44 protein-coding genes and 2 pseudogenes are annotated in these 45,027 nt (G+C 58.6%); 26 read left to right on the forward strand and 20 right to left on the reverse strand.

The window, feature by feature from the left end; genetic code table 11:
- Positions 1-85 precede the first annotated feature (85 nt).
- From HNH97_RS14335 to HNH97_RS14360, 6 genes are read right to left on the reverse strand one after another with little or no spacing between them, the layout of a single operon-like run.
- The gene (locus tag HNH97_RS14335; RefSeq protein WP_112209948.1) at positions 86-583 is read right to left on the reverse strand and encodes a hypothetical protein; all 498 of its coding nucleotides are present in this window, start codon (positions 581-583) and stop codon (positions 86-88) included.
- Between the two features lie 23 nt (positions 584-606).
- Positions 607-2,967: a DotA/TraY family protein gene (locus HNH97_RS14340; protein WP_171791338.1), complete on the reverse strand. Its 2,361-nt coding sequence runs from the start codon at positions 2,965-2,967 to the stop codon at positions 607-609.
- A gap of 22 nt (positions 2,968-2,989) precedes the next feature.
- Entirely contained in the window at positions 2,990-4,402 is a 1,413-nt protein-coding gene (locus HNH97_RS14345) for a hypothetical protein (protein ID WP_171791339.1), read from the reverse strand.
- 9 nt (positions 4,403-4,411) lie between these two features.
- Entirely contained in the window at positions 4,412-5,596 is a 1,185-nt protein-coding gene (locus HNH97_RS14350; RefSeq protein WP_171791340.1) for a hypothetical protein, read from the reverse strand.
- Positions 5,596-6,183: a hypothetical protein gene (locus HNH97_RS14355; RefSeq protein ID WP_171791341.1), complete on the reverse strand. Its 588-nt coding sequence runs from the start codon at positions 6,181-6,183 to the stop codon at positions 5,596-5,598. The genes HNH97_RS14350 and HNH97_RS14355 overlap by 1 nt, the downstream gene beginning before the upstream one ends.
- A complete protein-coding gene (locus HNH97_RS14360; protein WP_171791342.1) occupies positions 6,180-6,524 on the reverse strand; it encodes a hypothetical protein in 345 nt (114 codons plus the stop codon). Before HNH97_RS14360 ends, HNH97_RS14355 begins: the two co-directional genes overlap by 4 nt.
- Positions 6,525-6,567: 43 nt before the next feature.
- Here HNH97_RS14360 and HNH97_RS14365 point away from each other — a divergent pair, with 43 nt between their 5' ends.
- The 11 genes from HNH97_RS14365 (at position 6,568) to HNH97_RS14415 (ending at position 18,353) form a co-directional block, all read left to right on the forward strand.
- Positions 6,568-6,945 carry a hypothetical protein gene (locus HNH97_RS14365; protein ID WP_171791343.1) on the forward strand — a complete coding sequence of 126 codons (378 nt, stop codon included), beginning with the start codon at positions 6,568-6,570 and terminating at the stop codon, positions 6,943-6,945.
- 355 nt (positions 6,946-7,300) lie between these two features.
- Positions 7,301-8,104, forward strand: coding sequence for a helix-turn-helix domain-containing protein (locus HNH97_RS14370; RefSeq protein ID WP_171791344.1), 804 nt, complete (start codon positions 7,301-7,303; stop codon positions 8,102-8,104).
- Between the two features lie 248 nt (positions 8,105-8,352).
- On the forward strand, positions 8,353-9,231 hold the full coding sequence (locus HNH97_RS14375) for a hypothetical protein (RefSeq protein ID WP_171791345.1): 879 nt from the start codon (positions 8,353-8,355) through the stop codon (positions 9,229-9,231).
- A gap of 132 nt (positions 9,232-9,363) precedes the next feature.
- Entirely contained in the window at positions 9,364-9,999 is a 636-nt protein-coding gene (locus tag HNH97_RS14380; protein WP_014106834.1) for a DotI/IcmL/TraM family protein, read from the forward strand.
- Positions 9,996-10,976, forward strand: a complete 981-nt coding sequence (locus HNH97_RS14385; RefSeq protein ID WP_171791346.1) for a DotH/IcmK family type IV secretion protein — start codon at positions 9,996-9,998, stop codon at positions 10,974-10,976. Before HNH97_RS14380 ends, HNH97_RS14385 begins: the two co-directional genes overlap by 4 nt.
- On the forward strand, positions 10,976-12,214 hold the full coding sequence (locus tag HNH97_RS14390) for a DotG/IcmE/VirB10 family protein (protein ID WP_171791347.1): 1,239 nt from the start codon (positions 10,976-10,978) through the stop codon (positions 12,212-12,214). Before HNH97_RS14385 ends, HNH97_RS14390 begins: the two co-directional genes overlap by 1 nt.
- A 537-nt stretch (positions 12,215-12,751) precedes the next feature.
- Entirely contained in the window at positions 12,752-13,453 is a 702-nt protein-coding gene (locus HNH97_RS14395) for a hypothetical protein (RefSeq protein ID WP_216657677.1), read from the forward strand.
- A gap of 17 nt (positions 13,454-13,470) precedes the next feature.
- On the forward strand, positions 13,471-14,016 hold the full coding sequence (locus HNH97_RS14400; RefSeq protein WP_010515535.1) for a hypothetical protein: 546 nt from the start codon (positions 13,471-13,473) through the stop codon (positions 14,014-14,016).
- Positions 14,017-14,109: 93 nt separating this feature from the next.
- A complete protein-coding gene (locus HNH97_RS14405) occupies positions 14,110-14,580 on the forward strand; it encodes a hypothetical protein (RefSeq protein WP_048855555.1) in 471 nt (156 codons plus the stop codon).
- A 274-nt stretch (positions 14,581-14,854) separates the two neighbouring features.
- On the forward strand, positions 14,855-15,256 hold the full coding sequence (locus HNH97_RS18010; RefSeq protein WP_244949479.1) for a hypothetical protein: 402 nt from the start codon (positions 14,855-14,857) through the stop codon (positions 15,254-15,256).
- Between the two features lie 13 nt (positions 15,257-15,269).
- Positions 15,270-18,353, forward strand: a complete 3,084-nt coding sequence (locus HNH97_RS14415; protein ID WP_171791349.1) for an ATP-binding protein — start codon at positions 15,270-15,272, stop codon at positions 18,351-18,353.
- A gap of 95 nt (positions 18,354-18,448) precedes the next feature.
- Here HNH97_RS14415 and HNH97_RS14420 read toward each other — a convergent pair whose 3' ends face one another.
- Positions 18,449-18,619, reverse strand: coding sequence for a DNA-binding protein (locus tag HNH97_RS14420; protein ID WP_087609063.1), 171 nt, complete (start codon positions 18,617-18,619; stop codon positions 18,449-18,451).
- Between the two features lie 17 nt (positions 18,620-18,636).
- Complete coding sequence (locus HNH97_RS14425; RefSeq protein ID WP_171791350.1) at positions 18,637-19,008, reverse strand: hemagglutinin repeat-containing protein; 372 nt, start codon at positions 19,006-19,008, stop codon at positions 18,637-18,639.
- 167 nt (positions 19,009-19,175) lie between these two features.
- Between HNH97_RS14425 and HNH97_RS14430 the strand changes: the two genes are divergently transcribed.
- Complete coding sequence (locus HNH97_RS14430) at positions 19,176-19,526, forward strand: hypothetical protein (protein ID WP_171791351.1); 351 nt, start codon at positions 19,176-19,178, stop codon at positions 19,524-19,526.
- 91 nt (positions 19,527-19,617) lie between these two features.
- On the opposite strand, the gene HNH97_RS18015 is transcribed toward HNH97_RS14430, so the two are convergent.
- The 4 genes from HNH97_RS18015 to imm45 all read right to left on the reverse strand — a co-directional run bounded on the left by HNH97_RS18015 (position 19,618) and on the right by imm45 (position 21,064).
- Entirely contained in the window at positions 19,618-19,890 is a 273-nt protein-coding gene (locus HNH97_RS18015) for a hemagglutinin repeat-containing protein (RefSeq protein WP_087608984.1), read from the reverse strand.
- Between the two features lie 58 nt (positions 19,891-19,948).
- Positions 19,949-20,095, reverse strand: a complete 147-nt coding sequence (locus HNH97_RS14440; RefSeq protein ID WP_157684880.1) for a hypothetical protein — start codon at positions 20,093-20,095, stop codon at positions 19,949-19,951.
- A 186-nt stretch (positions 20,096-20,281) separates the two neighbouring features.
- Positions 20,282-20,695 carry a hypothetical protein gene (locus tag HNH97_RS14445; RefSeq protein ID WP_087608983.1) on the reverse strand — a complete coding sequence of 138 codons (414 nt, stop codon included), beginning with the start codon at positions 20,693-20,695 and terminating at the stop codon, positions 20,282-20,284.
- Between the two features lie 39 nt (positions 20,696-20,734).
- Positions 20,735-21,064: an Imm45 family immunity protein gene (imm45, locus tag HNH97_RS14450; protein ID WP_171791352.1), complete on the reverse strand. Its 330-nt coding sequence runs from the start codon at positions 21,062-21,064 to the stop codon at positions 20,735-20,737.
- Positions 21,065-21,201: 137 nt separating this feature from the next.
- Between imm45 and HNH97_RS14455 the strand changes: the two are divergent.
- A pseudogene (locus HNH97_RS14455) lies at positions 21,202-21,714 on the forward strand (transposase); the annotation flags it as partial.
- Positions 21,715-21,819: 105 nt separating this feature from the next.
- On the opposite strand, the gene HNH97_RS14460 reads toward HNH97_RS14455, so the two are convergent.
- On the reverse strand, positions 21,820-22,191 hold the full coding sequence (locus tag HNH97_RS14460) for a helix-turn-helix domain-containing protein (protein WP_171791353.1): 372 nt from the start codon (positions 22,189-22,191) through the stop codon (positions 21,820-21,822).
- A 211-nt stretch (positions 22,192-22,402) separates the two neighbouring features.
- Between HNH97_RS14460 and HNH97_RS14465 the strand changes: the two genes are divergently transcribed.
- Complete coding sequence (locus HNH97_RS14465; RefSeq protein ID WP_171791360.1) at positions 22,403-23,563, forward strand: pyridoxal phosphate-dependent aminotransferase; 1,161 nt, start codon at positions 22,403-22,405, stop codon at positions 23,561-23,563.
- 210 nt (positions 23,564-23,773) lie between these two features.
- Here HNH97_RS14465 and HNH97_RS14470 read toward each other — a convergent pair whose 3' ends face one another.
- A complete protein-coding gene (locus HNH97_RS14470; protein WP_007396668.1) occupies positions 23,774-24,163 on the reverse strand; it encodes a hypothetical protein in 390 nt (129 codons plus the stop codon).
- Positions 24,164-24,489: 326 nt separating this feature from the next.
- On the opposite strand from HNH97_RS14470, the gene HNH97_RS14475 reads away from it, so the two are divergent.
- The 11 genes from HNH97_RS14475 (at position 24,490) to HNH97_RS14525 (ending at position 34,552) form a co-directional block, all read left to right on the forward strand.
- Positions 24,490-24,948, forward strand: a complete 459-nt coding sequence (locus tag HNH97_RS14475; RefSeq protein ID WP_025811685.1) for a DotD/TraH family lipoprotein — start codon at positions 24,490-24,492, stop codon at positions 24,946-24,948.
- The gene (locus HNH97_RS14480; protein WP_039998254.1) at positions 24,941-25,981 is read left to right on the forward strand and encodes a type IV secretory system conjugative DNA transfer family protein; all 1,041 of its coding nucleotides are present in this window, start codon (positions 24,941-24,943) and stop codon (positions 25,979-25,981) included. The genes HNH97_RS14475 and HNH97_RS14480 overlap by 8 nt, the downstream gene beginning before the upstream one ends.
- Positions 25,978-27,141 carry a type IV pilus twitching motility protein PilT gene (locus tag HNH97_RS14485; RefSeq protein ID WP_007396180.1) on the forward strand — a complete coding sequence of 388 codons (1,164 nt, stop codon included), beginning with the start codon at positions 25,978-25,980 and terminating at the stop codon, positions 27,139-27,141. Before HNH97_RS14480 ends, HNH97_RS14485 begins: the two co-directional genes overlap by 4 nt.
- Positions 27,141-27,389: an IcmT/TraK family protein gene (icmT, locus tag HNH97_RS14490; RefSeq protein WP_010511855.1), complete on the forward strand. Its 249-nt coding sequence runs from the start codon at positions 27,141-27,143 to the stop codon at positions 27,387-27,389. The genes HNH97_RS14485 and icmT overlap by 1 nt, the downstream gene beginning before the upstream one ends.
- Positions 27,386-27,808, forward strand: coding sequence for a hypothetical protein (locus HNH97_RS14495; RefSeq protein WP_039998253.1), 423 nt, complete (start codon positions 27,386-27,388; stop codon positions 27,806-27,808). The genes icmT and HNH97_RS14495 overlap by 4 nt, the downstream gene beginning before the upstream one ends.
- Entirely contained in the window at positions 27,805-28,314 is a 510-nt protein-coding gene (locus HNH97_RS14500; protein ID WP_007396178.1) for a lytic transglycosylase domain-containing protein, read from the forward strand. The genes HNH97_RS14495 and HNH97_RS14500 overlap by 4 nt, the downstream gene beginning before the upstream one ends.
- The gene (locus tag HNH97_RS14505) at positions 28,311-29,456 is read left to right on the forward strand and encodes a secretion/conjugation apparatus DotM-related subunit (protein WP_112210244.1); all 1,146 of its coding nucleotides are present in this window, start codon (positions 28,311-28,313) and stop codon (positions 29,454-29,456) included. Before HNH97_RS14500 ends, HNH97_RS14505 begins: the two co-directional genes overlap by 4 nt.
- Before the next feature lie 10 nt (positions 29,457-29,466).
- On the forward strand, positions 29,467-30,072 hold the full coding sequence (locus tag HNH97_RS14510) for a hypothetical protein (protein ID WP_112210243.1): 606 nt from the start codon (positions 29,467-29,469) through the stop codon (positions 30,070-30,072).
- Positions 30,073-30,075: 3 nt separating this feature from the next.
- Entirely contained in the window at positions 30,076-32,418 is a 2,343-nt protein-coding gene (locus tag HNH97_RS14515; RefSeq protein ID WP_171791354.1) for a type IV secretory system conjugative DNA transfer family protein, read from the forward strand.
- Positions 32,415-33,719, forward strand: a complete 1,305-nt coding sequence (locus HNH97_RS14520) for a DUF1173 family protein (protein WP_112210239.1) — start codon at positions 32,415-32,417, stop codon at positions 33,717-33,719. The genes HNH97_RS14515 and HNH97_RS14520 overlap by 4 nt, the downstream gene beginning before the upstream one ends.
- Before the next feature lie 227 nt (positions 33,720-33,946).
- On the forward strand, positions 33,947-34,552 hold the full coding sequence (locus HNH97_RS14525) for a hypothetical protein (protein ID WP_081749555.1): 606 nt from the start codon (positions 33,947-33,949) through the stop codon (positions 34,550-34,552).
- 34 nt (positions 34,553-34,586) lie between these two features.
- Here the strand turns inward: HNH97_RS14525 and HNH97_RS18305 are convergent.
- A pseudogene (locus HNH97_RS18305) lies at positions 34,587-34,860 on the reverse strand (MucR family transcriptional regulator); the annotation flags it as partial.
- Positions 34,861-35,166: 306 nt separating this feature from the next.
- Between HNH97_RS18305 and HNH97_RS14535 the strand changes: the two are divergent.
- Complete coding sequence (locus tag HNH97_RS14535) at positions 35,167-36,711, forward strand: Fic family protein (protein ID WP_171791355.1); 1,545 nt, start codon at positions 35,167-35,169, stop codon at positions 36,709-36,711.
- Between the two features lie 387 nt (positions 36,712-37,098).
- On the opposite strand, the gene HNH97_RS14540 is transcribed toward HNH97_RS14535, so the two are convergent.
- The 5 genes from HNH97_RS14540 to HNH97_RS14565 all read right to left on the reverse strand — a co-directional run bounded on the left by HNH97_RS14540 (position 37,099) and on the right by HNH97_RS14565 (position 44,911).
- Positions 37,099-37,584 carry a MucR family transcriptional regulator gene (locus tag HNH97_RS14540; RefSeq protein ID WP_171791356.1) on the reverse strand — a complete coding sequence of 162 codons (486 nt, stop codon included), beginning with the start codon at positions 37,582-37,584 and terminating at the stop codon, positions 37,099-37,101.
- Between the two features lie 626 nt (positions 37,585-38,210).
- The gene (gene mobF / locus HNH97_RS14545) at positions 38,211-41,429 is read right to left on the reverse strand and encodes a MobF family relaxase (RefSeq protein WP_171791357.1); all 3,219 of its coding nucleotides are present in this window, start codon (positions 41,427-41,429) and stop codon (positions 38,211-38,213) included.
- Entirely contained in the window at positions 41,429-41,725 is a 297-nt protein-coding gene (locus HNH97_RS14550; protein ID WP_010511920.1) for a hypothetical protein, read from the reverse strand. The genes mobF and HNH97_RS14550 overlap by 1 nt, the downstream gene beginning before the upstream one ends.
- A gap of 39 nt (positions 41,726-41,764) precedes the next feature.
- Positions 41,765-42,139 (reverse strand): hypothetical protein, encoded by a 375-nt coding sequence (locus HNH97_RS14555; protein ID WP_171791358.1) that lies wholly within the window; start codon positions 42,137-42,139, stop codon positions 41,765-41,767.
- A gap of 198 nt (positions 42,140-42,337) precedes the next feature.
- Complete coding sequence (locus tag HNH97_RS14565; protein ID WP_265176036.1) at positions 42,338-44,911, reverse strand: hemagglutinin repeat-containing protein; 2,574 nt, start codon at positions 44,909-44,911, stop codon at positions 42,338-42,340.
- Positions 44,912-45,027 lie beyond the last annotated feature (116 nt).

Genomic DNA, 45,027 nt, shown 5'->3' on the forward strand with positions numbered 1-45,027 from the left:
AACCAGATATGAAAAAACAGCAACGTCGTTCCTCGCGGTCATCCACATCGCTGCCGCAGCAGACTGGATCAAGCCCTAACAGGCCCTAGGACTGCCGCTTTCTCCATTCATTTTCCATGGAAAGATAGCCCCAAATCCGTCGTTCCATGTTCTCGGCTTTAGTCTTCAGCATTGTATGGTCGTCGCTAAGTCGATGGTATTTATCGTGGGCTGCCGCAAGATCGCACGCCAGGCGTTTCTCTCGGTCCCCAGCAGCCTTAAGTTGAACTGCCTGCCGCGCAGTTGCTGCATCTGCGAGAGCGAGAGTGTCTTTCAGGTCTTTGATCTGAGCCTCCAGACCAGAAGCATATTCCCTGGATCTGAGCAGATGCTCCTCAAGTCTGTCAGATTCCGCGTTCTTCTGTCGCAGTAGACTTGTCATCTGCGAAAGCAGGTGAGCAAGTTCATCGGCTTCTGTCGGTCGCGCAGGCCGTCGGCCGTAAAGCGCACGTTGTATGGAGTTCCCCAGCGTCTGTTCGTACTGGTGCGATGCACGTCCCAACATGAACGCTGCAGCCCCGCTCAGGCCACCACAGTTCGACATCTCAGTTCCTCCTGACCCTAAAGTCAGACGCTCTTTTTCATTGTTGTATCACTTATCAGGGCTCGAGCACCAGAAGATATGCCACCGTTGCCTTGTCCCGGCCCATTCTGATTATCTGCTTTATTTCCTGCCAGAGACTGCTGAATCGAGAGCAACGTGCCCGCCATACCGACAACGGCGGCGTCCCTGCTGAACTGGTCGATATCAACGCGATCCACGTCACCAAATCCGATCATCGCGGGAACCCGCTGGGGCAGGATCGAGATCATCCTGAATGAAATGAACGCCAGGGTGACGTGAATCATGACAAAGAGGCTAACCAGAACAATCATGCCGAGGAAGTTGCTGACAATCCAACCGTTTGACAGCACCAGTCCGGCCGCAATGCCGAAACACATGTGGATCAGCCACGACACTGAATCAAATATAAAATATCCGAGGAAAAGCCCGAATAGCATCAGTACCGGCCGGAAGATGACATTGAACAGAAGGGCATAACCCTGTTTTGCATGACCGTGCAGCCCTTCCCCGTTCATGGTCATATGCGCGAGCATCCACAGAGGTGCTGCAATCACGGACTCACAAACCATGATGAACCACCCGGCTACGGCAAACATCCACATGACAAACGGGATCATCGGGATGACATAGGCGATGGTGAGGCCTGGCATAAGCATGGCGAAACAGCCGCCGATAATCGGCGCGCCAAAAAAGTGCATCAGCGCGTGCCCGGCCCCGGCCGCAACGGCGCCTTCTGGATTCCCGCTCAGAAGCGACAGCACGCCGATACCAACGGTCCCGGCCGTAGAAGAAAGAACCGACGCAGTGCCCATGGTGAGAAGGGCAGTCGTGATCATCCAGTTTCCAAGTGACATGAGATTGCCAAACGGATCCGTCCAGTAGCCGTTCGTCCCGGACGGCTCGATAAATCCGGTCACGATCTGCAGGGCGTAATCGTTCAGGTGCAGGGCGCGGAACAGCTGGTCGAGCACTCCCGCACCGTCTCCACCCGGTATTGCGCCCGTGTACAGGTCAGCATTCCCGCCTGGCGCGGTCACGCCGTCCTGCGTCGCAACCATGCTGTCGATGTTCTCCATAAAGGTGTCCGCAGACTGCACCAGGGGCGCAATGTCCGAGGCAAGATAGTTTCCGAGACCGGAATAGGATGGCGTAGTGATGGTTGGCGTTGCGGTCATGAGAGACAGGGTCTGGCCATTGAGGCGCGCGAATTCGAGATAGTAGGCTCCTGCGCCAGTCCACCCGAGATTATCCATCTGGTTGCTGGTGTTGACCGCATCTCCGTTCGTCGAAATCCCCCATTGGTGGAGCGCTAGCGTCTGATTGTTGACCGTGTCCTGAAGCTTCGAGCGCAGTTGTGCCGCCTGCGTCGTGAGACGCGACGCATAATCGTTGGTGGCATTGACGATGATGGTCATGAGTGGGGCCAGGGACGCTGTCGTTTTCGTCTGCCAGTAATTCTGCGCGACCTGCGCAACCTGGCTGCGAATGTCGCCAAGGATCACGGAATCAAGAACCTGTTTTTGCATACCCGCCTGGTCGACCTGGAAACCAGCCAGATTCACTGCGTCAGTATTGGGCGCCTGCAGACTTACGGCCCCGCAAACTGGTGTCCCGTCTCCTGCGCCGGCTGCCATATTGTAAGAATAGTTGATGATTCCCATCTTCCCGCCGGTCACGGACAGGACGGTCTGCCCGGTCGGGGCCGCAATCAGGTTCGTGTTATTCGCAGCAATGTTAATAATGGCCCGGCAGAACTCATTTTTCACAAGACCGGTCACAATCCCTTTTGTGCCGGGGATAAGGGGCTGTGCGATGACCTTGCCGTCTGGTCCGATTGCTTGCTTCGCCTTGTCATAGACGACCTTCGCCATACCGATGCCCCAAAGCGAGCCCTGCACGACAACGGCCTGCGCCGCATTGAAGCCGGTTGTCGGAAGCGGCCACATCAGGATGGCCGCAATCCCGATCCGCACGATCGACATGCTGGTCTGGTTGTTACCAAGGAGTTGTGCTGTTTCTGCACCCCGGTGGATGTTCATGAAGTAGATATAGCTTACGACCGCCATCGCAAATGCCATGACGAACCCGGAGAACCACCCGATCATGGTTCCTATGACGGTCGCCTCGTTGCCGATGCTGGGCGCGCCCGTATCCTGCCCGAAAACCGGGAATACAGACCGGATGACCTGCGCCGCCCAGTCACTGCCCGGATCAAGCAGGTCCCATGTCACGTTATAGCCCGTGCTGCTGGCTGCATCTCCCGAACCGGTCGCAACAACCGTCTGCGCTGCAGCGGACACGGTAAGAGCCGACAGTAACAGGAGTGGCAGGATGGCGAATACAGGGCGACGAAAGGGCGTCATGGTTTGTCCTCCAGCAGCACAGTCACGGCGCAGGACTGGCGGTGGGACCGGGATTCATCCGCGTCATGAAGTCCGTGACCGCAGTCACAGCCTTGTGCATCATCTCGCGGACTTTCTCGCTCATGTCTTCCAGCGCACTGGCCCCCTCTTTTTTTCCGGGCACTTCGGCAGCAGTCCTGCCAATCTCAGCATCGATCTGGGTGAAGCGCTGCGTCACACTGCCGGACATTCCCATGCGCTGGCCTGTTGCCTCGGCGGCTTCCCTTCCCTTTCCGTAGGCTTCGAGCCTGCTGGTGACATTCTCCAGTTGCGCCGCGAACGCCTGGTTATTCTGTTTCTCCGTCACAAACTGGCTATGCAGATCGGCATACCGGCCACCGGCCTTCATCTCCGACAACACACCGGCAACACCGTCAGGGTCGCCCTTTCCTGCATCTGAGATCGCCGCCATTATCGAGGAAGCTGGCCGCTCCCTGAGGTCACGCAGGGCCTCCACCGCCTGCTTTCCCAGACGTTCGGTCGCCTCCAGGCTCTTTTCGTCACGCGCGTTGTGCAGCCGGGTGCTGAAATCGGCGGCCTTTTCCATCCATGATGATGCCGGGTTCGCAGGCTGGCTATCAATGCGCGAGGCAATCGCTTCCGCGAGGCGGGCAAAGCCGCCACCGCGAATAACCTTGACGTCCTCCTGATCCCTGGCCGCCGCGTTCATTTCCCGGGTGTTCGCTGCCGCATTTTCCTTTGTGCCGTTGCCATCCATCGTCGATCGGCTTTCCGGCGCATCTTTTGCGGGACCTGTCTGTTTCTCTCGAAAGTCCTTCTGAGGATCCGTCGTATGGGTCTGTCCGGGTTGACTGCTGGCCGACTGCTCCGGTCCAGGCGGAGCGCCCTCCCCCGGCGACGCCATTCCACGGGTTTTGTCCGGCTGACCTTTCTCATCGTGCGCAGACCCGGCAGCATGGTCATGCCCTGGCGCTGGCTGATGCCCTGGTTCGGGAAAGACGGTCGCCCTCAGGTTCTCGATGGTGTGCGCGATGTCCGGGTGGTCCGGATCCTGACGTCCTTCAACCAGTTCGCTGGCAAGTGTCCGGATCGCGTTTACCTCTGGCTGCTGAAGGCGATGCGTTTCACGCATCATCGCAGCGACCACAGGTTCGTTCAGACCTGGGTAATGCGCCGCGCGCTCTGTCATCTCGGTGCGGAGAGGATGCTCCTTTTCAAGCGTCGGTCCCAAAAGGCGCTCTACATCCTGCACGGCGTATGCGACGCGCGTACGGAAGCCGGGATCATTATGAACGTCAGGCTCACGGGATTCCTGCCGTAGCCGATCATATGCGGCGGCCTGCCCGGGTGCCTGCTTCCTGTATTCGGACTGCACGCGATCAAGGGTTTTCAGCACATCCTCGATATCGCCTGTTTTCTGCTGGGCCTCAGACATGGCAAACCTCTAGGGATTGATCGTGGGGGAAGGCATCGGTGTCAGGCCGTCCTTGAAGGCGACCTCTTCTTCCTGCGCGACCCGGGCAGCTCCCATGGTCGCGAGGTAGAGCCCGAGACGGTAGTTCTGCAGCGCAAGGTAATTGGCCTGCGCCATCTCGGTGGCAACTTCGCGCATGACCGATGCGGGAGGCATTGCCTGGAGCGAGGCGTTCCAGCTTACGCTGGAGACCCTGCGATTGACTTCCAGCGCCATGGCCTGCAGCCACGACGCCTTGTCGAGCGGCGTAAGCCCCTCGGCCGTCATTTCAGCCTTCTGGTCCCGCGTGAGCGTGACAGACGGAACACCAAGAGATGTGACGTAGCCCGTGACCCAGCGAGCAAGAGACATACGACTGTTGTACGACCGGCGCCGGGTTGCGGCTTCACGTCCCCGAAGGCTGGACAGCTGCTCGCCACGCAGGGCCGCCGGTGCTACCGGCTGGATGAGCGTGGTCGCATAATCATTGGCTGCATCCACTGCGCCATCCGCGGACAGGGTATCAGCGCCGAACAGGCTGGCGGCACGCTGGTCGGCGTTCGGCAGCCGGGACACGGAAGAGCAGAGCCCCTGCGCCACGTCGTCGGATGAACAGTAGCGCTTGAGGTGCAGGGACATGTTCGCATCCGTGCCCTGTGACTTGCCGTAATAGGAGGGCGTCCCCTGACCTGCCTCACCGCGGGGATCACTCACGGTCGCAATGGCGTACACTGCAGAGCGCGCCGCTTTGGACGCGGCCACGGTGGACTGCTGGGCATCAAGGCCCGCGCAGAATTCCGGGTTCATCATATGCTCATCCCGGATTCCGGTTTCCTGCTGACGCCGTAGAAATCCGGCTATCGCCGCGTCCTGGGCATCCATGAGTTGCGACTGGGCACCGACCTGGGCTTTCGCGTAATTGGCAACCTGCGTGAAACCCTTCGTCAGGAGAGACGCAACGGAATTCGGGTTTGTAAGGCTACTGAGATTTGAATCGATGCTGTCCGTCAGGTTTTTCGTCATCGTATTGAGGGCATTGCCCGTGAACGCCTGAAGAAGCTTGATCGCTGCAACGACCGCGGCATCACTGAAAAGCGCGTATGCCGGACGCGGCGTGACTGCCAGCACGCAGACGCACGCAGCGGCACCAATGGCAACCATCTGCAGCCTGCGCATCAGAACACTCCGTCCACGAGATTGCTCGGGCTGTATCCGGTCGGAAGCTGGGGAGAGCCGTTGATATACAGGTCAGTCGTACCGCTCGACGTCCCCGCAATGGCAGTCGCAATTGGCGGACCACCACCACCGAAACTCAGGCTCGGACACATGAGTCCGCTACTCGAGCCAAAACCGAGCCCCAGATTAACGCCCGACAGACTGAGTCCACATTGGGTCGCCCCCATGGCGTTCCCCCATGCCGCCTGTGCGGCCTGACAGACCTGGCCACCTATCTGGCCCTCGACGGCCTGCAGGAGGGCTGCTGGGTCAAGGCCGTTCGTGATGAGATTCAGTCCGGTGCCGTTGAAAAAATTGCTCAGGCAGGACAGGCCATTGACGCTATCCGGCTGCTTTTCATAGGCGTCGTTGGCCTGGACGCGTTCGTTTACGGCTGTTGCCGCCGCCTGGGTCAGGGCGGCGCAGCCGACGCTTCCCGTAGATGTCGTGGCACCAGAGGCGGCTGATGACGTGGTCTGCGCATGCCCCTGTATCGATACAAGAGCGGCAGCCACTGACAACAGGACACGGAATCGCAGATGGATCATGCGGCCTCCTGACGTGTAGCCGGACGCGTCACTGCCTCCAGCAGGGCAATCCTTTCCGGAGCAAGAAGGCGATGAAGCGCCTGGCGCCTGCTTTCCGAGATCACGCCCCGTCCAAAAGGGCTGTCCGCCGACAACAGGTCCCTGCGGCCGCGCAGATAGGGGATCAGCGCGTCAAGGGAGTTGACCAGATCAGGCCATTCATGCGGCGCGACACCAGAGAGGATGGCGTGCCAGGCCGTCCTCGCTGTCATATCATTGTCCAACATCGCGATGACGTCCTCTCCGCCCCTTATGCGCCAGATCTCGCCGAGCGCATCCAGCGCAAGGGCGACATTGGGCATCGGGGAAGGAGGTCCGGATTTCCGGACGGATGAGGGCTTGTTCATGGAACCTTCCTCGGGTGGTTACGACGAAGGTGTCGGGCCATCATGCGACCGGTCAGCGAATTCGATGTCGGACCGCGACTTTATTATGACCAACATCAATGGCGTCGCCCGCCTGGGCTGCCGTGGTCGCCAGAACCTTGTTCCATTCCCGGCCGCCCTGCCAGTCAACAGGAACGCTGGTGTCCACGTCCGCCGCGAACACGACACGCACCCCATGTGGAACGATCTGGCGTACGGCGAAGCCAAGTGGAACCTGCTTTCCATATCCACTGGCGATATGGAAATATCGACGGGCTGGAACATTGCCGGATGTTCGAGGATCCGTACCAGTACCCGGCAATACGCCCGGCCCTTCCTGACCAGCATCTCCCGGTGAGGGTAAGGTCTCCCCGCCGGTCGTCCCCATTGAGGGCGACGTCAACGCCGGCCGGGGCGGAGTTTCCGGAGAGGTCGTCTGGACCAGATGAAACGCGGCAGGTGTGACAGATATGGGGCCAGAGGCCAGCGCCATAACCACGGCAGGCATAACAGGCATATGAGTGTCTCCATCAAGCTCTCCTGACAAGAGCAGCGGCCTTTGCGACTTCAGACACCTTTTTTACGGGCTCCAACTCGACTATCATGGCGTTCCGTCACGGCTGATCCGCTGTCAGGACGCGGCCAGTCGATATCTTCTGGATGTTGGAAGTTTCTTTTGCTGAGGAAAATGCCCGCCGTGAGAGTAAACGAAAATGTCCCATGACAATGGCAAGATGCAAGCCGAGGCTTTATTCGCATCCGGCCAATTATATAGAGACATCGGGGAAATCATTTATGACAGGCGGACTGCGCTTGACTGGACGCAGGTGCACCTCGCCAAACAGGCACGGTTGAATGTATCGGTCATACGGAGCATCGAAGCAGGTCGTCCGGTTTCCCTGGAAACATTATCGGCGCTGCTACGGGTATTCGAGATAGATCCGCGCGATATTCTTCCGCAAGGTGCACCGGAAGGAACATGGTTTGCCCATCTGGATCTGGTGGCATCCGCCACGCAGCTGAAAAAGACCATGAGGCAGTGTTCGGACTACAATCTGGCAATCCAGAAATTACGCGACATTATCGGCAATATTTCCAAGACGTTTAACCTGCCGGAAATACCGGCCAGATTGCCGATCGATCATTATTCACACAGTGTCGCCTTCACCTCGGGGGAACGGCAGGACCTCCTCGAGATATTTGGGCGCAGGATTCAGATCTTCAGGACGCTTCAGGGGGCAACAGCGAGCCAGATCGCCCATAAATCACATGTTTCCCTAACCAGCCTGAGCCTGATCGAAGCAGGGCTGAGAAATCCAAGCCTTGAAACGGTTTATCGCATTGCCGAAGGACTGTCTGTCTCCGTTTATTACCTGATCCCGGGAATACATGACGACGCAGACCTTTTGCGTTCCCTGGACATGACCGCGTGGGCAATGTCCGCGCAATCACAACTCGAAGCCCTCGCTGATCTCGAGTCCATTATTGGTCACCTCGACGATATCGCAAACTACTGACCGGGTGCATGAAGGTATGGAGACTGTCAGGAAAGGGGTCTCCTTTCTTATGGCAGGCCCCATGCCTTGGACTGTCCATTCCAGGTGATGTGCCCCGGCTGATCACCAACGCGGACCGGCGACCGCGTCCGGAGTCATATTAGCGCGTTCTGCGCTATTTATTTCTTGACGGTTATATAACGCTTAAGAGATATTATTCCCAAAACACGCAGCCTATCCCGAAAACGCGATGACGAGGGCATACCGCCATGAAGTCAGCATCGTTCGGCCAGGTCATAAAACACGGTCTGTTTACATGGCTTCAGACCTATCCCACGCCAGAAATGACGCGCGCCCTCTATGCCAGGCTGTGCGACGAGGTCCTTGTGGCGACAATGCTTACCCTGACAGTGCAGGAGGTAAAGGAGTCCGTCGCACAATGGACCGACCGACCCCAGAATGTTTTTTATGAAGCGCCTGCACGCAGGGGTGCATGGACAAGGACCCAGCTGCTCATCCTTGGCCAACGCTGGCTCTGTGGTGATAAAACCGCCGACATAGCCGAGATGCTTGGCCGCTCGGCCCGGAGTGTCCGTGCGAAAAGAAAGCAGCTTGGCCTGCCACCGCGCTTCAGGCTCTCAAAAATACAGGCGGAGACCATACTTGCCGAAAAGCGGTGCGCCATTCCCGCAGATCCCGAAGCTGTCCTGACATGGGAACAGGCCTCCCTGCTTCCGCATGAAGCCCGTCGGGGACGGACATGGCTTGTCAGGAACAGCCTCAACAGGCTGACCCTCACAGGACATAAGGGGGGAGACAAGGTACGGTGGCACGAGACCGCCAACATTGAAATCGCCTACCGCCATTTTGCATTTCAGAACCCGCGTGAAATTGCGCGGGACTTCCTTATTTCGGAAAGTGCGCTGAAATCCCAAAGCTGCTGGGAGCAGCTTCCACCACGACGCGGCGCGAAAGTGCCCTGGTTCATTCATGCGAGGGCCGAATATTATATCGGCGAACACCACTACATCCGGCGGGAATGCCTCTGCAAGAGCGGATGCTTTTTCTGGACCACCCGCAAGGGTGGTGACCGGGTCAGCAGACGATACCGCCGCAGCATTGCCGCCACGCATGGCATTGCCGCCTGAGTAGTGCCGGGAACCGTCAAAGAAAAAACGTGCTGGTCGCAAGATAGACTTCCAGCCTGCTCTCATCACCGTCGGGAAATGAGAGTAGAGTGATGACCACCTTTTTTCATGCCCCCGTAAGGGAGGCGCGCCATGCGGCTGTTTAATTCCGCAGTAACCAGGCGGCTTACCGACCCCGACTTTCAGGGGATTGTTGTAGACAGATCACTGCTGCTCAACATCGCACTGGCGGGCGTGGTCATCGTGTTCTCGGCGCACGACGCCTATATCCGTGCACACCCGCCCACACCCCTCTATTTCTACGTTGACGGCCAGAATGCTCCCCGACCGGCCGTGGCGCTCACCAGTCCGGTACTTGGCCAGGACCAGCTTCTCGGCTGGGCCGTCAAATGGGCGATCGCACCCTACAACATCAACTATCGTGATTTTCCAACCCAGATGAACACCGCGGGCGCTCACTACACGCTCAACGGATGGAACACCTTTGCAAAGTCTTTCATTACGCAGGGGAATCTGGCGAAACTCAGGGATGCAAAACTGCTCTGTTACGCGCAGCCGACACGGGCCGCGACCGTACGCGCCGAGACTGTCGTGCAGGGACACGCGCGCTACGTAATACAGTTCCCTTTCATCCAGACCTGCGAAAACGTTAACCAGCAGAATACGCAAATGCTGATGGCAACCGTGACGATTGATCGCGTGGAGGATCTGGATCACCCGGATGGACTGGCCATCGAACAGCTTGTCGTCTCGTCGGGGAGGGAGTGACAACCGTGCGAATTCTTTCTCTCTTTCCGCTGACCCTGTCCATCCTGCCACTTGCGGCACTCGCACAGCAGCCATCACAGCCCGGGCCGGCGGCGGCGACACCCGCAGACGATCCTGATACAGCAGCCGAAGGTGAGGCCGAGCATGAGGCCATTCCTTTCACCCCCGAAGAAATCCTTCGGCTGGGGGAACGCCTGAAGGACGTGCGTCGTGCCACGGAGCAGGTCGGCACGGAATTCGCGACCCCTAATGCGCGCCCGGCGATCCGTGTCTCCTTTGCGCCTGGTCAGCAGACAAGCCTGATCTTTACGACAAAAGGTTATCCGACCGCATTGTCCTTTGTGGACAGTACGGGACAGCCCTGGCCGATCGCATGGAATACGTCTGGCAATTCCGCCAATCCGGACGGCAGCACGAACTGTGCTTCCGGTAAAAGCGGCGCGTCGGCCGGGAATCCTGCGGTCGAGACAACAGGTTTCTATACCTGCGTCCCGTTCAAGGGCTCCAATACCATCAATATCGAACCGATGTCGCTCCAGCCCAGAGGCGGACTGCTCGTAACGCTTCAGAACGCGCCAAAGCCGGTCTCCTTCCTGCTGATCGCGGGACGTGGATCCTACGATGACAATCTGACCGTTCGCATGTCCGAGGGAGGGCCCAACGCCCGGGAGCCGGTCGACAGCCACCCCGGAGTGCCCGCGACAGGCGAGCCCTACATGAACGCCATGCTAAGCGGCATTCCACCAGCGTCAGCCGTTCCGCTGGCCGTCGAGGGTATTTCCCCCGATGACGTGCGCGCCTGGCGGATTGGAAACGAGGTCTATCTTCGCACGCGCCTTCACCTCATGACGCCCTCATCGGACAGCATGGAGCAGGGTGAAGGAGGATACACGCTCTATGCCTTCCATGAGTCCCCCGTTGTTCTTCTCTCCGATGCGGGACGGACGGTCTCGGCCCATATCAGGGACGCACAGTGATGAAACCCAGGTTCAACCAGCTGTTCAGTGATGCGTCGCGGGGCGGAAACCGGCGTCTGCTCGCAATCCTTGGGAGTATCGGCACCGTTCTTGGCGTCACGCTACTCATCTCCACCATCCACCGTAAGGAGCTTCCACGCTCGGACCCCGGCAGGCCGCCTGCCGCCAACCCCCTGCCCGGCGGCCTGAATTCCAATCCGCGCCAGCAGGAACTCCGCGAAGATCAGATCCGCGACGAGGCAGGTCGGGCACAGACTGCGGGACAGTCGTATTCACCTGATATTGCGCCGGGCACGCTCACCCATCCCGACGACAAGCCTCCCCCGCCCGCGGTCGCCCAGGAGGTCGGGGCGGACGCCAACCCGGCGATGGCCAAGGCCGCCGCAGCGCCAGCCCCGCACGCGCCTGAGGTCGTACCAAGCGTTCCCGTCGTACCAGTGCAGACGGATGCAGCCTTCCGTGCTGCCATGCCACGTGACCCGCAGCTCCAGAAAGACGCCATCACCGCATACAGACATGCGATCATGGATCTCGCGGGCCGTCTTGATGGACGCTTTCCGGTCACAAATGTCCTGTATGAAAAGGCGGAAAGTGGGAGGGAGCAGACAAAGAAACCGGTGGTCTCCCCTTCAATAACTTCGGCGGCGACAGCAAATTCCCAGACGGCCCTCTCCCGCGTCCTTGTTCCTGCCGGGCGGGGAATTTACGCACATACGGTTTCAGCAACCAACAGCGATCTCGGGGGAGAAATCATCCTGGAAGCTGATTCAGGTCCACTCGCTGGCGACAGGATGAAAGCATCCGTCAGAAGGGCCGGGGGACATCTGAACAGGCTGGTTGTCCGCGTTGATCAGGTCTTCCATAAGAATGATCCGACCCCGATCCAGGTCGAAGGTATGGTGGTTGCGCCGGACACCATGGAAGCTGCCGTGGCCTCAAGCGTTGACCAGCTATACGTTGAACGCTTTGTGCTTCCCGCCGCAGCCGCTTTTGTCCAGGGTCTCGGGCAGGCGATCGAGATGACGTCGAACACGACCGGTTCGATCGGAGCCCTCGGCAACGTCAACTACGTCCAGTCACTGAATTTTCCGCAACAACTGGGCGTGGCGGCCGGTGCGGCGGCCTCGCAGGTCAACAGCGCGCTCATGCAGCAGATGCCGACCCAGCCGCGCGTAAATCTTGCCGCTCAGGTCAGTGTTGGCGTGATCTTCATGTCGGACGTCGTCATGAAGAAGTAAGTTTTCGGGCACCGGTCGCATGATATCGACGAATTCTGCACTCTATACCAGAAGGCAGCATTCACCATGACCTCAGCCGCAACCGCAACCGCAACGACGTCCCGGGATCCGTTCAGCGCGGATCGCGGCATCGAGCCTGTTCCGTTCCGCAAGCTGGGCACAATGCCCGAGCCTGACCCTTCACCCACGCCGGACACAATTGCCGAGCCACCCTCTCCTCACCCGCAACCTGTGACAGCAGCACCTGACAGGAACCGACCCGTTCCACATGCAATAGCCCTTTTCAGGGCGCTTCCGCGCCGCAGGCAGGTCATCATCGCGGGTACTGCCGTCGGCGGTCTGCTCTCCCTCTTCCTCGTGATGGGCATAACAAAGAGGCAGGCGTCTCCCGTGGGCCAGGAAGTCGGAATGATTTCCGCCCTGCTACCAGCAGGCCCCAAAGCGTCTCCAGCGCCGGGGCACTCGCCTACATCATCGCCATCATCCCCGGTACCTCAGGTCTCGGCTACAGATGAGGATCTCAAGGCACTTCTTGCGATGAAAAAGCCGCCCCATCCCGCCGGCCCAATACCGGCTACCCCGTCGGCCGAGAACATGCCCGCGCAGAAACACGACACTGGCATCGAAAAGGCTGTTCCGACGGACGATGCGGTCCAGAAAGCAACCCGCCTGCAAGCGGCTCCCCTGACATCGGACGACCAGTTGCAGGTGCTGCAGCTTGTAACAGAAGAAGCAGCACTGGTGCAGCGGACCCGCAGCGACATCGCAGCACTCCGGCAGGATCTTGACCGGCTGCGTATCGCAGATACGGCAAAGGCTTCGGATCTCAACCGCCGGATGGCGCTCCTCGAAGCGAAACGAGCCGTGGCCGACGCCGAAGCGCCCCCGTCAGATGGACCGGCTGCCACACGTGCCGCAGCCGACAAGGCACGGGCAGCTCTGGAAGCCGCGGCGGCCGAGCCACAACCAGCACCAACGCCGCCGCAATCTCCAGCGTCCCGGACAGCAAAAATGCGCCAGATGCCTCCTGCTCCGCCCCCGACATGGACGCCGCACTACCGGATACTTGCTGCATCTCCCCAGCTTGCCATGGTGCAGGACGATGCGGCGCCGGCCGGGCAACCGCCACAGTCCGAAATCGAAATCGGCACCGATCTCCGCGGATATGGGCGTGTGCGCGCCATCTCTCAACGCGGCACGATGTGGGTGATCCAGGCTGAACGCGGCATCATCCAGTAAGGCAAGGACACATCGACGTGCAAGGTCTGGTCAACCTCGTCAACGATCTCGCTCTCGCCATGGCCTGGCTGCTGCCAATGGCCTGCTATATTGCAGCGTGGATAGCCTTCCTGACCGGGGCATGGGGATTATGGCAGCAGCGCCAGCCCCAGAACCCGTTCGTCGGCCGCCCCTGGGTGCCCTGGATCGGGATTGTCCTTTCCGGCGTCTTTGCCACCTTTGACAGGATACTCACCAAGTCCACCACCTCTGCCGGTCTCGATACGCAGGTTTCGCTGGGAGCCTCTGTCACCGGCTATACGGATGCCGCGACCGGAAGCGTCATTTCCGGGACAGGCCCAGAGGATGCCATCCTGTCAATCGTCAGTGATTTCGCCCTGTTCTTCGAAATGTTCGGCGCCTGGGCGGCGTTCATGGCGGTCGTTGCGTGGAACGCGTCGGCGACCGGAAAAACAAACCGCTCAAAACTCAGTTGCCTCATCCAGTTCGTTTTCGGCGTGATCCTCCTCAATCCCGTCAAGGAAGCAACCTGGATCCTGAGCCACTGGACAACGTCCGGCTAGGTCCTGTCCGCAAAGAAAGCGTTCGAAGTCGCATGTTGCCGACAGAACAATGATTCGGGGGACATGATCCCTCTTTCAACGGAGCCCTCGACCATGAACCTCTCTCGCACAGGCACCACCAGCGCGGCGCGACTGACGCGTCTGGTGACACAACGGGCCGGATACAGACAGCGTGCCGTCATGGCACTTGGCACATTGGCCGTCCCGATCCTCATTGCCAGCCATGCGCTGGCCCAGTCCGCAACCGGCAGCGCAAACGGTATCGGGGCCCAGATGCAGGCCACCGCCCAGGAGGGGCTGACAGCGGGCGGCTTTGTCGCTGCTGCATGCATGTATGTCGCTGCCTTCATCTGCTTCATCGGCGGCGTATGGGCGGCCTGGCAGAGCCGCAACGAACAGAACCGTTCGCCCGGAAAGGTCGGTATGGCAATCGCCGGCATCGTGCTGTGCGGTCTTTTCGCAACGGGTCCGCAGTGGATCAACAAGGCTGCCAACACCGCGTCCGGCGGCTCGGCAACCGTTGGTACGCAGGCTCAGGCCTATCAGTTCACGAGCGGCGGCTAGGAACCCGATCGCAATGGCCCGTCTCACCCAGTCTTTCCGGCTGCTGCCGCGCCCATGGGATCCGTCAGCGCCAGGCGCCAGGGAGATGGGTGAGCCGGACCTTTTCACATGTGCCTGCTGCGGCCTGATAACGCCTAGTCGCAGGTTTCCATGGCATGGTGACGGACCCGGGCCTGTCTGCGCCTTATGCAACATCCTGCAGGATCCGACCCGTCCGGCCATTGAACGCGAAGCCGTCCTGATATGGTGGCCGAAACTGCCGCAGGCCCGCATCATGACCCTGACCCGCTGCGCGCATCAGGCCCTCATGCAGACGCTCGGCAATGGGCCAAACGGACAGGATGTCGTCTGGCATCGTGCAATGGACGCGATCGCGTCAGGGTCGGACACCGCGATGATGCCTGCGCAATGCAAAAGCGCTCTCGCTGTGCTCCGCGCTCTGCACGCGCGAACGACCGAAGCCCGGCGGCGGCTGGAGACAACCTCTCCCCGACTGCTGGCGACTGCCCTGCTGATGGCGAACCGGACGGACCCGCAGATCAATGAAAGCGCGACCACCCTGATGGACGGCATCCGGCTCTTCCCCCTGGGCCGTCTCTACAACGGCCCCACCGACATCTACCCGGCGCTTGTCAGGGAATGGCTTGATGCCGATCCCCAACCGGTCATGACATGACAGGATCATATCAATGGGCGGTATTCTTTCCAGTCTGCTGGCCGGCATCAGCCTCGGGCTGCGCCAGCCCCTTGCCTCATTCTGCGATGTGGAAAGTACGCACGGGGACCATCTCATCACCAAACGCGGTGAATATGTCTCCGTACTACGCATCAATGGCCTGCGTCGCATGTGCACGCGGCAGGAAGTGGAAGCGCTCGCCGAGCAGCAGCGTATAGAATTGCAGGGTCTCCTTGAAGAACGTGGCCATGCCATCGTGGGATGGTATATTTCCGATCCCGAGCGCTCAGGTATCGAGATTGACCGACTGTGTCTCAATGGTTGCCGGTCCATAGCCCGGCAGATCGGAGCAGACCTTTCGGACGTCATCGAAGAGAGGCGCCGGCGCTGGCCAAACGTCATGCGCTGGGAGGCCACCTGTTATGTCCTGTGGACCCGGCCCAGCGTGCTGACACGTGAGGACCGCAAACAGGTGGCAGAGGAGCGCAGGACCCTTGCCTCCCAATTTCCCCGCGTGGGCAATACCCAACGTTTTGCCCTGCGCTCCGATATCATGGCGGCCCGCCATGAATCGTTCATTTCACGCGTCCAGGCTGCCCTGCAGGGGTTCGACATTTCCTGCGAATTCCTTGGTCCACATCAGGCATTGCAGGTCGCGCGCGAAGCGACCTATCGTGAAACGGCGGGCTCCGCCTGGAAACCGACCCTGCTGGGTGACCGGGTCATGCCACGACTTCCCGACGATCTGGATGATCCGCAGCCACATCCGCAGGGCCTGCTCTGGCCAGCGATCCGGGACCAGATCTTCAATGCCGACGCCGAAACGAAAGGAGGACAGCTCGTGACCGTGGGGGATTATACATACGCCCCGGTCGACATGACGATTGGCCCAGAGGATCCGCGCCCGTTTTCCGAACTCTCCAGCGTGCTTGGCCGCAAGAGATTGCCATGGCGCAGCGCCATGATCCTGGAGGGTGGTGGCCGCGCCGCCTTCGGCTTCAAGGAAGCCGGAGCCGGGTTTCTGGCGATGTTCCCCGGAAATAGCGACATTCGACGGGCGTTTGCCGCACTCAAGCTGGAGCGCCAGAAAAACAACCATAATTCCGTGCGGATGCGCATGACCGCCACAACCTGGGCTCCGGTTGGAGCAGAGGCGAAGCTGCGACGGCAGGCGTCGGACCTCTCCCAGGCAATTGATGCGTGGGGCAACAGCAAGACAACGCGGATTTCCGGCGATCCTCTGGAAGCGGCCATGGGTTCTGTCCCTGCCCTGGCGCTCGGTTCGACTGCGACCTCATCGCTCGCCCTTGTCGGTGACGCGTTCTCCATGATGCCGTGGGCACGCAGTGCGTCACCGTGGCAGAAAGGATCCATCCTCTTCCGCAAGCCCGATGGTTCAATCTGGCCTTACGATCCGACCGGGGGCGGGCTACGCCCATCCGTCGTAGACATTATCGTAGCTCCGCCTGGGGGCGGAAAATCCGTTCTGGCCAATACCATTCTGCTGGGCTTGATCCTCAGCAGCGCCGCGATCAGCAGCCACGGCACGAAGCTCCCCTATATCGGCAAGCTCGATATCGGGCCGTCCTCGCGCGGACTGATCGAGATGCTGCGCAACGCACTTGGCCCCGAACGCCAGCACGAGGCGGTTTACGTCAAGATGCAGGCAATCCCGGGCTTCGAGGTCAATGTCTTCGATACCCAGGTCGGACTGGAATATCCCCTGCCACTCGAGCGCGTTTTCCTGCAGAATTTCATCTCGCTCCTTGCTACGCCGCTGGACGGCAGGCCGTGGGAGGGCATGGACCATCTGGTAGAGGACGTGATTGATGAAGCCTACCGCCTTTGTACCGGGGTGCAGGGGGGCACGCCCAAAATCTACACTCCGGGGATCGAGCCCGACGTCGATGCCGCAATAACATCGCTGGGCATCAGCCTGCCCCACCATGCGGGAGAGGACGATCCGACATGGTGGCGGGATATCGTCGATGCCCTTGTCAATCTCAGGGAATACCGCCTTGCAGGTTTTGCCCAGCGCCATGCAGTACCGGTCCTGCAGGATCTGCTGATTGCGGCCCGCAGCCCGGAAATCGAAAAACGCTATTCCAAGATCACCCTGGAAACTGGAGAAAGCCTGATCGACACGTTTGATCGCTACATCATGAACGTGATCAAGAATTTTCCCATGCTGGCGTCCCCGACAAGGCTGGATATGGGGGACGCGCGCGTGATCGTTCTCGATCTTGCCGAGGTGGCACCATCCGGCTCTCCCGCGGCCAACCGCCAGACAGCGCTCATGTATATGCTTGGCCGCCATATCCTGGCCCGGAATTTCTTTCTCCATCCCGATTATGCCGACGACCCGCATATGCCCCCGTCCATGCGGGACTATCATCTCGCCCGCTTCACTGAGATGTATGAAACGACGAAGCGTGTCGACTTCGATGAGTGGCACCGTACCGAACCAGCGCCCCAGGTAGACAAGCAGGCTGTCCGCGACGGCCGTGAGGGGCGCAAGCACAACGTCCAGCTCGCCTTCATTTCACAGAACCATACCGATTTCAGCGAGGACCTCTACAAGATATCAACCGCCCGATGGGTCCTCAAATGCGGTGATCAGGAGACGGCAGACAGCCTTATCCGACGATTCAAGCTGTCCGATGCCAGCGCCTATGTGATCCGCAACGCGCTGCCGGGGCCGGGAAAGAACGGTGCGCCATTCTTCGTGGACATGTCGGCCGGAGAAGCAAAGTATGAACAGCTTCTGGTGAACGTCCTGGGGCCAATCGAACTCTGGTCTTTCTCGACGACGCCTGGAGACACGGCGCTCCGTTCGCGCCTTTACAAACGGATCCATTTTGCCCGCGCCCTGCGGATGCTCGCCACCGTATTTCCCTCGGGAACAGCAAACAGCGAGATCGAACGCAGAAAAAGCGAACGCATGAATGTTTTCGGTCTCGCGACTGATGAAGCATTTGCCGGCGTTCTGGACGAACTGGCGGACGAGATCGTGGAAGGTAGAGGCGTAGCCGCGGGATTGTATGAAACCCTGCGCGCCATTGATGAGCAATCGGAACTCGAAATTGCCAGTGAGTAAAAAGTGGCCGGTAATTTCCTGACGGCCTCACATCTTGAATGTTACGGTAATGTTGAGGCAAACGCCAAGGACGATATGGGCGCTGAAATCAGGCATCAGAACGGAGCACCGTCCATGTCAATAATTTCCACTCCCCCATGCGTGGCCTTATCCTTCTCTTGCTGCCTGCGCGACGTGGTCGCAGAAGATCGGCCCCACCGGGGCTGCCGTTCAGCAGCCAATGCCAGTCCCAAATCATCCTTGCGGATATCAATCAGGTTGGCCATGCGGCCCGAAAGACCAATTACGACAAACACGTCGCGCCAGAGACGCGATCCCGACACCGGGATCTCCCTTTTCCAGGCGCGCGATGGAACTTGCTGACGTGCCGACACGAACGGACAGGTCGGCTATCGCTATAGGAGGACTGGTTGTCGGTGACCGCGTTGAGGTTCACGTTGCCCGTCGCCAGCAACGTGGCCGACTTCCCGGCCGCGACCGTGGCGCCCGCCAGGGTGAGGTCGCCGCCGAGGGCGGCCGCCGTCAGGTTCCCGCCCGTGCTGATGGACGCCCCGAAATTCTCCGTCTCGGCCGCGCGGTGGCTGTAATCATGCTGCTCGATGTCCTGCGACGCGAAAGAGTGGCACGCCGGTGGGGCCAGCCTTGAACCCCACATAGCGATCCCGTCATAGGGACGGTCCTACGGCAGGCTGAATTACACCGTGTCGCGACGTGCCGCAGCCAATATAGCCTCTGCTGGATGATTGAAAAAGATGGTTCTTTGGAGACAGGCGTGCATCCAGTATAATGTTTCCAGTTTTGATGGACCATTCAGGACTCCCCATGATCAGTACCAACAGACAAATCGAAAGCAAGGTGTTCACGGAAGCTGGGAAAATACGTGCACCGATAGGAGCGCGGCGGCTAAAGGTTGACAGCATGGCCGGACATAGCGGGAATTTTGGCAGCTTTCCACGAGACCCGGCACCACAGCCGGGACAGATAAAACAAGCATTCCTCTTCCCATGCAGCGAAGGAGATATGATCTCTGCTGATCCCGGTCGCCGTGGCCATGATGCGTCACTCGCGATTAACGGGAAGATTGTTCTGACCGCCATGGCAGGACGTGATGGCGGGGATGGTATGGGCGTGCCTGGCGCAAAAGGTCACGTCTCGATCAGCTTCCACACGTGACAAATTTCCTCCCTGCATTCAGGGTGGCACGGCACGCTTTTAGAAGTCTATCAGAGCCATTTTAGAACCCCATCAGCAGGCCGTTTGTGGACTATGATGGGGTTCCATTTCTTGTGTCCCGCAGTTCCAAACCTGTTGACGTGCGACAACCGGCCTGGAGCGTGAGATTGCCGCCGCCCGCGACAGAACCTGCCACGGACATATCCTTGTCCGAGACCACGGTGACATTATCATTGGCCGCCACCATGCTGCCGACCTGATCGGTGGACCTTTCACTCGAGGTCCTGGTGGTCCTGTTGAAGAAGCCGTGCTCGACCGTGCGGATATAGGAGGACTGGCTGTCGGTGACCGCGTTAAGGTTCACGTGCCCATCGCCATCAGCGTGGCCGACCTCCCGACCGCGACCGTGGCGCCCGCGAGGGTCAGGTCGCCGCCGTCAGGTTCCCGCCCATGCTGACCAACGCCCCGAAATTCTCCGTCTCGACCGCGCGGTGGCTGTAATCATGCTGCTCGATGTCCTGCCACGCGCTCGCCGCAACCGAACCCAGCGTGATCCCCTGCCCTGCCACAAGCGTGGTATCGCCCAGCGCGCTGAGCGACTGCGCCTTTCCGCCAGCGCCACGCTGCCGCCCGACAACGGTATCCCGCCTGCCTTACTATGCCAGAAATAGCATTTGCTGGGTCAGTTCTCGATGAAAATTTATATCTTATAAGAGTCGGTTTTCAGTAAAAATCAACAGCCGGTCCCTTACTTATTATGTTGAAGGATCATTAAAAATATTTGACATATCCCTCCACTTAATAGTCGATGGGAAAGGTACATTTTCAAAAAACGCTCTGAATGCAGACACCACATCATTTATGAATAAAATTTCATCTGGTAGCATTTTTACTTTCCCTGCCCCAAACATCAAAGTTTGTTCACCGGTATAACAAACATGTGGAATGGGAAGATAAGCTCTAAGATGTTTGTTATCTTTTTTTTCCCGCAGTTCTAGTACGCACGTTACCCTTCCACCCGCAACCTGTATGTATGAACCATCACTACTCTCTAATATAGCATAAGAATGTGGTCCATAACTCCTTAATGACCTGAGCGCTTTCTCAATTTTAGAAAACTCATCTACCTCAATTGGCTTTTTGTTCTCTACTCTCAATAGCATAATCATGGCAGGCACACCGTAAATTTTGTTAATAAACCCATTAATTCAAATGTCTCTATCTATTATTTTATATCCATCTGAAATTTTTGTATCTGATATTGGACATTCTGGGTAAATCCAATCGTCCCAATTTTTTTTAATCCATTCGATACTTACTCCTCCCTCTTTTCCAGCACATTCTATCGGAAATTTACAGACTATAAGGCCAGATTTATAGCCAGTCGTTACAATGAGGCCATAGGGCCTATCCTTGTTCATTGTATCAAAAACCATAAAATCGACTCTTTCTTCATAAGGATATCTTCCGACAAGCCTAATTACACCCCCACGAAATACATCTTTATTATATTCCGTTATTTTATGAAAAATTGTCATTCATTTCACTCTCAAGTTATGCCTACCTGAATTATCCGCCGAACCGGTAGGATTGAAGTCTATATTTACCTCTCCCATGTGCTTTCCATCGCTTGATCGTATGACTTCAAACCGTCCATGCAGTGTATCTAAAGAATAACGCCACGACACTGTGGCGGGAGCTGGTCAGTCTGGGCTTTACCGGAAAATATGGGATCGTGCGGAAATGGTTGACGACACGGCAGGCTGCGTCTCCACAACAGCACGCCCGACGCCATGCTGTGCCTCCCCTCGGACAGAAACTGGCACGCCTCCTATTGACGGATCCTGGAACACTTGCCGATCAGCAGACCCTGTTTGTCAGGGAACATTTTGCAGCAGAACCCCAACTGGGAAAAACAACCAGCTGGGTGCGGAGAATGCAAAATCTGCTCTGCAGGAAATCAGAAGACAACCTCAGGCTTTTACTGGAAGCCGGAAAGGATACCCTGCTCTCCCGTCTGGTTCCAGCCCTTGAACGGGATGCCGCAGCCATTCGGGCTTCTCTTGTGACATCGTGGACAACCAGCCCTGTTGAGCGACAGATCAGTCGATTGAAGATGATAAAGCGCACCATGTTCGGGGGAGCAGACTTCGAACTCCTCAGGGCACGTGTACTTCCAATCTCATAGCGCAAAAATCACCACACACTTTGCGGAAGAGCCCAGTTCTCAGTGAAAATCAACACACGGGAGTCAGGCTGTTGCCAAGAACGACATGGGCACTGAAATCAGGCATCAGAACGAAGCACCGTCCATATCAATAACATCCGCTCGCCCATGCGTGGCCTTATCCTGCTGCCTGCGTAACGTGGTCGCAGAAGATCGGCCTCGACGAGGCTGACGTTCAGCAGCCAACGCCAGTCCCAGATCATCCTTGCGGATATCAATCAGGTCGGCCAACCGGTCCAGAAGACCAAGCACGACAAGCACGTCAGCCAGAGTGCCGATCCCCACACCCGGGTCTCCCTTTTCCAGGCGCGCGATGGAACTTGCTGACGTGCCGGCACGAACGGCCAGGTCGGCTATCGCTATGCCGCGCCGCAGGCGCGCGCCACGAAGGTCACGCCCCAGTTGTTCAAGAGCCGAGCGGGATTTTGGTGAGCCCATTGCTGTCACTCATATTTGGCATATAAAGTGTCTTATACCGTCATATATGAAATTCTGCAAATTCTAGCCTCTGCCCTTCACAACACGTTCCTGGTAGGAGATGGCACGTCGCGTAGAAAACGGTGGGCAGGCCGCCTGATTTCCAAGGGCAGTTTCTGGTCGCAGGGCGATCATCGCCCTATAAGTCTATTTTCTCCACCTTGAGGTCATGATGCCTGTGCCGCCAATCGATCCCTTCCACGCGCTGTCCATCAGCGCACTGGCACATGAACTGGCCGCGCAGGGGCGCAGCATCATTCATATGGAATTTGGCCAGCCTTCCACCGGCGCGCCAAGCGCGGCGATCGAACGCGCCCAGCACGTACTGGCGACCGACCCTATGGGCTATTGGGAAAGCCAGCCCCTGAAGGAACGGATCGCCCTGCACTATGACGAAACATATGGCGTTTCGCTCCGGCCTGAACAGATTATCCTGACCTGTGGCGCATCACCCGCGCTGGTTCTGGCGCTCATGACCAGTTTTGTGCCCGGCGCGCATGTAGCCATGGCGCGACCTGGCTACGTGGCCTACCGCAATGTCGTGCGCTCGCTCCATATGGAACCGGTTGAAATTCCGTGTGGCGAAAAAGAACGCTTCCAGTTGACCCCCGGCGCCATTGCCGCGCTTGAACCTGCTCCCGCCGGGTTGATCCTGGCCAGTCCCGCCAACCCCACCGGTACCATCCTGTCTCCTGATGAAATACGGCGCATTGTTGACGTCTGTCGCGCGCACGGGATCTGCATCATATCGGACGAAATCTATCACGGCCTGAGTTTTGGCGAACGCGCGCACAGTATTCTGGAATATGATCCCGATGCGCTGGTGGTAAACAGTTTTTCCAAATACTTCAGCATGGCGCCGTGGCGGCTGGGGTGGCTGGTTGTCCCGCCAGCCAAGGTGGAAGCTGCCCGCGCGCGAATGGGTAATCTGTTCCTGCCGCCCGCCGCCCTCAGCCAGCACGCGGCCCTTGCCGCCTTCGACTGCCGCGATGAGCTTGAAGGGCATATGGAAACCTACCGGCGCAATCGTGACCTGCTGCTGCGTGCCCTGCCCGAAATGGGGCTGCGCCATATCGCGCCACCAGATGGAGCGTTCTATATCTATGCCGATATCCGGCACCTGACGGATGACAGCATGGCGTTTTGCAAGCGCCTGTTGCTGGATACGGGTGTTACGACAGCACCGGGCATTGATTTCGACCCCATAGACGGGAAATACTTCATCCGTTTCAGCTTTGCGGTCGCAACGGACCAGATTGAAGAAGCCATCCGCCGCATGGTCCCATGGTTTCGTCACCAAAAGGACCGCTTACCCGTCAATGCAGTGACTTAAAGGGGGATATACGTCTGGAGCGCGTATAGCTGTGTTTCTGATCAGGAGACATGCGAATACGCACTTACCGCGACCCACTACTACGGACCATGCAGGTGGTTTCTTCCAACTTAAGTTCTGCGACACACGTCTTGATTATAGTCAGCCCCGCCTGCATGCCTTACCCAGATCAATACATTGATACCAAACCATTACCTGCCTGCGATATTACTACCTCAAGCCACTGCTGGAACTGAAATGCGAGGTGGCAAAACTATGCTTCAGCACGATCCCGTTACTCAACACAACAGTCAGCATCTTGCTTTTGTTATTTGATCTTTCTCCAAGCATGCCAAGCCCGACTACGTCCTGCGCTATTGAAAGACCATCCTCCCTGCCGGACGTAAAACTATAAATCCAGACCTCATAACCATCTTCATAGGTTTTCTGCCCCGGTTCACCGTAAATCTGACGCACCTGGGATGAAGTTGTCACACCATCATGAATATTCTGATCAACTTCCGCGATGGTTGTTTTTTTTATGGAAGCATCACCCGTGGACGAACAGGCACTCGTGCCTGCAATGATCGCCATCACGATGGCCGTTCTGATGATCTTCATCCTGCAATCTACCCTCTCGGCTACATATCATCGACATACCTCATTGTGTCCCATCGATACAGATTGTTCAGCGCACATCAGATGCTTGGTAGGACTGTCAGCAACATGGATGGCTGCCGGTGATCCCCTCACGTTCAGAGCCGAAAACAGAAAAGGGTTGCTCCTGTCCCACGCAATTCTGCGCGTCAATCCGGCGACAGCATACCCCAAAAGAGGACACGAATCCGCTCTCGGGGCCTGCATGAAATAAAAAGCAACGCAGCCAATTTTTGCTGCAGCAGTCGCAAGATGATCTTCGAAGCTTCTTCCGTTATCCGGAGAAGCTCATGAAACATTCTCTGCTCATTTTTCTTTTGCCCATGGCGCTCAACGCCTGTGCGCAGAGCCTGTCGTCACCTTCTCCCATTGCGACGACCGGCATGGCCAATCCTGAACTGGCCTTGCAGCGGTCAATAGCAGAGACCACGACTGATCTTCGTGAACTTGGCAGCATCCGCCCGTCTCCGGTCGTGGCATCTGCCAACCAACCCCCGCTCCCCGATGACCTGACCCGCCGGATCTGGTTCGTGTGGGACGGCCCGCTGGGCAAGGCCGTCGCAAAACTCGGCCAGGAGATTGGCTATAGCGTGACTGTCACCGGCCATCCCCGAGCAATGCGCGTCGCGACCAACAGCGTTGCCGCCGTGGTGGATATCCTTCGGACATTGGGCGATCAGGCCGGAGATCAGGCCATGGTCTCGGTAGACCCGCTTCACCACGCGATAACGGTGGCCTGGCATGCGTAAGATGGCGCTCTTTCTATCTTCGGCCATCGTCGTGACGGCCGCAGGCAGCCCGACCCATGCGGCTTCTGTCTCCACGGGGAAGGTTGTCATTGAGGAGGGGCAGCACGTCCGGCTACCGACATCGTCTCCATCCCCGCCATCGGCCCGCAGCGGCACATTGGTCCCGGAGCCACAGCCGCCCCAGCCGGGTGCGGATCAGGTGGACGGGGCTGACCCCGCCCTTGCCAATCCCATCAATAAACCGGTGACAGGAGCCTCGACGCTCGACGAGGTGGTCGGCGGCGAAGCGCCACCCTCTCTTGAGGCCCTTGAGAATACCCGCCCCAATGACGAGCCAGGCGGTGACCTGAAACCCGGTCGAAGCGCCCAGCTTCGGGAAGCCGCGCATATTTACGGCGCGCAGGGCGGTCTGGCCGCCCGGGCATTCGCCATCAACGAGATGCTGCGGCGCCACGAGGAGACACTCGACGCCACTTATGATTTCCGGTCGATCGTACTTCCGATCGGGAGCGGCCAGACCCTCATGCAGCCCCCCATCGTCACCGAAGCACAGATGGCCTTTGCGCTCAATGACACCGGCCAGGTGGCGCACGAGACAGAATGTGTTTTCGAGATCACCCGGGAGGCACAACTGACATCCGCGCCCCCGGACTGGCGCACGTATCTCGTCCGGACATGGGGCAAACCGCATCACCCGGTAGCGGCGGCCCTGCCTCGCACAAAGGCGGAAGTGTCACACTGGAACCAGTGGGTGGCCGAAGGCTGGGCAGACGGAGAGAAGCAGGCAACCGAGATCTTCCTCTCCGATCTGTCGCGCCTGCAGCGCGACATTACCGGCATGGCCCGCTACCGGGTGCTGCTGAACGCCGGGCGCGTCGAAGAACCGCGCGTCGTGTTCGAGCACCAGGATGCCGTGGGAGGAGGAGACACCCTCCACCTCAATGACCGCACGATCCGGATCGCGAGCCAGCCGGGGCTTCAGGGCCACGTCCGGCGCGGAAGCGATTACGGTTATCCGGAGCATTGCCGATGAATATCACCATCCCCGTCACGACCGACGAACGCTGGCCGGATGAAGGCAGGAAAGCGTTTGCCTGGGTCGAGGAGCGACGGCGTAACGCGCCAGGGCTGGACTCCCTCCTTCGCTGGGCGCATGGCCTCGGCGCCTCGCGCATCGACATCAAGACCGGCCATCCGGTCACGATCAAGGTGCACGGCGTGATCCGCTACGCCACATGCAAAGCGACGGACTCCCTTGCGCTGGCGGATATCGTCGGCCATGTCTATGCCTCTGACGGGATGGCCATGCTTGGTGTCGGCCATATCCTCGATACGGCCTACAGCGTGGCACTGGACCGCAAGGTCAATCTGCGTTTCCGGATCAATCTTTCACCCATTTCGGTCAAGCGTGGCAGTGGCGTCCACATCGTCATGCGTCCGATCCCCGCCCGGCCCGCAAGCCTTGACCAGCAGATGGTCGAGCAGGAAATCCGGGACACGAACAGGCTCAAAAGCGGCATGGTCCTGTTTGGTGGGGCAACCGGTTCCGGAAAGACCACGTTGCAATTCGGGCTCGCCATCGAAAAACTGATGGACCCGACCGTATACTGCGACATGGCAACCGGCGAGGAGCCCATCGAGTTCCTGCTGGACGACCTGCGTCCGCCTTCAGGATCGCGGATCAGCCAGACGGAGATCCGCCCCCCTACCCTGACTTTTCCCACCTTCACCCGCAGCCTGACACGCCGCGAGATGAGCGATGGCATCATCACGGAATGTCGGGACGGCGAGACCATGAATGCAGCCATCAATATCGCCATGATGGGCGGTATCCTGGGCACGACGCTGCATGCAGACAGCGTCTCCCTCATGATCCAGCGCGCGATCGCGCTCTGTCCCCCCTCGGAACGTGACAACCTGGTCTCGGCCCTCGCTCAGGCGCTCCGGTTCTGCATCAACCAGCGCCTTGTGCCCCGCAAGGGCGGCGGGCGTGTTGCGATCCGCGAATTCCTCACCTTCGATCGTGATCTGCGCCGCAAGCTGACCCGGACCGAGCCGACAGACTGGCCGGACGTCGTGGCCGACGCGGTCGAGGCGCAGGGCCAGTCTTTCGGAAAGGCTATCCGCAAACTGCTTGATGCCGATCTGATCACCGAAGACACCGCACTGGCGGAAGAAAGGAGAGACGCGTGATGTGGCGTGCAACGGCCTATCCTGTCCGGGTTTTCATTCTCGATGCCCGCAGCTGTTTTCCCATTCTCATCTCCGTAACACACTGGAGCCTCACCACCCTGCTGATCGGGGTCTTCGGCGTGGTGTTTTTCGGCACGATCTCGTTTTTCGGGCTGACGCTGCCGGCCGCGATACGCTCCATGCGACGCTTCCTCATCGGGCCGGTCCGCACCGCCCTGCCGACATGGCAAAGGAGGCGGTTCTCATGAGCGCGATCGACCTGGCAGCGATCAGTGCGGCGCAGACACGGCTTCTGGCCGAAATCGGCAAGCCGATTGAACTGCTGGACCGTGGCACCGGAAAAAGGGTGGTCGTATCACCAGCTGACGCGGCACACCCTGAAGCCTATCTGCCGGTTTTCCTGATCAGTGCCGAAGCCCTGTGGCTGGAACTGACGGGAACGGGCTTTGCCCTTGATGTCAGCAGGACGCCCGACAGCGCGCTCGGCTATGCCGTACGCAAGGTACGCGCCGGTTCATTTACGGTCGTGATGTTATGTCTGATCGATGTCACGATGAGGCTTGCGGAGATGGACGACGCGCTGGTCCTCAATCATCTGATCGACTTCTGGGGCGAAGCCCATGGCCGGATCGCTGATGTCGCGCCAACCTTGCAGGGGGCGACATGATCCTCCGCCTCGCTCTGGCGGCACTCGGGGCGTTTCCCCTTTTTGTCGCCAGCACGACCGCCCGCGCCACGAGCATCGAAGAAAATGGCCGCCAGATTGCAGCCTGTCTGGAGGCTTCGGCAAAAATCTCCGGCGTGCCCCGCGGCGTGCTGCTCGTCCTCCTCTATGTCGAGGCCGGCCGCCCCGGAATGGTCAGCCCGAACGGTAACGGCACGGCGGATCTCGGACCGATGCAGGTCAACACGACATGGGTTGATCGCATCGCGAGGCGATGGCACAGCACGCCCGCGCAAACATATGCGGCGCTGCGCGACAGTTCGTGCGCCAATATCGAGGCAGGCGCCTGGATCCTTGGTCAGGCGATGCACGAAGCACACGGCGACCTCTGGCAGGCCGTGGCATTCTATCACTCTCATACCCCACGCCATGGCAATGCCTATCTCCGGCGTTTCTACGACATCGCCCTCACGATGATGGCCAGAAACCGCAGGGATGATCGCTCATGAGCACAAACCGCGTCCCATGGTCATCCAGCGATGACTATCTGCTCTTTTCCTCGATCATCATCATCGTCGGGGTCCTGCTGTTCAGCTACATGGCCTGGAGCCTGTGGCATACGCAGATCACAGCCGTCTATCTGTGGGCCATGCTGGGGCAGATCAACCTGCTGCATACGTCTAATCCCGACCTGATGCGCCTGCAGGTCCAGTTGCAGGCCGCGCAATATCGACCGGATCTGGTGCGGGCGATCCAGCTTTATTATGGCCTTGCAATCCTGGGCAACGCCCTGAAATGGCCGGTGGCCATCGTGATTGCCCTCCTGGGCGGGTTATGCATGTGGCGTGCTGCCCCCGGCCGATTTGCGAAAGCGCTCGATCTGGAAGGTCTGATCGCGGTCCAGGCAGAAATGTTTCCCACACTGAAAGGCTTCGTCCGACGCCGACTGGACAGGCTTGTAACGCCCACGGATGGTATCCCCCTGCCCGCGGACCCGGCCCTGACACGTGCCGAATGGGGCGCGCGCTTCGCTGTCGATGCACAGGGCCGCTACAGTGAAACCGGCGCGCTCGAGGCGTTCACGCGCCAGTTGGGCCGCCACTGGTCCAGCATCAACGCCGCATCCCCTGTCGAACAGGTGCTTCTCGTTGCCTTTGCGATGCACTACCTCCAGAGGCGCCGAGAAGCCCTCGCCCTGCTTGGTGAACTCTCTGCCGGTCTGGCCGACGCCGGCCTTGATGGTCCGCATGGTCCGCTGGCGCCGCTCACGGTGCCAGAGTCCGTTATGCGCAGCGCCCGCTCTGCCCTGCAGGACAAGGAAATCACAAACTGTATCGATACGGTCTGCGAGCGCAGCGGATGGAGCGTGACCGCGCTCATGACCCTGCTGCACGAGGCCCGGCGTCAGGCGGGCGTACTGGCACCCTCCTCATTCGCCATCGTGAAGCTTATCGACCGATCATTGTGGTACGCGCTGCACTCACTCGGCTTTCCTGCTGAAATCCCGGCCGAAGACCTTCATCCCAATCCCCGCATCGAGGCCGCCGGCGCGCGTGCGCACTGGAGCGAAGAGCGGCGCTACCAGCGTCCGATCTACATCCCTGCGGTTGAAAACGCACTCGCCATCCTGCGCCCGATGCCCGAAGCATAAGGATCTTCCCATGACCCGTATCATCCTCCACGCTGATGGCCGGGCGCCCATCACCATTGAACTCGACGGGACAGGCTTACAGCCGCTCCATTTCCATCTTGGATCTGATTTCGGGCATACGGAGACGAACGATGCGGCAGCCACTTTACCAGAAGCGGCAGCAGCACGGCGCTGGCGCCTGAAAAAGGCGTTGCCCGCGCTCATCGCCGGGGGGCTGGCCGCCATCCTGATCATCGGCACACGTCAGGCCATGGTTTCCGACCGCGCCGTTCCCGACACGGGGCCCACTGGCATGCTACGGCCGCCTGCAATTCTACCCCCACTCTCCGGCGCGCCCATGACGGACGAAGGCGCGCCAGGGGTCCGCTCAACCTATGTGCCGGGCGCGCGCATGCCGGTCGATGGAAATGTGGTCGGCAATCCCGACGGTCACCCGGCGAGCGCGGAAATCGATGCCGCACGACGCATCATGGCGCAGCGGCCTGTCATCACTTATCCGCAACCCCCAGGTAGCGCGCAGACAGCGCCGACGGCGCCGGTTTCCCCCACGGCACCAACCGCTCCCGTGGCGCCCACGATCGACACGGGAAAATCTCCTTTCGGGCTGGAAGACTGACGCATGGTGAAGCGCGAGATCGGCGGACCGCAGGTCCACCAGCAACTGAAACACGGCTCCACCTATCGCGACACGCGTCCCTTCACGGTCCGGATCGCCGAAGAGCTGCAATCCAGCAGTTCCGGGTTCGCCCTCATGATTCTGGCAGGGCTCAGCGTGCTGGCTCCCGCGATCGTCGGGATCATCTTTCCCCTCGCCCTCTGCCTGACGCTCTGGGTCATGACCCGCCAGCCCGTGCTGCCTTTTCATCTGCCCAGGTATTCCGGCCTGAAGGACAAACACGATCTTGATCCCAAAACCCGTCGGCCGCGGGCGGCGGCAGGCATCATATATCTTGGAACGGACGGACTGACCGGCCAGCAACTCTGGCTTTCATCCGACGCGGGGCGCCAGCACGCCGCCGTGCCCGGCACAACGGGTGCAGGCAAAACGACATCCGCCATCTCCCTGCTGGCCAATCCTCTCGCGCATGGATCCGGGTTCATCCTGATCGACGGCAAGGGTGACAACACGGTCCACGGCGATGTGCTGGCGCTTGCCCGCCGCTTCGGGCTGGACGACCAGGTGCTCAATCTCAATTTTCTGACCGCAAGCGGCATTCGCCAGTCCAATACGTTCAATCCGTTTGCAACCGGCAATGCCGACGCCATCCGTGAAATGCTGGTCAGCCAGCTTGGTGAGCCGTCGAGCAACGACGCCAACGGCGTCTTTCGGGACCGTGCTGTCGGCCTTGCCGGCACGATCGCTCCAGTGCTGACCTGGATGCGCGACACGCACGGCGTGCCGATCAACATCGAGACCATGCGCTACGCCATGGAACTGCGCTGGATCGGCACGCTGGCCCGGCATCGTGTGTTCCTGATCCGCAATCCCGGCTCCGATCACCCCATCGAGATCAGCGTTCCCGAAATTCCTGATGATATCCTCTATCCGGCCCAGGCCTATCTGGGCGAACTGCCGGGATATGATTCCTCTCTGGCGTGGAATGAGCAGAAGGAAAACAAACCGAGCGAGCAGCATGGCTACGCCAAGATGTATTTCACCCGGGTCTTCACACAGCTTGGCGTCAGTCTCGGACACATATTCCGTGCCCAGATCCCTGATATCGACATGCGCGATGTGGTGCTGAACCGCCGCATTCTCGTCGTCACGCTGCCCGCGCTGGAGAATTCATCGGATACGCTGGCCGGACTGGGCAAGATCGTGGTCGCGGCCGGTCGCGGCGTCATGGCCCAGCTTCTTGGCGCCCGCCTTGACGGCCCCGCCGAGCAGGTCTTCAAGCTCAAGGCAGGCAGCGGCGACGCGCCGTTCCATTTTTTCTACGACGAACTCTCCGCCTACGTCACGGACGGCATGGACCGGCAGCTGGCCATGGGACGCGGCCTGAACTGCATGTTCTGGCTGGGGTTTCAGGATCTTCCGGGTCTTACGACACGCATCGGCGACAAAGCCTTTACCCTGCTCGGCAACGCCAACCTCACCCACGCCATGCGCCTGCAGGATGCCATGCGCACGCGCGAGTGGATCGAAAAGCAGTCCGATCGGATCGAGGTCAGTCAAGCCACGCATTTCGAAGGCAACTCGGCTGGCAGTTACCGGGAAGGACGGGGTGCCGAAGTCCGGGAAGTCGCCCGTATTCCCTGGGCAGACCTTCAGTCACTCATCGAGGGCGAGGCCATAACGATGTATGTCGGCCGCATCGTCCATTCGAAGACGTTCTTTGCCGCCGTCAATGGGCGGTCAGGCGCGATCCGCATGGCCCAGCCGGTCATGCTTGCAGCGCCGCTGGACCTGAATCGGGTGCCCCCGGACCAGCAGTTGCTTGCCCTCCTCGCGACAATCGAAGGCGGTCTGTTTCAGTCTGAACTGACCACCGTACACGACGAGCCGGATGTTCGCGCACTCGAGGAAGCAGTCGACCGCCTCGGTTCAGGTTCTCAAGACATCCTGCGCAATTTTGCACAGATTGGTGCAGCAGTCGCCGCCGCACCACGCCGGGTTGCGACCGCCAATGACGATGAAGAGAATGAGCATGCAGCCGGAACAGACATGCTGACACCATTTTCCTATATGCTGCGTGACGCTGCCTCCATCCCGAAACCCGGTTTTCGGACACCGCCCCGCACCATACCTCCCATCGACGGTCACCTGCTTGGACGCCTGGAGGCTATTGAACGCCGCGTGGACCGGCAGCCCGGTGTAGCCCGGCGTCAGGCACTGCTTCTATTGGGTGTCAGGGACGCTATGACAAAAGGCGCACCGAAGGAGGGCGCGGCCAGCACCGGAATGACCGAAAAGGAAATCCTCGCCCAGATCAGGATATTGCGAGAAAAAACCTCGGCATGACGGGCACGATCATCATCCTTCCCGGCGGGGAAAGGTTCCAGCTCGAATGGCGCCGGACCGACCCGGAGCGCTGGGGACGCCGCCTGAAGGCAAAATATGATGAGAGCTGGAGCGCGGAGCGTTCTGACAAGGCGCGATGCCTGTGCCAGCATCGCGGGGCCTCACTGCCTCTACAGATCCGTTACCGGGCGGACAGTCACAGTTATCACCTCGCCGTATGGCCAAATGAAGGGCCACTTCATGAAAAGACATGCCCCTTCTACAAGCCTGATCCGGAGAAAAGTGGGCGCGCCAGCTATGTAAATAGCGTAATTCGCGAGGGTGAGGATGGGGATGTCGCTGTGACCCTGTCGATCGGCCTGCGCCGCAAGGGACCACCCCGGCCAGTCGATGACACGCCGCTGCCTGCTTCAGATCGGCCCGGACAGGCGCGACAGCGCCGGATGACGCCTCTCGGGCTGCTCCATCTCCTGTGGGAGCGGGCGGGGCTGACCGAATGGCGGCCGCAATTTGCCAGACACCGCACACCGACAGCGGCCCTGGGTCGGATCGCCTCTGCCGGAACCCGGATCCGGGCGCAGGGCCGACTGATCTCCGATCTTCTCTGCCCTGTTGCCCCAGGGCATGAAAAGTTCGGACGGCGTTTCCATGCCATTGTCAGGACAGAAGGAAAGGAAAACCATCTGTTCCTGATCGGGTTCGTGGAGGCTCTGGAACCAGATCCCAGGGGCAATTTCACCATGACCCTGAGCGGCCAGCGCAACGGTTACCGCTGCTTTCTGACAGTGCCTGCGGCCGAGAGGAACCGTCTTGCCCGGTCGCACCAGCTGGCGGCAGCCACGCTCGCCCTGCCCGAAGCGGCGCGGCAGGCACATGTTGTAGCGCTGCTCTATGTGACGGCACGAAACATCGGAACGCACAATAGCCGGTGGAGGGGCTGGATCCAGGCGGAAGTCAGGACCGGTGCCCTGATGACCGTCTCTCGCAGCATGCTTCCTTTCGAAAGCAGCCATGAACTGGCGGTAGCCGATGCCCTCGTGGCAGCGGGACGCGCATTCGAAAAACCACTACGTTTCGACGCAGAACGGGATCTCGTTTTTCCCGACTTCATCTTGCAGGACACCGCGCGGAGTGACGGATATCCAATGGAAGTTTTCGGTCGCACGGACGAGGCCTACACTACCAGACGAGCCGAAAAAGAAAACTACTACGACGCGACCTTCGGAGCAGGTGGATGGTGGTCATGGGATGCGACAACAGGGAGCCGGATGCCGCCTTTTCCATCAGGCAGGCTGAGATAAAACAGGGTGACTTCTTCACTTGGCTGCCTTATATGTAGCACCATGAAGCTGAACTCCCATCAGGTTGCTCTGGCAGCAATAAGAAAGCAGACCCTTGCGAACACGAAGAGCAAGCGGACAGCCCATGCGGCTTTGCTGCGAATGGGGATTATCGATAGCAAAGGCGCGGTTACCAAAGAGTACACGCGTGACCCACGCATTGAGGGCATGCTTAAAGCGTAACTGCGTTGACAGCTCTTCATACATCTTTTGTACTCGGTTATCATGGTTGTTCTGAAGAGGTCGGCCGGAAACTGATTAACGGAGAAAGCGCACCAACTCCGTCGGAGACCGACTACGATTGGCTTGGACCGGGTTTCTATGTCTGGGAGTCCGACCCGTTACGTGCGCAAGAATGGGCATATCAGAAACAGCGCAGGGATTCCGGTTTCAAACCGTTCGTTATTGGTCTGGTCGTAGATCTGGGCAACTGTCTTGATTTAACGACACGCGAAGACCTGGAGATGCTCAAGACCGCCTATGAAGGCCTGCGAGAGACATTAAGCACGGATGATATACCGATGCCGGTGAACCGTGATTCCCGGCACGACGTAAATAGTGATAAACTTTTTCGTAACCTCGACTGCGCTGTTATCAGGTATCTTCACGATTCTATTGAAGCCCCAGAGTCTCATCTCGCACCTTATGATACGGTGCGCGGCCTTTTCCAGGAAGGCGGCGAACTCTATCCCGGTAGCGCCTTCCGGGAAAAGACACACACGCAGATCGCAATCCGCAATCTGGATTGTATAAAAGGAATCTTTCGTCTGCCGGACTCTAGCGTCGGGATATAAGGTAGACAGCCGTCTGTTCATCATCATGACTGAATCAAAAGAACAGCCACGCCGCCTCGTCTGACGGCGCGCTCCGCTTTTGGTGGATGGCCTTCTTTCTGCCCCGACGCTTCTCCTGCGACCTCTCTGGCAATGCCGGTTCCGTTGCCCATATCATCAAATTCTGTCGCAGCAGACGTTATGTCTCGCCCCAATCCGATTTCTCGTGCAAGTTCCGATCTGCGCACTGTGTAATTGGGAGCGACCATAGGATAATGAGACGGAAGTCCCCACTTCCGCCGATATTCTTCAAGCGTCACGCCATAGGATGTTGATTTTCACTGAGAACTGATGGTGTGGACGGCTCGCAGTGGTCCTGGGAGGATGCTGAAGAGTTGACTGTCCAGTGGAGGAATCCATCACGCCGCAGTTGATCCGTACCATCAGTTCTCAGTGAAAATCAACGCCGTGAGGGCGCTTCAGCGAGTGGGAATTATTGATCACAAAGACGAAGTGACGGAAGCATACGCGTGGCCACGGCTGTCCATATATATTTTTTTACACAAGGCACCATTTATATGCGATTTTAAGCATCAATAAACGGTTTTGGACAACTCAGCAGGAATCTAATTCCAATGGCAGACCCGATTGGCGGTATGTGGCTCGCGCTGAAATATGATGCAGAGCCATTCGGTGGACTGGCTGTCAAAAGCCAGCTTGGCAGTCGCCGGTCGAGCAGTCATCATAATTTATACAGCATCGAGACATATCCCGAAAACATGCGTCCGGCCGACACGGCAGCCGCACATCTGCAGTTTCATCTGCGACACGAACCCACTAGCCTTGAGTTGCTGGCGCGCGTTTTTGCGAAGACCGGACCAGGTTTTGTCCAGGAGTGGATAAACAGTGCACCGACAGGGCAATATGCCAGACGGGCGTCATTTCTCTTTGAGTTCGTCACCGGACAAACGCTCGTGCCGCCAGTCGACCTCGGCGGCAACTACGTCTTCGCACTGGACGCATCTTTTCAGGTAACAGCTTCTCCGGACAAAACGAGCAACGTCAGCAGATGGCGCGTCCGTGACAACATGCCCGGGAACCGCTTTTTTTGCCCCTTTATCCCGCTTTCCAGTCAACTCAAGACGGCTGCGGAGACGGACGTATCTGCCGGTTACGGTGAACTGGTGCAGGAGTTCGGTGAGAGCATGCTTGCCCGGGCCGCAGTGTGGCTGACAAATCGTGAAAGCAAGGCAAGTTTCACCATTGAAGGCGAGGAGCATCAACTTGACCGGATCCAGCGCTTCAGCCACGTACTCGCCACGAGAACCGGGCAAGGGACAGTCCCCCTGACAGATACTGACCTTGCCGAATTGCAACGCAACATCCTCGGTGACGTCACAATAACCGAGCATTTTGGCTTGCGACTGTCTCCGGTATTCGTTGGAGAATACATGATGAGGTACGAGAATGTTGTTCATTACCTCGCGCCTCCCGCAGACGACGTAGCGGATATGCTTGAGGGATTAAAAATTTTCCTCGACAGGACTGAAGGACAGTCTCCTGTCATGCGTAGCGCCGTGGCAGCCTTCGGGTTTGTCTACATCCATCCTCTTTCTGACGGGAACGGCCGTGTCCACCGGTTCCTGATAAATGACGTTCTCAGGCGGGACGGCGCCATCCCCGACCAGATCATCCTTCCCATCTCAGCCACCATCATTGGAGACCCGACGAGCAGGCGAAACTACGACCAGATTCTGGACAGGGTTTCAAAACCCCTGATGCGACAGATCACGGATCATGTCTCTTTCGATCGTGACATGAAGACCTATCCTGATGGGATAAAATCCAATCTCGACTTCTCAAGCCCTGATCTGGCAAGACCGGCCTGGCGCTATATCAATTTCGCCCCCCACGTTATCTATCTCAGCGCAGCACTAGAGATGACCATCAAGCACCACATGAAAGAGGAAGCCATATATCTCCGGTCGCACCATAATGCCCGGCAGGCACTCAAGGAGCTTGTTGAAATGCCGGATATGGATGCCGACCGCATCATCAGGTCATTACGGGATACTCGTTTCATACCCAGCGGCAAGATTCAGAAAGAATATCCCATGATCGAAAAATTCACGCTTTGGAACGCCATCTCTGAGGCGCTGAGGCATTCATTCTCTGAATGACTACACGTGGACCGCCCGTGACAAGAAGAAAGTTGTCCGTCACCAGACATGGGATCTGCAAAAGGATTGTCCGAGTGGAAAAGGCAGGCTGCCCTCGTGAGAGCACAACTTTGTAGACATCGCTTATGGATTTTCACTGAGAACTGAATTCTTCCACAAGGTGCATAACGCAAGGCTTAGGATCGCGATCCGCAACCTGGATTGTATAAAAAGCATCTTTCGTCCGGATTTATCGACGTAACGCCCCGAACTGGATCATGGTCCGGTCAAACAGGAACAGCCGCTGTCGGCACCCTACGACGTAGCGAAGAAGTTCTGCCTTCGTATATTGCCGCGTTCCTGAGCCAGCAGAGCGCCGCGCCGCCCGGTCGGCGGCGCGTTCCCCTTTTAGTGGATGGCCTTCTTTCTACCCCGGCGACGTCCTTGCGGCCTGTCAGACAATGTAGGATCCGTCGCGCCCTCATCACCAGATTTGGTGGCAGTGGACATTATATCCCGCCCCAGCCCAATCTCTCTTGCAAGTTCCGATCGGCGTACTGTGTAATTGGGAGCGACCATAGGGTAATGAGATGGAAGTCCCCATTTCCGCCGATATTCTTCAGGCGTCATGCCATAGGATGCCTGCAGATGCCGTTTGAGCATTTTCAGCTTTTTCCCATCTTCAAGACATATGATATAATCCGGAAATACGGACCGCTTGATGGGAACGGCAGGTATCTGTTCTTTTACGCCCGAAGCAGTCGGGACGGACAATGAATTGTAAACAGTCCCAATCAGCCTGATAAGTTCGTCCGGCGATATTTTATTTTCCGATACATAAGCAGTTATGATTTCCACGGTCAGCGCCAGCTGTCTTTGTTGTTCTTCGGGCATTGTCCATCACCTCAACAGACGAAAAAACTGTGGCCCTGTATATAGCACCGCTATTGGGAATAGTCCTCGACGTTTTCGAGGATTTGGCAGATTGCAGAACTGGTATGCTCTTGAGCAGATATCCGATAGGATCCTGCGCCTGCTCATCTGTATTTCATCTGACCGTCAACACTTCTTGCTTTCTACGGCAATCCTGTTACCCGTTTCCCGCCCAGCATCAAGACGCCATATCTGCGATAAGAGATCATCTGGATCCGGTGTCAGCAGAACACTCAGACACAGCTTCCTCTTCGGTCCAGGAAGGTCTTGAGGCGTGAACATGCCCGGAAGCTTCAGTTGGACCAATAACGCATAGCAGGCTTTCAGGGATCGGTTCGCGTACAACATCATTGAACCGAGTACGCAACTCCTTCTTCAACCAACAGTCGAACGGATCAGGATCTCCCCGGAAAGACACATCATGCATCATTGACCTGCTATCTACTGCTCGCCGCCTCCCTAACGATACTCAGCCGACTTCGTTGCGCAAATGACCAAAGCGTGCGTCAGATCTGAGATGTTGTCGCGGTATGGCACACTGTCAGCGGGATCCAGATACGGGTGAGAACAGCAGAAAGCCGGACGCTCTAGCTGGCGGCGCCTGGCGACGCAGATGGCACAGGGGGACGCCTGCCCAGCACCTGGGCGGCCCGTTGGCTCCGAAGCGTCTGCTCCGCACCCGTCATGACCGCTGGTGCGTTCCTGATCATGACCTGCAGCCTGGCGTCGATCTCGGCCAGACGCGCCTTATGCAAGCGCTCGGCCTGCCGCGCCTGCGTTTCCAGAATAATCTCCCTTCCATAGGGGCGACCTGACTTCGTCAGTGTCTCCTGCATGCGCCCAAGCGCGATCAGTTCGCGGATCCTCGCATCCCGGGCCTTGCGGGTTCGGGCAACCAGATCCGTGCCCAATGATTTATATGGTTTATGCGCCATTTTCTTTGCCACATGATTCCACAGATCGTCACTGGTGATGGGCGTCGTGTCCCCAAGCGCCCTCTGGTTCCGGACCGCCTCAAACGTCGCGCCATCGGAGATCATGGTCCATGTGGTTCCGCGCGCCCGGCTTTCCGCGACGTATGAGGTAAATCCCGTCGCCAGTTCGACGCCTCGCGGCAGGGCGTTGATGTGCTCATCTGAAGTAAGCCCCTGTGCCGCATCAATCGTCATGGCATGTCCGAACCCCAGCAACACCCGACCGGTCTTCACATCACGAAACCGCCGCCATTCAACATCAGCAACAAGCCCCTCCTTCGTGCGGACGCGAAGCCCCGCATCGCCATGAGCCAGAACCTCCACCACATCACCGTTATTTCCAACCGTGGCGCCCTTTCCATCCACGCTGCCCCATGTCCGACGATACAGCCGAAGCCGGTCGCCCGTAGCGATCGCGAGATCATAGGTTTCGCCGCGCTGATCAATAGCCTGCACGGTGATTTCATGCGTCGAGATCTCGCCGCGCTCCTGCAGGATTTTACGGACAGCACGACTCAGATCGGCAGCATCCTGATTGGTCAGCGCCGACATGCTGATCGTCTTGGTCCGGCCTCGCCGCAGGCCGGCACCGTCGGCGACCAGGGCATCGCGACGCGTCACATACAGCCGGGCAATATCCTGCAGGACTTCCTCATGGTCGCCGCCGACCAGACGGATCGTTCCATCCGCCCGTTTCATATCGATCGCATCCCGGACTTCCTTCAGATGGAACCTGTTACGGACGTCGTCATCATTTTCCTCGTCCGTATGCGCGTTGGCCGCAGCCCCCGTGAACTCGTGGGCTTCCAGATCGCTCTCTTCCGGTTCTGCGCCACGAAACAGATCAGCAATCTCGCGATTTCTTGCAGATACCTGCCGGACGCTGGACAGAAGTTCAGGCATATCTTCCGGATCCAGGACCCGGCGCAACATCTCGATGGCGTCCCCTGCCTCGATATTCTGCGCCTGCTCGTGGTCACCCAGCGCCTTGATCGTGCAACCAGTATCACGCTGCACCTGTAACAGGCGAAGCATCTGGCGTGGGCCGACCTGACCGACCTCGTCAATCACCAGTACCGTGTTTCGATCCACATCGACGTCACCCCTCTCCAGCCGCGCCAGAAAGGGCAGCATAGCGCTTGTGTCAAAGATGCCGGCCTCACGTAATGCGTCTGCCTGGCGCCAGGCATTGGCAATCCCGATAACCCTGCGACCATTCGTGTCATAACGCGTATCATGTTTCCACGCATCAACCAGCGGAGACAGCAGGGCCGTCTTCCCGGAACCCGCGACGCCGGTGAGCATGGAGAGCGCGCCGCCCCGGCCAAGAGCGTAGATCGCAGCCTTTTGCGTCTTTCCATGTTCGCTCGCGAAGTCAAGCGGCGATCGTCCGATCGCTTCTGTGATCTGGCGGTCCGACAGCGCCCCGCTCCGGTCTCCTGAAGCACGAGCCGCCTGAATCGCGAGGTCCTCCTCGATAGCGATCTGCGCGGAATTCGTCACCCTCAGCCGGTCGCCACGCATCTCCTGAATCAGCGAGACCCGTTCCCCGCCGAGTTCAAGACCACGCTGTTCAATAAGGGCCACGACATGATCGATGTCCTTCACCCCACCCTCGATGCCGGTGCCGATCAGGCCCCGGGCAGCATACGTTCTGAGCTTGTCGTGATCGATCACGGCGGCTGTTTCAAACTCCCTTGCGAGATGACGGGCAGCGAAACGGTAGGCAATATCGTATCGTTGTTCCCTGGTGCCCACAGGCGCTGCTGGCGTGCCAAGCAGACTTTTTTCCTCCCAGCCAAGACGCCTGGCCTGCTCGCGCCATATCTCATGGTCACTCGTACCTTTGTCCTTGTCGAGCCGGGCTGCCAGGCCGGCCATGGACAGGATGCGGCGCTTGCGGTCGATCGGCATATGCGCCCAGTCCGCTCCTTCCGCCGCGGCGTACTCCTTGGCCGCCCTGATGACGTTGCGTCGTCCCTTGCTGAAGAAATCCGATATATCCTGCGGCACGGCCGAGATGACCGTCGCCTGTTCATTCGCATCGTATTGCTGGGCGATGCCGATCCGGCGCAGTTCATCAGCGAGCTGTGCCTGGAAATATGCTCCAAATTCGTGAACGCGCGATCGCAGCCGCTTCGTGTCGAGTGAACCCACATGTCCCTCTTCCGTGACTACGACATTGAACAGGGCATTATGGATATGGGCATGGGGATCGCCGCCTGTTGGCGTATCGATCAGATAGGTCTGGCCTGTCTCCGCGTCACGCGCCTCGACCGTCGGGCGCGCGGTATCATGCCGGAATGACACCCAGGCGACCTCGCCCGGGTTGGCACCGTCTTCGCCCCCATGACCGCGCCGCGCGAAACCGATTTCCCGCGCGACATAGAGCATGGTGGCGTCGTTTGCCCGATCAATGGCGTGCCAGATGGCTGCCCTCTCGGCCTCGGTCGGCGCAAACTCGGCCGCAAGCGTAACTGATTTGTGTGGCGCCAGGGTCAGATCATAGGCACTGATCTTGCGGGCGTTCCTTGACCAGTCATCGCCATTATCGGCCCTCTTTGCTTCAAACAGGCGATTGAGTTGCGCGTTCTTAGGTGGTGTCTTCGGATCAATGCCAAGAGCCGCTGCAATCTCGGGTCGCATGCCCGGTCGCCACGAGGCCCGCCCATCGCGACCGGTGTAATAGCTGGTCAGTCGGCCACCATCCGCGTCAGGCACTTTTCCAGGCTGGGTACGGAAATCGTGCTCTGGATCTGGCAGTTCCTGCGTGAAATAGGCAGTGATCAGCCGACCGCTGCTCTCAGCCGAGATTTTCCGGAACGTCATCATCAGGCATCGGCTCCATCCTCATCATTGGGCCGGGCCGAGCGGGGCATCCTGCCCTCCTGAATATCGAGCACCCTGCCGGTTGTAAGATCAATACGTCTGAGCATAGGGTTCTGGGCTGCGATCAAGGTTACCAATCGGCCGAGAATCTCATCAAGCGTGGGCCCGTCGGAATCTTCCGGCGAGAGGATTTCAATAATCAGGGATAGCTTGTCCTCAATAGCCCGAAGCCGTTCCCATAGGTCGTCGCCCCGGACTGGGGATATGCCTCGTCTCCCGGTTGTCTCGCTCATCTTCATCGCTTCCCACGTCAGAACATGGGAAAGTGTCACGTAGCATCACGCGACTGTAACGCTATCAGATCGCACGTGGCGTGACCGAACAGGCATCCTGTAAGACGCCGCCGCGAGCACGCTCCCGACAGTGGCCGCCATGCACGCGCCAATCGCAGTTATCGTCCCGCCCGCCCCACCGTCCGTAGCTCCTTCGGGATTCAAGACGTTGGCTTGGTAGCCCATCGCCTTCGTCATGGCGTCGGCATGGTTGGCGATGTCATTGGCCGTCAGGGTGCCCGTCGTCAGCATAGTGCTCGACTTCTCGAGGTCAGGCCCGATATTGGACTGAACCGCAATCAGGTCGATGTTGCCCTTGGCGGTGTCGCCTTTCTCGAACAGGTCGGAAACGGACTTGACCTGCCATAACGCCTGCGCCAACGTCGGCCGTCACGCCCGTCGTCGATGCCTGTGCATCACCATCGAAGCCAGCTTGTTACGTGTTTGCCACTCGGATAAGCGGCACGTCTACATCGCCAATCCAAAACCAGGAGGGCAATATTCATGTAGGCACTTTGCAAATTGTGCCTAATTGTGTGCATTTCCATTAACGACCGCTACGTTATGTTAAAAGCAACCTCAGACGGAGACGCAACCCTTTTCCTGCCATGATTTTTTCATCTGGGGAAGGCATGCTATGATTTTATCTAAATCTTCTGTCATTTTTGGAAATACAGTCTTATATTCATCGCTTCGATAACGCTTAACAAATTCGAAGTCACCAAGGATACACCGAACGATACAAAGCATAACTCCACGCTCTTGCTCGTATTCTTTATACCCTCCAGATGCTGTTACGGCATACCGTGCAGGAAGCTCTTCCAGCATGTCTTTTTCACTATTAAAATTATAATGACTTTCAAAGAATGCAACGCCTTGAAGAAATATTCTTTTAATCACGTCTTTAAATTCGTTTGCGTCACGCCAATACGGCTTATCTGATCCTCCAGCTTCTATAAACATCGCTCTATTTTGAATAAACCGTGGCGTAGATTGCAAAAATTCTGGCAACATGTTTAGCGAGCCTCTGATGTCCGAGAACGTTACGCGCGATGTATGGACAGATGTTCCTAATATTTTTTTATATAGCCGCATTGTTTTTTTATTATCTAGAAATAGCACAGGAAAAGGCATTACTTCTCCCAGAGGGCCAACCCGATCAAACCGAAGTCCTGGCTCGACGACTAAAGTCGTATGCTTTAGAGATTTATTCCTAAACTGGTCGGATACGAACTCCCAACCATCATACCCTTCAATAGCCTCCCGGCATAATGCTAGGATATCATTCTTAAATACTGACATTTTATAACCCCATAGTGCACGTAATACGATAACAGGTACAGCATTTTTATTTCCATTAATCCTTGCAGTCCCAGCACGTTTTTTACCCACTGCAGTCGCACCGCCGATCATGCCGCCCAATGCCCCTTCTCCTGAAGCCGGGCTGTTGGTCAGGACGCCGACGAATGTCTTCTGGGCATCGGGATCATCCAGAAACAGGCTGTTTGCCATCGAAACCGCGATCGGATCAGTCAGTTTGTATAAAGCTCGAGACCACGCGACACCAACCGCCTCCCCCAGAACGTTGCCACGTCCTAATGTGGCGCCGACGGCGTTACCTGCGGCTTCAAGCCCAGCCCGGCCCACGCCCCCTTCTCCAAAAGCTTTTTTGTCAACGGACTCCAGACCGGTCGAGACCATGTCGCCGACCTGTCCCACGACCTGCGATCCGACCTGCTGGACCTGCAACTCGTTCTGCATCTGCTGGGCGTCGAAGGTGTTGGTCAGCGGATGGCTGGACGTGGAGGGCGAGCGGGAGAGGTCGCCACTGGTGCTGCCGGCTGCGATCTGCACGTTCGACCCGATGGCCGACTGCGTGACCGAACTGGCGTCCTTACGGGTCGCAGCCCCCAGCAGGCCACCGGCATTGGCCGCCATGCCCGCGCCGATCGCGGTGGCGGAGCTGCCGGTTCTTCCATCCGTAGTAGCCCCTTCGGGATTCATGACGTTGGCCTGATAGCCCATCGTCTTCACCGTGGCGTCGGCATGGTCGGCGGTGTCATTGGCCACCAGCGTGCCCGTGGACAGCTGGTTGAGCGCGGCCACCGCCGTGCTTTCGATCACTCCCCCGTTCAGGGTCGTCGTGCCACTCGCCGTGACATCAAGACCGCCACTGCCCGCATACAGCCCGGACTGGGTCGCCTCGGTCGAGGCATAGCTGTCCTTGACGGTCGTGTGGCTGAAACTCGCGCTGCCCCCGATGTCACCCGCGCCCCAGACCGGGACCGAGAAGCTGGCGTCAATGCCCGTGGTCTTCGAATTGTAGCCCGACGTGTCCTGCGCCGTGGTGATGGTCAGGTCTTTCGTCGCGACATCAATCGACCCGCCGCTGATCTCCGCCCCGTTCAGGGTCGTCGTGCCGGTCGCGTTGGCGATGGTGACGTTGTCCGTGCCGCTGACCGTGCTGTCCACCGCCGTGCTGGACGCGGCATTGGTGTTGGTCTTCGAGGCGCCGAATTCTCCCTCGATGCTGACCCCGGCCCCTTTCGTGCCGATGCTGGCCGAAGCCCCCACGCTCGCCTCGATCGATTTCGAGCTGGCGACCTCGTGCGTCGTGTCATACCCCGCCTGCAGCGCCACCTGCCCCGGCGCGGTCAGGGTCACGTCCTGGCCCGAAAGCTGGGACGCCGTCGCCACGATATTGCCCGACTGGCTGTCGGTCGGCACACCGCCTGTCGCGGTCACGGCCAGCGTGTTGCCAGCCGCCGCCGTCGAACCCTGCACCGTGCCCGTCGTCAGCGTCATGCTCGACTTCTCGAGGTCAAAGCCGATATTCGACTGCACCGCAATCAGGTCGATATTGCCTTTTGGGGTCTTGCCTTCCTCGAACAGGCTCGACAGGGATTTCACCTGTGTAATCCCGCCCTTCATGCTGGCCATGACCCCGGTCGAGACGCCCGTCATCGCCGCCTGCGCACCATCCAGGGCCGCAAGCTTCCCACTATCCTTGCCACTCGCCTGGGAGGCAGACAGGGCGATATCCACCATCTGCCCCACGACCGAGTTCGGGTTGAGCCCCGTGGTATCGCCGATGAACAGTGACTTGTGCGTCTGGGTCTGGGTGGCGACATCCTCAAGCGCATTGAATGACACCGACGATCCCGTGACCGTCGCATCCTTCGTAACCGGCCGCTCTGGGCCGCCTTGATTATGCGGCCTGTCTGTGCAGTGTATTCACGGGTTTCCAGTTCCATGGCAACAGTTCGTGG

Source organism: Gluconacetobacter entanii (assembly GCF_013155425.1).
Classification (GTDB): domain Bacteria; phylum Pseudomonadota; class Alphaproteobacteria; order Acetobacterales; family Acetobacteraceae; genus Novacetimonas; species Novacetimonas entanii.

Excerpts from the sequence above, each read along its gene's own strand:
- HNH97_RS14380 (WP_014106834.1), top strand. The coding sequence starts at position 9,364 with ATGCGGCTGTTTAATTCCGCAGTAACCAGGCGGCTTACCGACCCCGAC.
- HNH97_RS14540 (WP_171791356.1), bottom strand. The coding sequence starts at position 37,584 with ATGCCCGAAGAACAACAAAGACAGCTGGCGCTGACCGTGGAAATCATA.
- HNH97_RS18010 (WP_244949479.1), top strand. The coding sequence starts at position 14,855 with ATGACCCTGACCCGCTGCGCGCATCAGGCCCTCATGCAGACGCTCGGC.
- HNH97_RS14420 (WP_087609063.1), bottom strand. The coding sequence starts at position 18,619 with ATGGCCAACCTGATTGATATCCGCAAGGATGATTTGGGACTGGCATTG.
- icmT (WP_010511855.1), top strand. The coding sequence starts at position 27,141 with ATGTGGCGTGCAACGGCCTATCCTGTCCGGGTTTTCATTCTCGATGCC.
- HNH97_RS14355 (WP_171791341.1), bottom strand. The coding sequence starts at position 6,183 with ATGATCCATCTGCGATTCCGTGTCCTGTTGTCAGTGGCTGCCGCTCTT.
- HNH97_RS14445 (WP_087608983.1), bottom strand. The coding sequence starts at position 20,695 with ATGATTATGCTATTGAGAGTAGAGAACAAAAAGCCAATTGAGGTAGAT.
- HNH97_RS14340 (WP_171791338.1), bottom strand. The coding sequence starts at position 2,967 with ATGACGCCCTTTCGTCGCCCTGTATTCGCCATCCTGCCACTCCTGTTA.
- HNH97_RS14480 (WP_039998254.1), top strand. The coding sequence starts at position 24,941 with ATGCGTAAGATGGCGCTCTTTCTATCTTCGGCCATCGTCGTGACGGCC.
- HNH97_RS14505 (WP_112210244.1), top strand. The coding sequence starts at position 28,311 with ATGAGCACAAACCGCGTCCCATGGTCATCCAGCGATGACTATCTGCTC.
- HNH97_RS14485 (WP_007396180.1), top strand. The coding sequence starts at position 25,978 with ATGAATATCACCATCCCCGTCACGACCGACGAACGCTGGCCGGATGAA.
- HNH97_RS14425 (WP_171791350.1), bottom strand. The coding sequence starts at position 19,008 with ATGTGGGGTTCAAGGCTGGCCCCACCGGCGTGCCACTCTTTCGCGTCG.
- imm45 (WP_171791352.1), bottom strand. The coding sequence starts at position 21,064 with ATGACAATTTTTCATAAAATAACGGAATATAATAAAGATGTATTTCGT.
- HNH97_RS14365 (WP_171791343.1), top strand. The coding sequence starts at position 6,568 with ATGGAACCTTCCTCGGGTGGTTACGACGAAGGTGTCGGGCCATCATGC.
- HNH97_RS14405 (WP_048855555.1), top strand. The coding sequence starts at position 14,110 with ATGAACCTCTCTCGCACAGGCACCACCAGCGCGGCGCGACTGACGCGT.
- HNH97_RS14470 (WP_007396668.1), bottom strand. The coding sequence starts at position 24,163 with ATGAAGATCATCAGAACGGCCATCGTGATGGCGATCATTGCAGGCACG.
- HNH97_RS14335 (WP_112209948.1), bottom strand. The coding sequence starts at position 583 with ATGTCGAACTGTGGTGGCCTGAGCGGGGCTGCAGCGTTCATGTTGGGA.
- HNH97_RS14360 (WP_171791342.1), bottom strand. The coding sequence starts at position 6,524 with ATGCCCAATGTCGCCCTTGCGCTGGATGCGCTCGGCGAGATCTGGCGC.
- HNH97_RS14375 (WP_171791345.1), top strand. The coding sequence starts at position 8,353 with ATGAAGTCAGCATCGTTCGGCCAGGTCATAAAACACGGTCTGTTTACA.
- HNH97_RS14500 (WP_007396178.1), top strand. The coding sequence starts at position 27,805 with ATGATCCTCCGCCTCGCTCTGGCGGCACTCGGGGCGTTTCCCCTTTTT.
- HNH97_RS14370 (WP_171791344.1), top strand. The coding sequence starts at position 7,301 with ATGTCCCATGACAATGGCAAGATGCAAGCCGAGGCTTTATTCGCATCC.
- HNH97_RS14460 (WP_171791353.1), bottom strand. The coding sequence starts at position 22,191 with ATGGGCTCACCAAAATCCCGCTCGGCTCTTGAACAACTGGGGCGTGAC.
- HNH97_RS14345 (WP_171791339.1), bottom strand. The coding sequence starts at position 4,402 with ATGTCTGAGGCCCAGCAGAAAACAGGCGATATCGAGGATGTGCTGAAA.
- HNH97_RS14390 (WP_171791347.1), top strand. The coding sequence starts at position 10,976 with ATGAAACCCAGGTTCAACCAGCTGTTCAGTGATGCGTCGCGGGGCGGA.
- HNH97_RS14515 (WP_171791354.1), top strand. The coding sequence starts at position 30,076 with ATGGTGAAGCGCGAGATCGGCGGACCGCAGGTCCACCAGCAACTGAAA.
- HNH97_RS14430 (WP_171791351.1), top strand. The coding sequence starts at position 19,176 with ATGATCAGTACCAACAGACAAATCGAAAGCAAGGTGTTCACGGAAGCT.
- mobF (WP_171791357.1), bottom strand. The coding sequence starts at position 41,429 with ATGATGACGTTCCGGAAAATCTCGGCTGAGAGCAGCGGTCGGCTGATC.
- HNH97_RS14495 (WP_039998253.1), top strand. The coding sequence starts at position 27,386 with ATGAGCGCGATCGACCTGGCAGCGATCAGTGCGGCGCAGACACGGCTT.
- HNH97_RS14350 (WP_171791340.1), bottom strand. The coding sequence starts at position 5,596 with ATGCGCAGGCTGCAGATGGTTGCCATTGGTGCCGCTGCGTGCGTCTGC.
- HNH97_RS14415 (WP_171791349.1), top strand. The coding sequence starts at position 15,270 with ATGGGCGGTATTCTTTCCAGTCTGCTGGCCGGCATCAGCCTCGGGCTG.
- HNH97_RS14475 (WP_025811685.1), top strand. The coding sequence starts at position 24,490 with ATGAAACATTCTCTGCTCATTTTTCTTTTGCCCATGGCGCTCAACGCC.
- HNH97_RS14395 (WP_216657677.1), top strand. The coding sequence starts at position 12,752 with ATGAAAAAGCCGCCCCATCCCGCCGGCCCAATACCGGCTACCCCGTCG.
- HNH97_RS14550 (WP_010511920.1), bottom strand. The coding sequence starts at position 41,725 with ATGAAGATGAGCGAGACAACCGGGAGACGAGGCATATCCCCAGTCCGG.
- HNH97_RS14535 (WP_171791355.1), top strand. The coding sequence starts at position 35,167 with ATGGCAGACCCGATTGGCGGTATGTGGCTCGCGCTGAAATATGATGCA.
- HNH97_RS14510 (WP_112210243.1), top strand. The coding sequence starts at position 29,467 with ATGACCCGTATCATCCTCCACGCTGATGGCCGGGCGCCCATCACCATT.
- HNH97_RS14465 (WP_171791360.1), top strand. The coding sequence starts at position 22,403 with ATGCCTGTGCCGCCAATCGATCCCTTCCACGCGCTGTCCATCAGCGCA.
- HNH97_RS14520 (WP_112210239.1), top strand. The coding sequence starts at position 32,415 with ATGACGGGCACGATCATCATCCTTCCCGGCGGGGAAAGGTTCCAGCTC.